This window comes from Pseudomonas oryzihabitans (assembly GCF_006384975.1).
GTDB lineage: Bacteria > Pseudomonadota > Gammaproteobacteria > Pseudomonadales > Pseudomonadaceae > Chryseomonas > Chryseomonas psychrotolerans_B.
Genome location: NZ_CP021645.1, coordinates 1,800,972 through 1,858,642 on the forward strand (window position 1 = coordinate 1,800,972; position 57,671 = coordinate 1,858,642).

Sequence of the window (57,671 nt, forward strand, 5' to 3'; positions counted from 1 at the left end):
CTGGCGCTTGTTGTCCTCCGAGAGGATCTCGGCCACTACGTTGCCGAAGGTAGGTGAACCCCGACGGATGTCGACGGCCACGTCCAGTACCTCGCCGCGCACGACCCGCACCAGCTTGCCCTGGGGCTTGCTGCGCTGGAAATGCAGGCCGCGCAGGACGTTCTGCGCCGAACGCGAGTGGTTGTCCTGGACGAACGGCAGGGTGATCCCTGCCTGCTGGGCATAACGATCCGCCTGGAAGGACTCCAGGAAGAACCCACGCTCGTCACCGAAGACCTTGGGTTCGATCAGCTTGACGTCCGGGATCGCGGTATCGAAGACCTGCATCAGCCCTGCTCCTTGCACAGCCGCGCCAGATACTGGCCATAACCGGTCTTGCTCAGGGCCTCGGCCTGCAGCGCCATCTGCTCGCAGGTGATCCAGCCCTTCTGGAAGGCGATCTCTTCGAGACAGGCCACCTTGAGACCTTGGCGCTTCTCGATGGTCTGCACGAAATGACCGGCTTCCAGCAGCGCATCGTGGGTACCGGTATCGAGCCAGGCGAAACCACGCCCCAGCAAGGAGACGTTCAGCGTACCGCGGCGCAGGTACTCATTGTTGACGTCGGTGATTTCCAGCTCGCCACGGGGCGATGGCTTGATGTTGGCGGCGATGTCCAGCACGTCGTTGTCATAGAAGTACAACCCCGTTACCGCATAGCTGGACTTGGGCTTCTTGGGCTTCTCTTCGATACTCAGGGCCTTGCCCTGGTCATCGAACTCGACGACGCCGAAACGCTCGGGGTCGGCGACGTAGTAACCGAAGACCGTGGCGCCCTGCTCCTGGCTCGCCGCCTTGAGCAGCGTTTCGCTGAAGCGCTGGCCGTAGAAGATGTTGTCGCCCAGCACCAGGCAGACATTGTCGTCGCCGACGAATTCGCGGCCGATGATGAAGGCCTGGGCCAAACCATCCGGGCTCGGTTGCTCGGCATAACTCAGCTGCATGCCGAACTGGCTACCGTCGCCGAGCATGCGCTGGAAACCGGGCAGATCGGCCGGCGTGGAGATGACCAGCACTTCCCGGATACCGGCCAGCATAAGCACGGACAGCGGGTAGTAGATCATGGGCTTGTCGTAGATCGGCAGCGATTGCTTGGAAACGCCCAGGGTAATGGGATGCAAACGGGTACCGGATCCACCGGCCAGCAGAATTCCCTTGTACTTGCTCATGGCAATCGTCCTCTGAAAATTGACTGTCGCTGTCGGTCGGACACGCCGTACGCGCGTCCGAGATCGGATCGTTAAACGGCTTCGCCGAGACGCTCGAGACGGTAGGCACCTGACAGCACCCGCTGCCACCACTCACGATTGTTCAGGTACCAGGTGACGGTCTTGCGCATGCCGGTCTCGAAGGTCTCTTCCGGCGTCCAGCCCAATTCGCGGCCGATCTTGCTGGCATCGATCGCGTATCTCATGTCATGACCGGGACGGTCCTTGACGAAGGTGATGAGGTCGCGATAACGCTCGACACCCGCGGGTTTCTGCGGTGCCAGCTCTTCCAGCAGGTCGCAGATGGTCTCGACGACCTGCAGGTTGCGCTTCTCGTTGTGGCCACCGATGTTATAGGTCTCGCCGACCTCCCCCTGGGTCACCACGGTGTAGAGGGCACGGGCGTGATCTTCGACGAACAGCCAGTCACGTACCTGCGAACCATCGCCGTAGACTGGCAGCGGCTTGCCGTGAATGGCATTGAGGATGACGTGGGGGATCAGCTTCTCGGGGAAGTGATAGGGGCCGTAGTTGTTCGAGCAGTTGGTCACCAGTACCGGCAGACCGTAGGTCCGGCCCCAGGCGCGCACCAGGTGGTCGCTCCCGGCCTTGCTCGCCGAGTAAGGCGAGCTGGGCGCATAGGGAGTGGTCTCGGTGAAGAGATCATCGGTGCCATGCAGGTCACCATAGACCTCGTCGGTGGAAATGTGATGGAAACGGAACGCCGCCTTGGCTTCCGGCGCCAGGCCATTCCAGTAGGCGCGGGTCACTTCCAGCATGACACCGGTACCCACCACGTTGGTCTGGATGAAGGCGGCAGGGCCTTCGATGGAGCGGTCCACATGGGACTCGGCAGCCAGGTGCATGACCACGTCAGGTTGGAAGGCAGCGAATACCTTCTGCAGCGCGGAGAAGTCGCAGATGTCCACCTGATGGAATTCGTAGCGTTCCGACGCCGATACGTCCGCCAGGGAATCCACGTTACCGGCGTACGTCAGCTTGTCGACGTTGGCAACCTTGCATTGGGTTTCGTTGATAAGAAAACGTACTACGGCGGAACCTATGAAACCCGCGCCACCCGTTACCAGTACCTTCATCCTGAATCCTGCCTATATCGATTTGCACATCATCCTGCCCGGACCTGTGGGCAAGACATCGGAGGACGGCGCAGCCATCCCTGGCCTGGGACGTCGGCCAAAGCCATACGCCCAAAGACCTGAGTTAAACAGTCGCAGAAAAGGAAAGTTCAGCGTAATAGCGGGAGGCTGCCGCTTCTGTGCTCGGCTTCAAATCCAGGGCGTGCAAAAGCTGCACGGCATCACTCGATTGATCTTTTACCGTGCAGCCAGTCGACGATGTCGCCTTCGGGGGTATAGCCGGCCACGGTGTCGCGCAGCAACTGGCGAACCCGGACATAATCTCCCGCTTCGATCGACCTGCTCAACTCGACGAGGGCGAGTCGGAAGGCGTCCCAGGCGAGGAAGTCTTCGCTGGCACGCATGATCTTGGGATGAGAGGTGGGACTGACGTCGTCACCGATGAGCAGTTCTTCGTAAAGCTTTTCACCCGGACGCAAGCCGGTGAATTCGATGGCCACATCGCCATGGGGATTGCTCGGCGAACGCACGCTGAGCCCCGACAGCTTGATCATCTGCTCGGCCAGCTCGACGATCCGCACCGGCTCGCCCATGTCCAGTACGAAGACGTCCCCCCCCTCGCCCATCGCCCCGGCCTGGATGACCAGCTGCGCCGCTTCGGTGATGGTCATGAAGAAACGGGTGATCTTGGGATGAGTGACGGTGACCGGCCCACCCTTGCGGATCTGGGTACGAAACAAGGGAATGACCGAGCCGGACGAGCCCAGCACGTTGCCGAATCTCACCATGGTGAAACGGGTTCGATTGACCTGGTGGATGCCGTCGGCCTGCCCGTGCAGCACCGGCGCCGCCTCGCGACTGAGTGCCTGCAGGATCATCTCGGCCAAGCGCTTGGTACTACCCATGATGTTGGTAGGGCGCACCGCCTTGTCAGTGGAAATCAGCACGAAACTGCTCACGCCGGCCTGGATGGCCGCCTGGGCCGCGTTGAGCGTCCCCAGCACGTTATTGCCAAAACCCTCGGCGATATTATGCTCGACCATGGGTACATGCTTATAGGCCGCTGCGTGGTAGAGAGTGGTGACCTTCCAGTGACGCATCACCTGCAGAAGCAGCGGAGCGTTGCGGATGGAGCCCAGGACGGGTACCAGGGTGACCGGCAGGGCTTCGCGATCGATGTAGGCATCGAGCTCGCGATGGATGCTATAGAGGTTGAATTCGGCATGATCCAGCAGGATCAGCGTACGAGGCTTCTGGCCGATGATCTGTCGGCACAGCTCGGAGCCGATGGATCCCCCCGCCCCTGTCACCATCACCACCTGCTGGGTAATGCAGCGAGCGAACAGCTCAGGCCGGGGAGCGACCGGATCGCGCCCCAGCAGGTCGGCGATGTCCACTTCTTGAAGATCATCGACCTGCACCTTGCCACAGGCCAGATCACTGATTCGCGGTACGGTCCTGACATGTAGCGGGTAAGGCTCCAGCAGACTCAGCACCTCACGACGGCGCGACCGAGTCGCAGAGGGGATGGCCAGGAGAATCTCCTCGGCACCGCTTTCGTCGATCATCTGCTGGATGTGCTTGGGGGTATAGACCTTGAGACCGGCGATGATGCGGTTGGCAATGCTCTTGTCGTCATCGATGAAGGCGACCGGACGCATGGCCCGCCCCATGCGCAGGGCCGCGACCAATTGGTTGCCGGCGGACCCTGCGCCATAGATGGCGACACGCGGCAGCTCGTCCGGTTGCTTGATGAAGGGCACCGTGATGGCGCGATACCAATCGCCCAGAAAGTACTGACGCAAGGCCAGGCGTAGCCCACCAATCAGGATCAGGCTGACGATCCAGTAATTGAAGATCATCGAGCGCGGCACGATCTCCGGTAGATCTCGATACCAGTAGATGACCACGGACAACAGCAGCGTCGACAGGGTGACCGCCTTGGCGATGGCTATCAGGGCGTCGTTGCCGAGATAGCGCATCACCGCGCGGTACATTCCGAAGCGAATGAACAAAGGAATGGCGATGGCCGGCGCGGTGAGGAACAACCAGGCGTGCCCACTGAACGGCTCGATCATCTGCATCGAACCAAGTCGCAGATAGAACGCCAGCCACAGCGAGATCCAGATGAGCATCAGATCCACTGCGACCTGGATGACCCTCTTCGTACGTCGGTTCAGCTTGACCAGATGGTCACGCAACATATCAGCGTCCCTAATCCCCGAGTCCACCGGACTGCGCAGCCACGGCTGTCTCATCGGTCCCAGCATTGTATCGAAGGGCCAGACAGAGCAAGGGCCCATAAGCGAGTATCAAGCCTAGTATGGCACTTAAACGCCCGGCCCCCACCAGCAATGCGATAGGTAACAGCCAACAAGTATTGATTAACAACACTGCCAGGGTCACTGGACGATGCGCCCTATGCCGGCGTGATGCCCATTGGTAGGCATGGGTGCGATGGGCTTCGTAGGGCTTCTTGCCGCGGCTCAGCCGCCGCAGCAAGGTCCAGGTCGCGTCCACGACGAAGACCGCCAGAAGGATCAGCCAGGCCCAGAACAGTGACAGCTGAACCATGGCCGCCTGCAAAGACAGGATGCCCAGGATCAACCCCAAAAACCCACTCCCCACGTCACCCATGAAGATTCGCGCTGGCGGGAAATTCCAGAGTAGGAAACCACCGACGGCCGCAGCCAAGAGCAACGGCGCGCCCAACAGAGCTGTATGGCCCACCACTGCGTAGATCAGCGCCATGCCCAGGCAGGCGGTCAAGGCCTCGATCGCCGCGATACCATCGATGCCATCCATGAAATTGTAGAGATTCAGCAGCCAGACCAGATACAAGGCACCCACCAGCAGAACCAGCCATGCGGGTAGTCCGGTCATACCGGCCAGGACGGTGGGCAGCACGCCATAGCCACCCAACCCTAGTAGCGCTACCAGAGCCGCCACGAAATGACCGAGCAGCCGCCAGCCGGCACCGACATGGCGGTGATCGTCAACGAAGCCCAGGATTGCCACCAACAATCCCGCCCCTACCAGTACGCCACAGGCAGACGCTCCGAGCAGCCCCAGCTCTTGCAGTGCGAGGCAACCGAGCAGGAACACCACGACGAAGGCCAGTCCGCCCCCGCGGGGCGTCGGCACCTGATGCGAACTGCGCGCATTGGGCTGGTCGAGCAGACCACCAGACAGAGCATAACGGCGCAGCGCCGCCGTGCCCAGCCAGCTGCCGCACAGCGCAGCGACCAGCAACACGAGCATCATGCCGAGCTCCCCACACGCGCCCGCTGCGCGCCTAGCGCCCGCAATGCAGTGCGGGCCGATACCGGCGGCTGCCATCCCAACAGGCTCTTGGTGGGCTGGATGTCGACCTGCAACGAACCACAGAGTCGCTGAGCCACCTCGGCACGCCCCAGCAGACGTGCACACCCTTCAAGCCAACTGACGGGAATGGGGACCAGTCTGGCTCTCTTGCCCAGCCCCTCCCCCAGCAGCTCGAGTAATTCGGCGGTGGAAACATCTTCGTCGTCACTGACCAGCAAGGTGGCACCGGCCGCCTGAGGCGCCTCGATGCACAAGGTGAGGAGGTCGAGCAGATTTTCCACGGCCAGCAGGCTACGGCGGTTATGCCTGACACCACCGAGCGGTAGAGGTACACCGCGAACCAGGGTATCCAGCAACTTGGCCACATTGGCCTTCACCCCGGGACCATAGATCAGCGGCGGGCGAACGATGACCACTTCCAGCCCGGTCTCGGCCATGAGCGCCAATAGCTGCTGCTCGGCTGCCGCCTTGGAGCGGGCATAGGCATCGGAAGGCCGTGGCTGATCGTCGGCGCGAAATGGGTGTCCTGGAAGGGTCCAGTCGCCATTCACCTTGATACTGCTGACGAAGATGAAGCGACGGACACCTGCAGCCACCGCATCCTGCGCCAGCTTGAGGGTCGCTGCTCGATTCACCTCATCGTAGCGTCTTTCGCTGGCGACGCCTGGGACCTCACCCAGCTGATGCACCCGAGCAGCAAGATGGATGACGGTATCCACGCCTGACAAAGGCTGGGACCAGTCGGTATCGACGGACAGCTCGCGCATGAACGTAGTAGGCCCGCTCCGGAGCGTCGAATCCAAGAGCTGGCGGTAGACTGCAACCACCGGGCAGCCCCTGTCACGCAAATGCCTGACCAGGGCTGTGCCCACGAATCCACCCGCTCCCGTCACCAGAATCTTGCGTTCCATCAATGCCGTGCGCCAATCCAGTCCGCCAAGGGGCGCCCATGGTAAGACATTGCCCTGCAAGGGCCTAGCGATGCAAAAACAGCGAGCATAAAAAAGCCCATCAGCCAGAGGCTGATGGGCCGGAAACGGATGCTGGGTGTTACAGGGTCTTGGCGACCACCGGCACTTCCGCAGCCTGCATGTGGGCTACCGGCTGAGCGATATAGTGGCGGGAAAAACTCTCGATGCGCTGGGCGGGCTGCAGGAAAAGCGCAACCAACCAGCTGCCGGCCAGAGCGGCGACGGCGAGGAAGGGGTGACCGAGTTGCATGCTGGTGAAGCAGGCGGCGATACCGATCCAGATGAAAAGATAGTGGCGCATGACAACTTCCTCACTCGGAGTGGACTACTAGGTCACCCAAGACCTTATGTGAGCGAAGTCTCATACAAAATTCGGAACTCGTCTACAAAAATATGGAAAAGACTTGACTTTTTTTGTAAACGTCAAAATTCCGATATGAATCTAAGCGGAAACGCTTTTTTGACGACTGAAGGAAAAATCTGATTGCCAATAAAATCAGTAACTTGGAAGGCTTCGACAAAGAGCTACCCGGGACCGCGCCGGCTTTATGACTCCAGCTCGTTCACCCTGTCTCTTAACTCTTTACCTGGCTTGAAATGCGGCACGAACTTTCCATCCAGCAGGACCGACTCGCCGGTCTTGGGATTGCGGCCGGTACGTGGGGCGCGATAGTGCAGGGAGAAACTGCCGAACCCCCTGATTTCGATGCGATCACCCGTGGAGAGTGCCTGAGCCATTTGCTCCAGCATGGTCTTGATCGCCAGCTCGACGTCCCTGGACGACAACTGCCCCTGGTAGGAAACGATGCGCTCGATCAACTCCGACTTGGTCATGGATTTTTCCTTCGTTATCAAGCGGCTAGATCACCTCTGAGAACTTTTAGCACGCTGGCCGATTTTTGAAAAGTCAAGCCAGCGGCTTTTGCCCCTGCCAACTTTTTGCGCTTCGTAACGATCAGCCGTGTTTTTCGCAGGCAAAAAAAAAGCGACCCCGGAGGGTCGCCTTTCTTCAAGCTCGAACTTAGTTCTGGCTTTCCATCTGCGCCTTGATCAGGTCGCCGATGGTGGTGGGGCCAGCAGCAGGCTCTTGCTTGCTACGCAGGGAGCTCATGGCTTCCTTCTCGTCGTCGACGTCCTTGGACTTGACGGAGAGGCTGATCACGCGGCTCTTGCGATCGATGCTGATGATCTTGGCTTCGACTTCGTCGCCTTCCTTCAGCACGTTACGGGCGTCTTCGACGCGATCACGGCTGATTTCGGACGCCTTCAGGACGCCTTCGATCTCGTTGCCCAGGCTGATGACAGCGCCCTTGGCATCGACTTCCTTGACGGTACCGCGCACGATGGTGCCTTTCTCGTTCAGGGAGGCGTAGTTGGAGAACGGATCGTCTTCCAGCTGCTTGATACCCAGGGAGATGCGCTCGCGCTCGGGGTCGACCGACAGGATCACGGTGTCCAGCTCGTCACCCTTCTTGAAGCGACGCACGGCTTCTTCGCCGGTTTCGTTCCAGGAGATGTCGGACAGGTGTACCAGGCCGTCGATGCCGCCTTCCAGACCAATGAAGATACCGAAATCGGTGATCGACTTGATGGTGCCGGAGATGCGGTCGCCCTTGTTGAACTGACCCGAGAACTCTTCCCACGGGTTGGCACGGCACTGCTTGATGCCCAGGGAGATACGACGACGCTCTTCGTCGATATCCAGGACCATGACTTCCACTTCGTCGCCGACCTGAACGACCTTGGACGGGTGGATGTTCTTGTTGGTCCAATCCATTTCGGACACGTGCACCAGACCTTCCACACCCTCTTCCAGCTCGGCGAAGCAGCCGTAGTCGGTGAGGTTGGTGACGCGCGCCTGAACGCGGGTGCCTTCCGGGTAACGGGCCTTGATGGCGACCCACGGATCTTCGCCCAGCTGCTTCAGACCCAGGGAGACGCGGTTGCGCTCGCGGTCGAACTTCAGCACCTTGACGTCGATCTCGTCGCCGACGTTGACGATTTCCGACGGATGCTTGATGCGCTTCCAGGCCATATCGGTGATGTGCAGCAGGCCGTCTACGCCGCCCAGGTCGACGAACGCACCGTAGTCGGTGAGGTTCTTAACGATACCCTTGACTTGCTGGCCTTCCTGCAGGGATTCCAGCAGAGCTTCACGCTCGGCGCTGTTCTCGGCTTCCAGGACGCTACGACGGGAAACGACAACGTTGTTGCGCTTCTGGTCCAGCTTGATGACCTTGAACTCGAGTTCCTTGCCTTCCAGGTGAGTGGTATCACGCACCGGACGGACATCGACCAGGGAGCCCGGCAGGAACGCGCGGATACCGCTGACGTCGACGGTGAAACCGCCCTTGACCTTGCCGTTGATGACACCCTTGACCACTTCGTCGGCGCTGAACGCTGCTTCCAGGACCAGCCAGGACTCGGCGCGCTTGGCCTTTTCGCGAGACACTTTGGTTTCGCCGAAACCGTCTTCAACGGCATCCAGGGCCACGTGGACTTCGTCGCCCACGTTGATGGTCAGCTCGCCTTGTTCGTTGTAGAACTGCTCGAGCGGAACCAGGCCTTCGGATTTCAGGCCGGTGTCGACCACAACCCAGTCACCATCGATGGACACCACGGTACCCGTGATGATGGCACCCGGTTGCATGTCGAGGGATTTCAGACTTTCTTCAAAGAGTTCTGCGAAGCTTTCGCTCATGTTTATACCTGTTGTATGGATACCCGATGTATCCGGCTACCGCATGACCAGCCCATGCGGGGTGAGTGGTTACCATCCGGCTACCGGGATGCGACTGGTTCCCGGCAGCTTTCACCGACGACTCGGATGAGTCTCGGCCTTCATCCCGCCAGGTCGCGCTCAGCGGCCAAGGTCAGGATGCGTTCCAATACCTGTTGTATGGAGAGATGCGTGGAATCCAGCACGACGGCATCGTCGGCGGGCTTGAGCGGAGCGACGCTACGCTGACTATCGCGGGCGTCCCGCTCACGGATCTCTTCCAGGAGGGCAGGCAAGCTAACATTTTCGCCCTTCTGCTTCAACTGAAGATAGCGTCTCTGCGCCCTTTCCTCGGCACCGGCGGTCAGAAAGATCTTCAGCTCGGCGTCCGGAAACACCACGGTGCCCATATCGCGACCGTCGGCCACCAGGCCGGGGGCTTCGCGGAAGGCCTGCTGGCGCTGCAACAGGGCGTCGCGTACGACCGGCAGGGTGGCGACCTGCGAGGCGCCGGCCCCGACTTCCTCGGTGCGGATGACATCGGTGACGTCCTCGCCTTCGAGAATGATGCGCTGGCCGTGCTCATGACCGGCGAGGAACTGGACGTCCAGATGGGCGGCCAGCAGCTTGAGCGATTCCTCGTTGGTGTAGTCGACCCCGTGGTTGCGGGCGGCGAAGGCCAGCAGGCGATAGAGCGCACCGGAATCCAGCAGATTCCAGCCGAGCTGACGGGCGACCAGCGCCGCGAGGGTGCCCTTCCCCGAACCGCCGGGGCCATCGAGGGTGATGACGGGTGCGGTACTGCTCATGAGTGCCCCTCCGTAAGGGATTGATTGGCGACGACCTGGGCGCCGGCCTGGGTACGGCTGGCGAGGATGCGCCCGAAATATTCACGTGCACCGCGCGCATGGGTCAGCACCTCCATGAGGAACTGACCATCGCCGGCCTGGATGGCGCCACGCAGCTCGTCGAGATCGGCGCGATAGGTATCCAGGGCCTGCAGTACAGCTTCGCGATTGGCGATGAAGATATCGTGCCACATGGTCGGATCGCTGCCGGCGATGCGGGTGAAGTCGCGGAAACCACCGGCGGCATAGTGGAAGATTTCACGGTTCTCGCTGCGCTTGGCCAGGGAGTCCACCAGATTGAAGGCCAGCAGGTGCGGCAGGTGGCTGGTGGCGGCGAGAACCTGATCATGGTGCTCGACGGTCATGTGCTCGACATCGGCGCCAATGGCCCGCCAGAGGCGATCGACCTTGTCTAGATCGGCAGGAAGGGTCTCTTCCAGCGGGGTAAGAATGACCTTGTGGCGATTGAACAGGGCCGCATTGGCTGCCGTGACCCCACTGCGTTCGGAGCCGGCGATGGGATGCCCGGGTACGAAGCGCAGCGACTGACCGGCGAAGGCACGGCGCGCGGCGCGTACCACGTTGCCCTTGGCACTGCCGACGTCGGTGAGGATGGCGCCGCCCAAGGGGAGTTCTGCCAGCTCCGCCAGTACCCACTCCATGGCCAGGATGGGCACGGCGAGCTGGATGACGTCGGCGCCCGGACAGGCCTCGGCCAGCTCGGCGACGCAACGGTCGACCACTCCCAGCTCCACGGCCAGGCGCCGGGTTTCCGGATCACGGTCGACCCCTACCACCTCACGGCAAAGGCCACTGGCGCGGGCACCCTTGGCAAAGGAGCCGCCGATCAGACCCAGGCCGACGACGACGAGACGCTCGATAAGTGGAGTGGCCATCTCAGCCACGATCCAGCACCTTCGTCAGCGCCGCCAGGAAGCGCGCATTCTCGGCTTCGGTACCGATGGAAACGCGCAGGAAGGTCGGCATGCCATAGCCGGCCACGGGGCGCACGATGACGCCTTCCTGCAGCAGCCCCTGGTTGATCGGCGCGGCATCGCGACCCAGGTCGACGGCGATGAAATTGCCGCGCGAGGGAATCCACTGCAGGTCCAGTTCGCGGAAACCGGCTTCCAACTGGGCCATGCCGGCGTCGTTGAGGGCACGGCTACGGGCCAGGTAGTCGCTGTCGGCCAGCGCAGCGCAGGCGGCGGCCTGGGCCAGGCTGTTGACGTTGAATGGCTGGCGTACGCGGTTGAGGACGTCGGCCACGGTCGGCGAGGAGAAGGCGTAGCCCACCCGCAGGGCGGCCAGGCCGTAGGCCTTGGAGAAGGTCCGCGACACGATCAGGTTCGGGTACTGCGCGAGGAAAGCCAGGCCATCAGGCAGCTCATCGCCTTCGGCGTATTCGATGTAGGCCTCGTCCAGTACCACTAGGACGTGCTCGGGAACGCGGGCGAGGAAGCGCGCCAGGGCCTCGCTGTCGAACCAGGTGCCGGTAGGGTTGTTGGGGTTGGCGACGAAGACCACCCGGGTATCGGCGTCGATGGCGGCGAGCATGGCCTCGAGATCGTGACCGTAGTCCTTGGCCGGAACGCTACGCCCCTCGGCACCGATGGCCAGGGTCACCAACGGATAGACGGCGAAGGCATGCTCGCTGAACACGGCGTTGTAGCCGGGTGCCAGGTAGGCACGGGCGACCAGTTCGAGGATGTCGTTGGAGCCGTTGCCCAGGGTGATGCCGCTGGGGGCCACGCCGAAACGCTGGCTGAGGGCCTGCTTGAGGTCGAAGGCATTGCCGTCGGGATAGCGGGTCAACTCGGCCAGCTCGGCGCGGATGGCCTCGAGCGCCTTGGCACTGGGACCGAGCGGATTCTCGTTGCTGGCGAGCTTGACGATACTGGCGGGCGCGATGCCCAACTCGCGGGCCAGTTCATCGACGGGCTTGCCGGGCACGTAGGGCGAGAGTTTCTGTACGCCGGGAAGGGCTTGTGCCAGGAAATCGCAGCTCATGAAGACCTCTTCAACTTGCAATGACGACAACCGTAGCTGCCGAAAATGGGCGCCATCTTAAAGCCAAGGCGGGTCGCGGACCAATCGAAGTTGCACCGGCGCGACGGAAAGCCCCTAGCTAATGGCGCTGTAGCGACCGGGGCGATGGTTGATCGCCAGGGTCAGATTGAGGATCACGGCACCGAGAATGGAGGTTAGGATCGCCCCCGGTTCGACGACGAACAGCGCCAGCAGGACGATCAGGCAATCGATGCCCATCTGGATCTTGCCTGCCCGCCAGCCGTAGCGATCCTGCAGGTAGAGCACGGCGATGTTGATGCCGCCGAGACTGGCCCGGTGGCGAAACAGGATCAGCAAGCCGACGCCCATCAACACGCCACCGATCACCGCGGCATAGAGGGGCTGCAGGGTCTGGAAGGTCACCAGCCTGGGCGTCAGCTCGGTGAACAGCGAGACCAGGGTCACCGCCGCCAGGGTACGCAGGGTGAAAGCCCAACCCAGGCGCTTCACCGCCAGCCAATAGAACGGCAGATTGATGAGGAAGAAAGCCTGGCCGAAGGACAGCCGGGTGCCGTACTGGGCGAGGAACGCGAGGCCGGCCGTGCCGCCGGTGAGCAACTCGGCGTGACGATAGAGATTGATCGCCAGGGCGATCATCAGCGTCGCGCTGAGGAGCGCCTGGACGTCTTCCAGCAGGGTATGGCGTTGCGGAGAAGCGGAAGTCATACGGCCATCCTGGCATGGGGAAAAGGCGCCGACCCCGCGCGCGGGGTCGGCCGGGAAGGTGTCAGCCGAGTTCGGCCAGCAGCTTTTCCCACTCCTTGGTTTCTTTCTTGGAGGGCGCACCCAGCAGTTCGACCGCCTGGCGCAGGCGGAAGCGGGTGAGGTCCGGACCGAGGATTTCCATGGCGTCGAGCACCGAGACCGAGCTGGCCTGACCGGTGATGGCGGCGAACAGCAGCGGCATGACATCCCGCAGCTTGAGCTGCTGGTGCTCGGCAACGGTCTGGATCACCGCGGTGATGCGCTCCTTGTCCCACTGGCGCAGGGCTTCGAGCTTCCACAGCAGCAACTGCATGACCAACCGCACCTGGTCGGCGGACAGCTTCTTGTGCTGGAACAGCGCCGGATCCAGGTTCAGGGCACCGCTGAAGAAGAAGCCGGCCAGCGGGGCGATCTGGCTGAAGGTCTCGACGCGCTGCTGGACCAGAGGCGCGATCCTGAGCAGGTACTCGGGATTGAGCGCCCACTGCTGCACCTCGGCGGCGAAGCGCTCGGGGCTGAGTTCGCGCAGCCACTGGCCGTTGAGCCAGGAGAGCTTCTCCACGTCGAAGATGGGGCCGCCCAGGGACACGCGCTGCAGGTCGAAATGCTCGATCATCTCGGCCAGGGTGAATTTCTCGCGCTCGTCGGGCATGGACCAGCCCATGCGGCCGAGGTAGTTGAGCATGGCCTCGGGCAGGTAGCCCATGCGCTGGTAGAAGGTCACCGAGGTGGGGTTCTTGCGCTTGGAGAGCTTGCTCTTGTCCGGGTTGCGCAGCAGCGGCATGTAGCACAGCTGCGGCTGCTCCCAGCCGAAGTACTCGTAGAGCTTGATCAGCTTGGGCGCCGAGGGCAGCCACTCTTCGCCGCGCAGGACGTGGGTGATGCCCATCAGGTGGTCGTCGACCACGTTGGCCAGGAAGTAGGTGGGCAAGCCGTCGGCCTTCATCAGCACCTGCATGTCCATGCGATCCCAGGGGATCTCGACATCGCCACGCAGCAGATCGGGCACGACGCAGACGCCCTCCTCCGGCACCTTCATGCGGATGACGTAGGGCTGACCGGCGTCCAGGCGCTGCTGCACCTCCTCTTGGGTCAGACGCAGACCGCGACCGTCATAGCGCGGGGTCTCGCCCCGCGCCTGCTGCTCGGCACGCATCTGGTCGAGTTCTTCCGGCGTGGCGAAGCAGTAGAAGGCATGGCCCTTCTCCACCAGCTCCAGGGCGTATTTCCAGTAGATTTCGCCGCGTTCGCTCTGCCGATAGGGGCCATGGGGACCGCCGACGTCCGGGCCCTCATCCCACTCGATGCCCAACCAGCGCAGGGCGTCGTAGATCTGCTGCTCGGATTCGCGGGTCGAGCGGACCTGGTCGGTATCCTCGATGCGCAGGATGAACTGACCGCCGTGCTGGCGGGCAAAGCAGAGGTTGAACAGGGCGATATAGGCGGTACCGACATGCGGGTCGCCAGTGGGCGACGGCGCGATGCGCGTGCGAACGGTGGTCATCGGCTTTCCTGAAGACACGGGAGGCTGCAAAGGCGGAATGGTAGCAGCGCCGGGGTCGGCGCTGCCAGTTGGCCCACGACCTCAGACTTGGACGAGGCGCTCGCGCAAGGCCTGGATCTCGTCACGCAGCTGGGCGGCGGACTCGAATTGCAGGTCGCGCGCCAGTTGCAGCATCTTCTCTTCGAGTTGGCGGATACGCTTGCCGATCTCGCTGGGAGAGCGCAGCTCGGCGGCGTACTCGCCCTGCTCTTCGGCCACCTTGGCGGCACGACGCTTGCCCTTGGCACCCGGGGCCGCGGCGCCTTCCATGATGTCGCGGATGTCCTTCTTGATGCCCTGGGGCACGATGCCGTGCTCTTCGTTGAAGGCCAACTGCTTGTTGCGGCGACGCTCGGTCTCGTCGATGGCGCGCTGCATGGAGCCGGTGATGCTGTCGGCGTAGAGGATGGCCTTGCCATTGAGGTTACGCGCCGCCCGGCCGATGGTCTGGATCAGCGAGCGTTCGGAGCGCAGGAAGCCTTCCTTGTCGGCGTCGAGCACGGCGACCAGGGAGACTTCGGGCATGTCGAGGCCTTCGCGCAAGAGGTTGATGCCCACCAGGACGTCGAAGGTACCCAGGCGCAGGTCGCGGATGATTTCCACCCGCTCTACGGTATCGATGTCCGAGTGCAGATAGCGCACTCGCACGTCGTGATCGGCGAGGTAGTCGGTGAGGTCCTCGGCCATGCGCTTGGTCAGGGTGGTACAGAGCACCCGCTCCTCCTGGGCCACGCGCAGGCGGATTTCGGAGAGCAGGTCGTCCACCTGGGTGGTGGCCGGACGGATCTCGATGATCGGATCGACCAGGCCGGTGGGGCGCACCACCTGTTCGATGACGCGGCCGGCATGCTCTTCCTCATAGGGCCCCGGGGTGGCCGAGACGAAGATGGTCTGGGGCGCACCGGCTTCCCACTCCTCGAACTTGAGCGGCCGGTTGTCCAGCGCCGAGGGCAGGCGGAAGCCGTATTCCACCAGGGTTTCCTTGCGCGAGCGGTCGCCCTTGAACATGGCGCCGATCTGCGGAACGGTGACGTGGGATTCGTCGATCACCAGCAGGGCGTTACTCGGCAGATAGTCGTAGAGGGTCGGCGGCGGCTCACCCGGACCACGCCCGGACAGATAGCGACTGTAGTTCTCGATACCGTTGCAGTAGCCCAGCTCGAGGATCATCTCCAGGTCGAAGCGGGTGCGCTGTTCCAGGCGCTGGGCTTCGAGCAGCCGATTCTGGCTGCGCAACCATTCGAGCCGGTCGGCAAGTTCCAACTTGATGTTCTCGATGGCACCCAACAGGGTCTCGCGCGGCGTGGCGTAGTGGGTCTTGGGATAGAAGGTGAAGCGCGGCAACTTGCGGATCACCTCGCCGGTGAGGGGATCGAAGGCCGACAGGCTCTCCACCTCGTCGTCGAACAACTCGACACGCACGGCTTCCAGATCGGATTCCGCCGGGAAGATGTCGATGACGTCGCCGCGCACTCGGAAGGTGGCGCGGGCGAATTCCATGTCGTTGCGGCTGTATTGCAGCTCGGCCAGCCGGCGCAGGATGGTGCGCTGGTCGATGCGATCACCGCGGTCCAGGTGCAGGACCATCTTCAGATAGGCTTCGGGACTGCCCAGGCCGTAGATGGACGATACCGAGGCAACGATGATGGCGTCCTTGCGCTCCAGCAGCGCCTTGGTGGCGGACAGGCGCATCTGCTCGATGTGGTCGTTGATGGACGAGTCCTTCTCGATGAAGGTGTCCGACGAGGGCACATAGGCTTCCGGCTGGTAGTAGTCGTAGTAGGAAACGAAGTACTCCACCGAGTTGTTCGGGAAGAAGGCCTTGAATTCGCCGTAGAGCTGGGCGGCCAGGGTCTTGTTCGGCGCCAGCACCATGGTCGGGCGTTGCACCTGGGCGATGACGTTGGCGATGCTGAAGGTCTTGCCCGAGCCGGTCACGCCGAGCAGGGTCTGGTGCGACAGACCCGCCTCCAGGCCTTCCACCATCTGGCGAATGGCTTCGGGCTGGTCGCCCGCCGGGGTGTAGCGGGTGGAGAGTTGGAATGCGGACATGGCTGCCTCAGTAGCACGGTAATGCAGGAACGTCATCGCCGCGACGCGAGGTCGGGCAAGGCGGATGAGGGAATGCTGGAACGCCTTAGATGAGGCCGCAAGCGCCCCTTTGCAATGTTCGGCCAGCGCCAACCGTCAGGAAATCTCGACTGAGGTCGAGTCGCGATGGCGCTTGCAGGGGGCTATACTCCTGATTTCTTAGCGTTCCGCCCTTCCCTTCACCTCTCATTCGAGCCCCTGCCCCATGAGTTTGTTCTCCGCCGTCGAAATGGCACCCCGCGACCCCATCCTTGGCCTGAACGAGGCCTATAACGCCGATGCCCGTCCGCACAAGGTCAACCTGGGCGTGGGGGTGTATTACGACGAGCAGGGCCGCATTCCACTGCTGCGCGCCGTGGCCGAGGCCGAGAAGCAGCGCGTGGCGGCCCAGGCACCGCGTGGCTATCTGCCCATCGAAGGCATCGCCGCCTACGACCAGGCCGTGCAGCACCTGCTGTTCGGTGCCGAGTCGAGCCTGGTGCGGGAAGGCCGCGCCGTTACGGTACAGGCCGTCGGCGGTACCGGCGCGCTGAAGATAGGTGCCGATTTCCTCAAGCGCCTGCTGCCCGAGGCCGTGGTCGCCATCAGCGATCCGAGCTGGGAAAACCACCGCGCCCTGTTCGAGGGTGCCGGCTTTCCCGTGCAGACCTATCGCTACTATGACGCCGCCAGCAATGGCCTGAATCGCGAAGGCTTCCTGGCCGACCTCAAGGCGCTGCCGGAGCGCTCGGTGGTGGTGCTGCACGCCTGCTGCCACAACCCCACCGGGGTGGACCTGCAGCCGGCCGACTGGCAGGCCGTGCTGGACGTGGTCAAGGCGCGCAACCTGGTGCCCTTCCTCGACATCGCCTACCAGGGCTTTGGCGACGGCATCGAGGAAGATGCCCAAGCCGTGCGTCTGTTCGCCGACTCCGGCCTGACCTTCCTGGTCTCCAGTTCCTTTTCCAAGTCGTTCTCGCTGTACGGCGAGCGCGTGGGCGCCCTGACCCTGGTCAGCGAGAGCCGCGAGGAAAGCGCGCGGGTGCTGTCGCAGGTCAAGCGGGTGATCCGCACCAACTATTCCAACCCGCCGACCCATGGCGCCACCATCGTCGCCACGGTGTTGAGCAATCCCGAGCTGCGCGCCCTGTGGGAAACCGAGTTGGGCGAGATGCGCCAGCGAATCCGCACCATGCGCAATGCCCTGGTGGAAGGCCTGGCCGCGGCCGGCGCCACCCGCGACTTCGCCTTCGTCAACGCCCAGCGCGGCATGTTCTCCTACTCCGGCCTCACCGCCGAGCAGGTCGAGCGGCTGAAGACCGACTTCGGCATCTATGCGGTCAGCACCGGTCGCATCTGCGTGGCCGCGCTGAATGAGCGCAATCTGCCGTCGACCATCCAGGCCATCGCTGCGGTATTGAAAGGCTAAGGTGGTGCTTTCGGCGGCACGCTTTTTCGGTGCCGCCAAGGCTTGACTTCCCGTTATCTATCAGTAAGATACGCCCCGTTGTTCCGCGATAGCTCAGTCGGTAGAGCAAATGACTGTTAATCATTGGGTCCCTGGTTCGAGTCCAGGTCGCGGAGCCAAAATCTGAAAAAGCCCGTAGCGGGTAACTGCTACGGGCTTTTTTGCATGGGTCGGCAATGCCTTCCGACTAAAGGATCGACAACCCTCTGTCCTTTCTCAGACGCGTGGCGGCAAGCCTTAGCAGTGAGCGGCGGCTCTTCGGAGCGCAAGCCGCTTAATCCGCGAGCGGTGATCTCCACGCCGCGGGTACCCAGGCGCCGGTGTCCAATCGCGAGATCCTTTGGGACGCCCCGTCCAGCAGATGAGCTTTCGCCACCGCGACCCAAACGGCACCGCAGCCGAGTCACTCTGTCTCGAATCAGGCCGTGACGAGCAGTTCCGCACGACCCCGTAGACCAGACTCCCACCTATACAAGATTTTCACAGCGCCTCTGCTAGAAATCCGCGGCTGAGGTGACCGCCGCCCAGGGCCTGCATCAAAAGCGCCGTCGAAACCGGCAAAGTCACCAATAAGGCTGCAATCCGCCCAAGCGAGGCGGCTTTGCGCTAAGCTTCCGCCGCCGCCCTCTACCCAGCAGGTTAGCGCCTTGAATCCGTCATCCCGCCGCCATTGGATCAGCGATGTCAGCAGCGCCATTAGAGCTCGGGAAAAGCTCGCCTATGGCCTCGCCATGCTGGCATTCGTCCTGGCCCTGCTGGCGCGCTTCGCCCTGGATGACTTCCTCTCCCAGGGTTTTCCCTACCTGACCTTCTTTCCCGCAGTCATCCTCACCACCTTCTTTTGCGGAACCGGTGCCGGCATCCTCTGCGCTATCCTCTCGGGACTGGCGGCCTGGTATTTCTTCATTCCGGCGCAGTCGTCGTTCGTGATCAATGGGCAAGGCATGCTGGCGATGCTCCTCTATGTGTTCATCGTCAGCGTGGACATCGTACTGATCCACTACATGCATATGGCGAGTGCTCGCCTGCGGGCCGAGCAGCAGGTGATCCACGGCCTCTATCAACAGCAGACGACGATGTTCCAGGAGCTGCAGCACCGGGTCGCCAACAATATCCAATTCATCGCCTCCTTACTCATGCTGCAGCAACTCAAACTGCCGGGTGATAGCGAAGCCTCGCGAGCGCTGGAGGAAGCCCGCTCGCGCCTGGAAAGCATCTCGCGCATCCACCGCCGCCTGCACGATCCAGCCGACGCCGATCAACCGGTAGCCCATCACCTGCACCTGCTGACCAGCGATCTGCTGGATGCCACGGGGCTGAGCAACGTGTCCTGCACCATCAGCGCCGAACCGGTGAACTTCGATCTGCCGCGCCTGACCACCCTGTCGATGCTGGTGGCGGAGGTGGTGACCAACTCGCTCAAGCACGCCTTCGATGGCGATCAGCGTGGTCTGATCAGCATCAGCCTGGAACGGGTCGATACCCAGCGTCTGCTGCTGCGGATTGCCGACAACGGTCGTGGCATGCCCCGGCATTTCAATCCGCGCACCAGCCAGCGCCTGGGCTTCAAGATCATCAATAGCCTGGCCGAGCAACTGGGGGGCGAGGCGTTGTTCAGCGGTGACCAGGGCACCGTGATCGAGGTCGAATTCGCGGCCTGACCCGGGCACACCCCACCGGGGATAAAACCCTATATACTGCGCGGCTTTTCCGCCTAGGTGCCCGACCATGACCGCTCTGCCGCCCTGCCCCCAATGCGCTTCCGAATACACCTACGCGGACGGCGCCCAGCTGATCTGCCCGGAGTGTGCCCATGAATGGACGCCGGGTGAGGCTGGTGCCGCCGACGAAACCAAGGTGATCCGCGATGCCGTGGGCAACACCCTGCAGGACGGCGATACGGTCAGCGTGATCAAGGATCTCAAGGTCAAGGGCTCGTCGCTGGTGGTCAAGGTCGGTACCAAGGTGAAGAACATCCGCCTGGTCGATGGCGACCACGACATCGATTGCAAGATCGACGGCATCGGCGCGATGAAGCTCAAGTCGGAGTTCGTCAAGAAGGTCTGATCGTCACGGCGGGGTGTTCGCTGGCGGAGCTATGCCCTACCCTTGGGCCTCTATTGCCTCGCCAAGGATCTTTCATGTCTCGACGGTTTCTCCGCCCGGCCCTCTTTATCGCGCCGCTGCTGCTCGCCGGCCAGGCCTTCGCCCAGTCGGCACCGCCAGCCCAGCAGCAGCCGCCACAGCCTTCGGTTTCGGAAAAGTACGGTGACTGGCAGATGGTCTGCCACATCGCCCGTACCGCGGAGCGCTCCGTGCAGCTGTGCTCCATCACCCAGCAAAAGGACAGCCCCAAGGGCCAGCGCATGCTGGTCACCGAGCTGCGGCCCAATCGCGACGGGGTGGACGGTATTCTCGTCCTGCCCTTCGGCGTGGCCGTGACCAAGCCGATCTCGCTGCAGATCGACAAGCGCAGCCTGGAGAGTCGTCCCTTCCAGACCTGCATCCCGCAGGGCTGCGTGGTGCCGGTGGAATTCGTCGGTGAGGCCTTCAAGCAGCTGCAGCGCGGCAGCCGCCTGACCGTGACCACTCCGGTCGCCAATGGCGAGACCGCCAGCGAAAGCCTGTCGCTCAAGGGCTTCTCCAAGGCCTACGACCGGGCCAAGGAACTGACCAAGCCGCTATAAAGCGATTAGTCCAAAGACACGTTCGGCTGCTGAGCGGTGCCGCTTGCCGCGGCGCGCTCGACGGCCGCCACCAGCGCCAGGGTGCGAGCCGCATCCGCGGCGCTCACCAGCGGTGCTTCATCTCCCCGCGCGACGCGCACGAAGTGCTCCAGTTGTCGACGCAGGGCTTCATCGGTGGCCGGCACCTGGCTCTGCGACACCAAGGGCTGGTGCCAACCGGCGCCCGGTTCGGCATAGCGCCAGAGTCGCAACTGCGGCACGCTCAGGGCGCCTTCGGTACCTGCGAACAGATAGCAGGGCTGATCGGACTAGCGCGGATAGACCGGATTCTCGCCACTGGTGAGCTCCCAGCTCCAAGGCGCCGCCGCCCCGTCGCTGGCGGTCAGGCTACCCAGGGCGCCATTCTCGAATTGCAGATTGATCACGGCGCTGTCGGCATTGGCATAGCCGCGTAGGGCGTTGTCGGTGAAGGCCTGGACCTTCCGCACCTCGCCGCAGAGATGGCGTAGCAGGTCGAGATCGTGGATCAGATTGGTGAGCAGCATTCCAGCCCCGGCTTCGCGCCGCCAGGCACTGGCGAAATAGGCATCGGGCTTCTGCAATTGCCAGAGGGCGGTCACGGTAACCAGCCGGCCGATGGCCCCCTCACGCAGTAGCTCAAGCGCCCGAGCGATCAGCGGATTGTGCCGGCGGTGGTGGCCCACCAGCAGGGGCACCTGACTGGCACGTTGTGCTGCCAAGAGTTGGGCTACCTCCACCGGCGTGGTCCCCACGGGTTTCTCCAGCAGCACCGGGATGCCCCGTTCCAGGCAATCCAGGGCGGTGGCGACATGCAGGGCGTTGGGATTGGCGACGATCACCGCCTCGGGTCGCACCCTGTCGAGCAGTTGGCGATGATCGCGGAAGGACGGTACCGCCCAGTGCGCGGCCAGCTCATCCGTCGCTGGATCGGGATCGGCCAGGGCGCACAGCTGGGCCGTCGGCACCTTTCGTAGATGATGGAGATGCTGACGCCCCATGTTGCCGGCGCCGATGAGGGCGATGCGCAGTGCCGCGACCATGAAGGAACCCCTTGTTATGGTTATCGAGGTCCGTCGACTCTAAGAGCCTGTTCAAAATCTCGCGAGCTAGAGCCAAACAAGGCCTAGGCGGCCCCGCGAAAATAGCTGAGGAAGCGGAGTTTACGAGTGGTAAATGAGCATTCCGACCGGGCTGGCGACCCAGGCCATTTTCAACGCGGTTTGGCCGACGCGCAGCAGATTTTGAACAGGCTCTAAGGCGCACGCTACCGAACGCGCTACTGCACCGGCAGGAAGTTGATGAACAGCAGGCTCTGGGCGTAGTTGACGCCGATGCGCCGGTAGCGCTCGTCCAGCAACTGGGCGAGCAGATCCAGGCGGGCGACGATCTTGCCGAACTCGGTGGCGAAGCTGAGGTTGCTGCCCTCCTCCGAGATCTCGTTGGCGAACAGCAGCGGCTCGCCGGCGGCATTCTTGCGCTGGTTGAGCAGCCAGGTGGCCTTCTCGATGTTGCGCGCAGCATTGTTGACGAAGCGCGCATCCACCACGTCGGTGATATAGAACTCGGTGCGATTGCCATGGGCGGCGATGATCATGCTGCCAATGGCGTAGATGAAGGCGCCGACCCGGTCGCCGTGGTAGTCGTCACCCAGGACGAAGCTCAGGGCCGCCACGTCCTTGCGGCCACCCAGGGCCGACAGGCTGCGACGCTGTTCGATAGCCGTGCGGATCTGGCGCTCGGCGCTAGCGGCGTCCGGCAGGCCGGTCTTTTTCCACTCGGCCGGGTTGCGCAGATAGAGCTTGTTCATCAGCAGATAGAGGCTCTGCAGATTGGCCTGCATGGCGAGGGTGGCCAGGCGGTCGGAGCTGGTCTGCAGGAATTCGCTGGGCTTGGTCTTGCCGAATTGCTGGGCGATGTCCTGGGCGGTCTGGCGGGTGCAGCTCGATATGCTGCTCACGACCAGTAAAAGTCCGACTAAACGCCCAACGCATGCTAGATAATTAAAAAAAAGAGGAGACACCGTTCTCAAAAAGCTGTTTCATGGTTGAAAACATAACTATTACTCTACCTAAAGGAAGCCATATTTAATGGAACTTGATCGCACATCCTTACAAAAAAACAGCACCTTCCATAGCTTTCGCTTCGCCAGACACTTTGCCAACGATACCAAAAATATACCAGATTTAAGGAAGTTTAAAGGATACTTGAATAATCCATTCTCTTCCGGCCTATGGAAACTGGAAGCAAGTTGGGTTGAAAATCCAGATATTTCAGAAGCAATCTGGAAAGACATCAGCACCGAATTTAAAAAAGGCAGCCTGTCGATAAAAAGTGGCAAGAGAACCAAAACGATAAAAATAACCGAAGACTTAAAAGAAACTTGCCAGTTCGCCATCCACAAAACCATGACATTTTATTTGGCAATGTTTTCTAGCTTAGCCGAGCAGGATGGCTTTGCCATCGAAGAGCCGGAATCCATGTCTGATATAAGTGAAACACTTAACCTCGTACTGGATCTAATAGACCTAAATAAAATAAAAAACTCATACAAAGAAGCATATGACCATTTTAAAGAAAACATTTTATTCGAGGGTTTTACCCCAGCCATTTTTGACAAAAATTTATGCAAACATAAATGCGGGTGTTTTATTTCTTCCGCCAGCCCAAGAGATAGTGGAAAAATATCCATAGTTGCATTTGAAAGTGCACCACTGAAAGCGCTATCAAAGTTTCTTGTATTGATCGGAAAAATAACTGATCAGACCATAATACCAACCTTCTCTCCTGAGGAAGAAGTACTTGAACCTTATTTTGATATCTTGGAGCTAAGCTATCCCTTTTCGATAAGGCAGCCTCATCTTTATCCTCTTATAGAAAAATCCATTACCAACTATAGAAATAGTGATTACGTAGATTGTGTATCCGCATTAGGACTTGCAGGCGAGGATGTACTCACTCAGATTTTTGAAACACTATACAGGGAACAGCTTCACAAAGGCCTTACTTTAGGGCAATTACTTGACGAAATACAAAGGAGAGCAAATCTGCTTTTTAAGCATAAAAGTGAACCACAGCCAGACATTAGCACACTTTACGAAATCATAAAAAAAGCGATCTCAGAAAGCGAGGATAAGGGCTTAGCAGCCTTGGAGGCCACCAGACAACTAGTAACAAAACAACAAGCAATGAACAAGCATATTATCGAAAAAATTGATAAATACGGAAAGCCTGAACAAGTAAAAAGCTTATTTCCAGCTCGAGTCCTGACTGCATTAACCGAATTAATCAGATTCCGAAACGCATCCTCACATAAATCAAGAATACCTATCGGCCCTTATGAATCAAAAAGATGCGCATATTGCCTTCTTGTTATTTACATATGGTGGGATGAAACAAAAATCTCAATCGATTGGGATTTGGCTCCTGAAGACATAATGAAAGAAATTATAAAAAGCAGTAATCAGTAAAAGACCGCATCAAAGCAGTCTGTTACGACTATTTGTCACTTATATTAAGCGCGGGCAGCTTTGATCCCTCTTAGCTGAAAAAGGATTAGGCCTTCCCTGGCCCACCTGCTGTGCGGCAGGCCAAGGAATGGGCTTTTCGGCGTTCAGCCGTTGCTGGGGAAGGCGAACTGCGAAGCTTCGTGGCTTTCGCGTTGCGGCCAGCGCTGGGTGATGGTCTTGCGGCGGGTGTAGAAGCGCACGCCGTCCGGGCCATAGGCGTGGAGGTCGCCGAACAGCGAGCGTTTCCAGCCGCCGAAGCTGTGATAGGCCACCGGCACCGGCAGGGGTACGTTGATGCCGACCATGCCCACCTCGATCTGGTCGGCGAACAGCCGTGCCGCTTCGCCGTCGCGGGTGAAGATGCAGGTGCCGTTGCCGTATTCGTGGGCGTTGATCAGGGCGATGCCCTCTTCCAGGCTCTTGACCCGCACCACGCAGAGCACCGGGCCGAATATCTCTTCCTTGTAGATGCGCATCTCCGGAGTGACCTGGTCGAACAGGCAGCCGCCGAGGAAGAAGCCTTCTTCATGATCGGCGACCTTGAGGCTGCGACCGTCCACCACTAGCTTGGCACCGGCAGCTTCGCCGTCAGCGACGTAGCCGGTGACCTTGTCCAAGTGCGCGCCGGTGACCAGCGGGCCCATGTCCAGGCCACATTGGGTGCCGGGACCGACCTTGAGCTTCTCGATCTCCGGCACCAGCCGGGCGATCAGGGCATCGGCGACCTGGTCACCGACGCAGACCGCCACCGAGATGGCCATGCAGCGCTCGCCGCAGGAGCCGTAGGCGGCGCCCATCAGCGCATTGACGGTGTTGCCGAGGTCGGCGTCGGGCATGACCACCGCATGGTTCTTGGCGCCGCCCAGGGCCTGGACGCGCTTGCCCTTGGCGGTGCCGCGGGCATAGATGTATTCGGCGATGGGAGTGGAGCCGACGAAGCTCAGCGCCTTGACCTCGGGGGCGTCGAGCAGGCCATCGACGGCTTCCTTATCGCCATGCACCACGTTGAGCACGCCCTTGGGCAGGCCGGCTTCCTCGAACAGCTGGGCGATGGCCAGGGTGGAGCTGGGATCGCGCTCGCTGGGCTTGAGGATGAAGGTGTTGCCGCAGGCGATGGCCAACGGATACATCCACAGTGGCACCATGGCCGGGAAGTTGAAGGGGGTGATGCCAGCGACCACGCCCAGGGGCTGGAAGTCGGACCAGGTGTCGATGCTGGGGCCGGCGTTGCGGTTGTATTCGCCCTTGAGCAATTCGGGCGCGGCGGTGGCGTATTCGACATTTTCGATACCACGGCGCAGTTCGCCGGCGGCATCTTCCAGGGTCTTGCCGTGCTCTTCGCTGATCAGCTGGACCAGGCGTGCTTCGTTGCTTTCCAGCAGTTGCTTGAAGCGGAACAGCACCTGGGCGCGCTTGGCCGGCGGGGTGTTGCGCCAGGCCGGATAGGCCGCCTGGGCGGCGTCGATGGCCTGCTGCAGGGTGGCGGCATCGGCCAGGGGCACTTCGCGGATCACCGCGCCGGTGGAGGGGTTGTAGACCGGTGCACGGCGGCTGCCACCGTCGACCAGTTGGCCGCCGATGAGATGCTTGAGGCTCATGAAGGGACTCCTTGTACGAGAGGCAGGCGCTCCGCGGTGGGAGCGCCGGAGAGGGGATCAGTCGAGGCGGTTCAGGACATCGCCGACGGCGGCGAAGACGCGGTCCAGGTCCTCGATCTTGGCGTTGAAGGTGGGCCCAAATTGCAGGGTGTCACCGCCAAAGCGGACATAGAAACCGGCCTTCCATAGGGCGATGCCGGCCTCGAAGGGACGGATCACCGCATCGCCATCGCGCGGGGCGAGCTGGAGGGCGCCGGACAGGCCGCAGTTGCGGATGTCCACCACGTGCTTGGCTCCCTTGAGGCCATGTAGCGAGGCTTCGAATTTCGGCGCCAGCTCGGCGGCCTGCTGCACCAGGTTTTCCCGCTCCAGCAGTTCCAGCGCCGCCAGGCCCGCGGCGCAGGCGACCGGATGCGCCGAGTAGGTGTAGCCATGGGGGAATTCCACCATGTGCTCGGGCGTGGCCTGGTTCATGAAGGTGTCGTAGATGGCGCTGCTGGCGATCACCGCGCCCAGGGGCACGGCACCGTTGGTGACCTGCTTGGCCACGTTCATGATATCCGGCGTCACGCCGAAGAATTCGGCACCGGTGTGGCGACCCATGCGGCCGAAGGCGGTGATGACCTCGTCGAAGATCAGCAGGATGTCGTGCTGGGTGCAGATCTCGCGCAGGCGCTGCAGATAGCCCACCGGCGGCACGATCACCCCGGCCGAACCGGACATGGGCTCGACGATGACCGCGGCGATGTTGGAGGCATCGTGCAGCTCGATCAGCTTGAGCAGCTCGTTGGCCAGCTCGACGCCGCCGGTCTCGGCCATGCCTTTGGTAAAGGCCAGGCCCGGTTGCAGGGTGTGCGGCAGGTGGTCGACGTCCATGAAGGAGCCGTACAGCTTCCGGTTGCCGCCGATGCCACCCAGGCTGGTGCCGGCGATGTTGACGCCGTGGTAGCCACGGGCGCGGCCGATCAGCTTGGTCTTGGCCGGCTGGCCCTTGATGCGCCAGTAGGCGCGGGCCAGCTTGACCGAGGTATCAGCGCTCTCGGAGCCCGAACCGGTGAAGAAGACATGATCGAGACCGGCCGGAGTCAGTTCGGCCATCTTCTCGGCCAGTTGGAAGGACAGCGGATGACCGTACTGGAAGCCCGGCGAGTAGTCGAGGGTGCCCAGTTGGCGCGCCACGGCCTCCTGGATCTCCTTGCGCGAGTGCCCGGCGCCGCAGGTCCAGAGGCCGGAGAGGCTGTCATAGATGCGCCGGCCCTGGTCGTCGGTCAACCAACTGCCCTCGGCGGCCACCACGATGCGCGGGTCTTTCTGGAAGGCGCGATTGGCGGTGAAGGGCATCCAGTGGGCGCGCAGGTTGAGCTGGGCGGCGACGGGCGGGGTGACGGTCAGCGGCTGGTTCATGACGGGGGCTCGGGCGTGGACAGTGAATCCGCAGAGTGCGCCAGGTCTTGCGTGAGTTAAATGATTTTTTTCTTGCGCTTACAGGTAAAAAAACTCAACAAAACACTGAAGTCTTCACGCGGGCTGCAGCGGTGGCTTCCTCTCTCCATGCCAATGCACCGCCTGGAAAACACCCATTCCAGAGCGGTCTAGCGATCTGTTGTCACAGCGCGGAAACATGCAGAAAAGAATAAAAATTAATGAAAATCAGTTACTTGCCTGAAACGCCTTAAGCTAGCCGCCCGCCGCTGTAGTCCCGTGGCGCCGAGGCACCTCGCCTCACCTCTCTTCCCGGCACGTAGTCCTGCCGGGCGCGGTAGCCTGTCCGCCGTCTCTGCCGCGTAGCCCATCTCATCCGCTGTTCGTGCCCGTGCCCCTCTCTCGAGGCGTAGCGCGTGGCCAGCCTATTCCTCAAGGAAACCTCCCCATGCTGATTCAGCTCAACTGGATCCGCGGCCTGGCGGCCGTTCTCATCGTGTTCCACCATATGACCGTGGGCAGCTACCAGACCACCGAACACCAGCAGATCGCCCTGAATCTGCTGTCGCTGGAAACCACCTGCATCTTCGTCGCGCTCTCGGGCTTCTTCTTTCGCTACAACCTCGGTAAGTACAGCTACCGGGTCTACCTGGGCAAGAAGCTGCAAAACGTCATCCTGCCCTATCTGCTGATCTCGATCCCCGCCGTGCTGCTCTATGTCTCCGGACTCAAGCAGGAGCACGAGTGGATCGACATGAACGCCTTCCATGACTGGCCGCCCTTCGCCCAGACCGCGCTGCTGCTGGCCACCGGCGCTCACCTGGGCCCGCTGTGGTTCATCCCGGCGCTGACGCTGATCTTCCTACTGGCGCCGGCTCTCGAATGGCTGGTTGCCCGCGGCCTGCTACCTGCCGCGACCCTGGTCGGCCTGCTCTATTTCCTGATCTCCGAGCGCCCGGCCAACGACGCCGATCCGCTGCTGGCGGCGCTGCATTTCCTGCCGATCTACCTGTGCGGCATGCTGGCCTGCGAGCAGCGTGAACACCTGCAACGGCCGCAGGCGCGCTATTGGCTGCTGGCCGCCCTGCTGCTGCTGAGCGGCGCGGCGGTGCTCGACAGCGCCTTCTATGGATTGCAGAAGCTGGCGCTGTGCCTGTTGCTGTTCGCCGTGTTCAGCCAGCAGGTCGAGGCGCCGGCCCGTGCCGAAGGTCGCCTGAAGAAGGGGATGGCCCTGCTCGGTGCCTACAGCTTCGCCATCTACTTCCTCCACGGCTATCTGGCCGGTGCCTATCGCCTCCTAGGCAGACTGCTGGGTGAGCAGAATTTCGCCCAGTACCTGGGTACCCGCCTCTGCCTGACGTTGATCACCCTACTGGTCTGCATCGCCGCGGTCCGGATGGTCAAGCAACTCACCCCGCAGCGCAGCCGGGTGCTGATCGGCGCCTGAGGCGGGTCGCTGGCGCCGGTCTTGGCAGAGCCTTATGCTGTCCCGCATTTGCGGTGGCAGTCATGAAGACGACGCGCAAGGCCCTGCTCGCCCAGGTCGGCGATTTCGAGATCCGTCTGCTGCGGCTGTTCAAGACGGTGGTGGAATGCGGCAGCTTCACCGCTGCCGAAGGCCGGCTGGGCATCACCCGCTCGGCCATCAGCCTGCACATGAACGATCTGGAGAAGCGCCTGGGCATGCGTCTCTGCCAGCGTGGTCGCGCGGGCTTTTCCCTGACCGACGAAGGTCGCGAGGTGCTCAAGGCCAGCCAGTCGCTGTTCGCCGCCCTGGAAGGCTTTCGCAGCGAGGTCAACCAGTTGCACCAGCACCTGCGCGGCGAGCTGAACCTGGGCATCATCAACAACCTGGTCACCCAGCCACGCATGCGCATCACCCACGCCCTGGCCGCCCTCAAGCGCGCCGCACCGGGCGTGCTGGTGAACATCGGCATGACCCTACCCGGCGAGATCGAGACCGGGGTACTCGACGGCCATCTGCACCTGGGCGTGCTGCCGCTGATCAATGCCCTGGCCGGCCTGGAATACCTGCCACTCTACGAGGAGCGCGCTCTGCTCTACTGCAGCCGTGCCCATCCACTGTTCGAAGTGGCCGACGATGCGCTGGATGAGCGTGTCCTGGCGGCGCAGGACGCGGTCGGGCCCAATCACCTGCTCAACCAGGACGGCCACGAGCGCCATGCCGCACTGAACTGCACGGCGCGCGCCTCGGATCGCGAAGGGGTGGCCTTTCTCATTCTCACCGGCTGCTATATCGGCTACCTGCCTGACCACGTCGCCCAGCCCTGGGTAGTCCAGGGCCAGCTGCGCGCCCTCGATCCCGAGCGTTTCCACTTCGACACCACCCTGGCCGCCGTCACCCGCAAGGGTCGGCGACCGAATCTGGTGCTGGAGCGCTTTCTCGAAGCCCTGGCCGAGACCGTCTAGTTGGGGCTGCGGGTCGGGCGGATGACGATCTCGTTGACGTCCACCTCGTCCGGTTGCTCAATGGCATAGCGCACCGCCCGGCCAATGGCGTCGGGTTGCAGGGCGATGGCGCGGTAGTCGTCCATCATCGCCCGCGCGGCAGGATCGCTGATGGTCGAGGCCAGCTCGCTTTCCACCACGCCCGGATGGATGCAGGTGACGCGCAGGTCGTCCCGCTCCTGGCGCAGCCCTTCGGAGATCGCCCGCACCGCATGCTTGGTGGCGCAATAGACCGCCGCTGTGGGCACCACCGACAGGGCGCCGATGGAGCCGAGATTGATGACGTGGCCGGCGCCGCGAGCGGTGAATTCCGGCAATACCGCGGCGATGCCGTTGAGCACGCCCTTGATATTGACGTCGACCATGCGCATCCACTCCTCGGTCTTGAGCGAGGCCAGGGGCGACAGCGGCATGATGCCGGCGTTGTTGACGATGACGTCCACCCGCCCCCAACGCTCGCGGGCGGCCGCGACGAAGGCGGACACGTCGGTGGCGTCGGTGACGTCCAGCCGGCGGCACGCCGCTTCGCCACCTGCGGCGTTGATTTCGGCGGCCAGGGCTTCCAGCCGTTCGCTGCGGCGGGCGCCGAGCAGCAGCCTGCAGCCGGCGGCGCCCAGTTCGCGGGCGATACCCGCGCCTATGCCACTGGAGGCGCCGGTGATGAGTACGACCTTGTTGATAGCCATGGAGGAATCCTCTGTGATGGTTCGGAGCCCCTGGACGGTACAGCCGCCTGCTACCTGCCCCCCGGTACAAGGAGGTGACGGTCAAGGGTTGCCACCACCTTAGCCATCGCCCATTGTCGTGATAACTCCACCATTCCTGACCGACGTGGTTAGCTAGACTTACCAATGCCTACCGATCTGAATCTACTCAAGGTCTTCGTCGTGGTGGCCACGGCCGAGAACTTCCGCGTGGCGGCCGATCGCCTGGGGGTCAGCCGCTCCGCGGTCAGCCAGGCCATCCGCCGGCTGGAAGACGAACTGGGCAGTTCCCTGGTGCAGCGCACCACCCGCAGCGTGCGCCTGACCGAAGCGGGTGAGCGCCTGCATCGGCAGGTGGCTGGCCCCCTGTCCGGCCTGCTCGGCGCCCTGGACGAGGCCAGCTACGCCGGACCACCCCGGGGATTGCTGCGGGTCGCCGTCACCTCCATCGCCGAGCGCTTTCTCGATGGGCCCCTGCTGGCCGGCTTCGTCGAGGCCTATCCGGAGGTGACGCTGGACATCACCGTCACCGACGAGGAATTCGATATCGTCGCGCGCGGCTTCGATGCCGGCGTGCGGCTGGGCGAGGTGATCGAGCAGGACATGATCGCCATCGCGGTGACAGGTGCGCAGCGCGAGGTGGCGGTGGCGACCCCGGCCTACTTCGCCCGGCATGGGCGCCCGACCCATCCACGGGAACTGGCCAACCACCGTTGCATCGGCTGGCGCCCAGCGCCGGAGGTGGCGCCTTGGCGCTGGGAGTTCAGCGAAGCGGGCCGCGCCTTCGATGTGGCGGTATCGCCGCGGATCACCACCAACGACATGCTGCTGATGATCCGCACGGCGCTCGCCGGCGGCGGCATCACCTTCGGCATGGAGGACACCTTCCGGCCCCATCTAGTGTAGTGGTCAAGTTTTGGTGGACACCGGGATAGGGGATTTCAGGTAGTGGCCTTCTCGTAGTCGGCAGGTGATCGATAGCCGAGGGTGGAGTGCAGCCGGTGGGTGTTGTAGAAGGCGACGATGTAATGAGTGATGTCGGCAGCGGCCTCGGCCGGATTGGCGTAACGGCGTTGCCAGACCCGTTCCATCTTCAGGTTCAGGAAGAACCGTTCCATGACGGCGTTATCCCAGCAGTTTCCCTTGCGGCTCATGCTGGCGACCAGGCCATGGCGAGTCAGCAGGTCGCGGTGGGCTTGGCTGGCATACTGGCTGCCGCGGTCGGTGTGCACGATCAGCCCAGGTGTGGGCTGGCGTAGCGCGATGGCCATTTGCAGTGCCGTGCAGACTAGCTCGGCGGGCATGTGCGGAGCCATCGCCCAGCCCACGATCTTGCGTGAATACAAATCCAGCACGGCCGCCAGGTACAGCCAGCCGCGCTCGGTGCGGATGTAGGTGATATCAGCTACCCACGCCTGGTCGGGGGCGTGCGGGTTAAAGCGTCGAGCCAGGTGGTTGTCGGCTATCGGCAGCTCATGTCGGCTATCGGTGGTATGGACGAACTGACGCTTCCAGTGCGCCTTCAGGCCCTGCTGCTTCATCAGGCGTCGCACTCGGTGGCGCCCCACACGCAAGCCCTGGGCCTTCAGGCGCGCACTCAGCCGGCGACTACCGTAGTTGCCACCACTCGCCTGGAAGGCAGCCTGCAACGGTGCAGTAAGGGGGCAGGCCCGTGAGACTCGCCCGCGATGACGTGCAGCATACACGCCCGAGCGACTCACACCCACAAGCCGACACAGTCGGGACGTTTCGACCTTCTCCTGCCACTGATCGATCATCTGCTGGATCACTTCAGTTCCCGGGCGAAGAAGGCCGAGGCTTTTTTTAGGATCGAGACATCCTCGCGTAGCCGCTGGTTTTCCCGCTCCAACTCCCGAATGCGTTGTTGCTCTGCAGTCAACGGCTTGCCCTGGCCAGGCTGCCCCGCCTGCTCGGCGTCGTACTGGGCCAGCCAACGGCGTACTGCACTATCGACCAGGTCCAAGTCACGGCAGACCTGCGTCACGCTCAGGCCTTGGTCTCTGATCATCTGCACCACCTGCAGTTTGAAGGCGGTGTCGAAGCGTCTACGGATACGTGATGTCATGGCGTTCAGATCCTCGTGGGGGATGATCATCCCCTATCGAGGTGTCCACGAGAATTAGGCCACTACAAGCGTGGGGTCTGGGATTGCCCTCTCCCCGGCCCTCTCCCGGAGGGAGAGGGGGCGCACCGCTCAGCTCAGACGTAGGGTGGAAAACGGCGCAGCCTTTTCCACCTGGTGCGAAGGCAGACCGTTGGGCTTCGGCGATGGAGCTGCCTCAACCCAACCTACAGGATGCGTAGGTTGGGTTGAGCGCAGCGAAGCCCAACAGGCAGGGCCCTCAGCTCCCCAGAATCCACCGATCGATGGCCACGGCCACGCCGTCCTCCTGGTTGCTGGCGGTCACCTGGTCCGCGGCTTCCCGTACGGCTACGCCGGCCTGCCCCATGGCGATGGCCAGGCCCGCCTGGCGGAACATGGGGACGTCGTTGCTGCCATCGCCGATGGCCGCCGTGCGCGCCACGGGCACGCCCGCGGCCTGGGCCAGTTCGATCAGGGCGTCGCCCTTGTTGGCCTTGGGATGGGTGATGTCCAGGTAATAGAGCTGGGAGCGCAGCACCGTGGCTCCCTCCCCCAGTCGCTCGCCCAGCTTACCTTCCAGGGCTTCGAGACCCGCGTGATCGCTACCAGCGGCAACGATCTTGTCGACGCGGTCCAGGTAGGGTTCGAAGGAGTCCACCACCGTCGGCCCATAGCCCAGCGCCCGCGTCTCACGGGGGACGTAGGGTCCCTCGGGATCGCGCGTCAGCCAGAGGTCATCGGCGAACAGCCAGACCTCGAAGGCCTCGCGCTCCAGGCGCTGCAGCACCTGGCGGGTGACGTCCTCGGCCAGCCGATGGGCGTGGATCAGGCTGCCATCCGCCTGCACCAGATTGCCGCCATTGAAGCCGGCCACTGGCTGCTGGATGCCCAACCGCTGCACCAGCGGCAGCAACGCTCGCGGCGGGCGACTGCTGACCAGGGTGATGGCCTTGCCGGCGGCCTGCAGCCGCGCGACGGCGGCGATCACCGTCTCGCTCAGGCTCTTGTCGTCGCGCACCAGGGTGCCGTCGATATCCGACACCAACAGGTCGATGGGCGTCATGCCAGTTTGTGCCATGAATAGCCGTCCTTCTTCAGAAGTTCATCGGCGCCGGCGGGGCCGGCACTACCCGCGGCATAGCTTTCCACCTCGCCCCCCTGCTTCCAGGCATCGAGGAAGGGTTGCACCGCACGCCAGCCATTCTCGATGTTGTCGGCGCGCTGGAACAGGGTCTGGTCGCCGATCAGGGAGTCGTAGATCAGCGTCTCGTAACCAGTGGAAGGCTGCATCTCGAAGAAATCCGAGTAGGCGAAGCCCATGCGGATGTTTTCCAGCTCCACGAGCGGCCCAGGGCGCTTGGCGTGGAAGTCGAACCACATGCCTTCGTCCGGCTGGATCTGGATGATCAGGTAGTTGGGCCGCATGCGGTCGATCTTGGTGTCGCGGAACTGAGCATAGGGCGCGTGCTTGAAGCAGATGGCGATCTCGGTGTCGCGCACCGCCAAACGCTTGCCGGTACGCAGGTAGAAGGGCACCCCCGCCCAGCGCCAGTTATCGACGAACAACTTGAGCGCCACATAGGTCTCGGTCTGGCTCTCGGGATCGACGTTGTCTTCCTCGCGATAGCCCTTCACCGCCTTGCCGTTCATAGTGCCGGCGGCATACTGCCCCCGCACCGAGTTGGCCAGGGCCTCTTCGACGGTCTGGGGACGGATGGCGCTGACCACCTTGGCCTTTTCATCGCGCACCGAGGTGGCATTGAAGGACGCTGGCGGCTCCATGGCGACCATGGCCAGCAGTTGGAACAGGTGGTTGGGCACCATGTCCCTCAGGGTGCCGGTCTTCTCGTAGAAGTCGCCACGCGCTTCCACCCCCACCGTCTCGGCGGCGGTGATCTGCACGTGGTCGATGTAGTGGTTGTTCCAGAACGACTCGAACAGGGCGTTGGAAAACCGGCTGACCAGGATGTTCTGCACCGTCTCCTTGCCCAGGTAGTGGTCGATTCGATAGATCTGCTTCTCGTCCATGCTCGCCAGCAGCCGCTGGTTGAGCGCCTGGGCACTGGCCAGGTCGGCGCCGAAGGGTTTTTCCACCACCAGCCGGCGATAGGCGTCTTCGCGTTCCTCCAAGAGCCCGGCCTTGCCGAGGCGCTCGGCCACTTCACCAAAGAAACGCGCCGCGGTGGCCAGGTAGAAGACGGCGTTGCCGGTCTCGGCCTGGGCGATACGCTCACCCACCGCCTGGTAGGTGGCGTCTTCGAGGAAGTCACCCTGTAGATAGCGGATGCGGCTGCGCAGCCGACCCCAGAGGTCGGCGTCCAGCGCCTCGTCACGGGACTTGCCCTTGGCTTCGGCCTGATCGCGGATGAAGGCCTCCAGCCGGTCGGCGAAGCCTTCATCGGTGTTGGGATTGTGGTCGACCCCGACGATGAGGGTGCGCTCGTCCAACAGGCCATCACGCAGCAAGTTGTACAGCGAAGGCATCAGCAGTCGCTTCACCAGATCGCCGCTGGCACCGAACAGGAACAGCGTGGCCGGCGGCGCGGTGGGAGCTTTCGTGCAGGAACGGCGCTCCTGGGGAGCGGTGTTGGGGGTGACGGCAGGAGACTCGGTCATGACAGGGCCTTAGCCACGAGGGCGGCGGGTGCCGTCCCCCGGGCGCGGCCCGTGGCCGCTCCACAGGGGGAACGGCCGAGATTTTACTGCGGGATTTCGACGTGGCCGCCGAAGCCGAATCTCATGGCCGACAGGAGCTTGTCGGCATAGGTGGCTTGCTGGCGGGAGCGGAAACGGGCATAGAGGGCCGCGGACAGTACGTTGACCGGCACCGCCTCCTCGATGGCCGCCTCGATGGTCCAGCGACCTTCGCCGCTGTCGGCCACCGAGCCGGAGAATTTCTCCAGCGCGACGTCGCCGGCCAGGGCCTGGGCGGTCAGGTCCAGCAGCCAGGAGGACACCACGCTGCCACGGCGCCAGACCTCGGCGATGTCGGCCAGGTCCAGGTCGAAGCGCTCGTCTTCCGGCAGCTTGTCGCTGTTCTTCATCTTGAGGATGTCGAAGCCCTCGGCGTAGGCCTGCATCAGGCCGTACTCGATGCCGTTGTGCACCATCTTGACGAAGTGACCGGAACCGGCCGGGCCGGTGAAGATGTAGCCGCGCTCGGCGCGCTCGTCCGGGGCATTGCGGCCCTTGGTGCGCTCGATGCTACCGTAGCCGGGGGCCAGGGCCTCGAAGATCGGCTCCAGGCGCTCGACCGCCGCGGACTTGCCGCCGATCATCATGCAGTAGCCGCGCTCCAGGCCCCAGACGCCGCCGGAGGTGCCGACGTCGACGTAGTCGATGCCTTTCTCGGCCAGGCTCTTGGCACGCCGGATGTCGTCCTTGTAGTAGCTGTTGCCGCCATCGATGATGACGTCGCCGGGAGCCAGGCGGTCGGCCAGCTCGGCGATGGTCTGCTCGGTCGGCTCGCCGGCGGGCAGCATGACCCAGATGGCGCGCGGCTGCGCCAGGGCCGCGATGACGCCATCGAGACCATCGGTAGCGATGGCGCCTTCCTTGCCGAGCCCGGCCACGGTTTCGGCACTGCGGTCGTAGACCGCGACTTCATGTCCATGCTTCATCAAACGCCGTGCGATGTTGCCGCCCATGCGGCCCAGTCCGATGATTCCCAATTGCATGATGATGACTCCTTGAGGTCAGGCGACCGCCGCCTCGACCAGTTCGACGATTTGTTGCAGGCCAGCGTCTATGTCGCCGCCCTTGATGTGCACACGCAGGTAACGCCGTCCACGTTCGGCCAGTACCTCGAGGTCGCCCTTGGCCTGGGCGGCCTCGACGACGCCGAAGCTCAGGCTGCGCCCGGGAATCTCCAGGTCGTTCTGGGCATCGGCGGTAATCTGGATGAACACCCCCGAATTGGGGCCGCCTTTATAGGCCTGCCCGGTGGAGTGCAGAAAACGGGGGCCGAAGCCGCCGACGGTCGCTACGCGCTTGCTGTCGCGAATGCTATCACGCATGGCGCTTAAGGCTTCCTGATGCAATGCATTGCGCTCCAGATAAGCCAGCACCGCCAGGTAATCACCGGGCTGCAAACGCGCCAGGTGCGCCTTGATGGCGGCCCGCGCGCTGTCCTGCCCCTGCAGGTCAGCATCGCCGAACAGCGCCAGATCACCTTCTTCCAATAGGGGTTGGTCGCCGCTCAGTTGGCCTTCGCGCTCGTAGCCATCGGTGAGGGCGCGGGTCTTGACCTTGCTGGCCTCCACGTCGGGTTGATCGAAGGGATTGATGCCGATGACCGCACCGGCCACCTCGGTAGCCACTTCCCAGCGGAAGAATTCCTGACCGATCAGCTCGGCACGGGCAAGACGGATGTCGACCACCGGATGCCCCGCCGCGGCCAGCGCCTGTAGACGGGCCTCGCGCTCGGCGTCTTCTTCGCCGGCCAACACCAAGCTGACGAACACCCGATCCGCGCCGTAGACGTCCGGTTCACCGAGCGGCTCCAGGTCCACCGGAATGATGCCCTTGCCTTGCTTGCCGGTACTTTCAGCCAGCAATTGCTCCAACCAGGCCCCCAGGCTGGACACCCCAGGCGAAGCGATCAGAGTCACCTTGTCGCGCCCGGCACGGACCGCCTCGCCCAGTACCACGCCCAGACGGATGCCAGGGTTGATGGCCGGTGGTGCACTGGGGCTGCAGGCCAGCACCATGGGCTGGGTGACCTGGAAGAAGTCGGCCACGGAGTGGCCGAGCAATGCCAGGGGCACCATGCCGAACACCGAGAGCACCGAGTAGCGGCCGCCGATATGGGGATCGCCCTGGAAGATGGCGCGATAACCCTGGGCGGTGGCGCTGGCTTCGAGCTTGGAACCCGGATCGGTGATGGCGACGAAACGCCGCTGTACCTCGGCCTCACCCAGCGCCCGCGCCACGGCCTGGTGGAAATAGGCACGCAGGATTTCCGGCTCCAGGGTCGAACCGGACTTGCTGGACACCAGGAACAGGGTCTTGCGCAGGTCCAGTTGGTCTTCCAGCGCGCTGATCTGCGCCGGATCGGTGGAATCCAGTACCTTGAGGGTGAGACCGCCGCTGGCGGTGCCCAGGGTATTGGCCAGCACCTCCGGCCCCAGACTGGAACCGCCCATGCCCAGCAGCACCACGGTATCCAGGCCTTCACTCCGCACGGCCTCGGCCAGCGCCGAGAGCGCCGCGGGATCGGCCTGGCGGCCCTGGGCAGCGGCGAGCCAGCCCACCCACTGGTCTTCGTCGCGCCCGGTCCACAGCGAGGCATCGCCCTGCCAGAGGCGCCGGGACCAGCCTTCGCGCCGGGCTTCGTCGAGGCGGGCCTCGACGGCTTCGTTCAGGGCCTTGGGTAGACGATAGCTAGCCGCATTGAGGCGCTCGCCGAGAAAATCGAGGCGCTTCTGCCCTACCGCGCCCAGCAGGGCATCGGCGGCGTCCTCGAACTGGCGGGCGCCGTCCTTGACCAGTTGCTTGGCCACGCCATCCAGATCGAGTCCGCCTTGGGCGGTCGCATCCAGCACTCGCTGCGCGGCTTCGATATCGGTGATCAGCATGGGCGCCACAGTGCCATGGTCGCGGAAGGCGTCCATGGTCTTGGGCGGCATGGTGTTGACGGTATCCGGCCCGATCAGTTGATCCACATAGAGGGTATCGGGATAGGCCGCGTCCTTGGAGCCGGTGGAGGCCCACAGCAGGCGCTGCGGCCGCGCGCCCTTGGCTTCCAGCACCTTCCAGCGCGGCGACTCGATCAGCCGCAGGTAGTCCTGGTAGGCCAACTTGGCATTGGCGATGGCGATCTTGCCGCGCAGCGCCGCCAACTCGCCGTCACTGCCCTTGCGCTCGTCGATGCGCTTGTCCAGCACGCCATCCACCCGGCTGATGAAGAAACTGGCCACGCTGGCCAGGCGGGAGATGTCCTGGCCCTGGTGCAGCCGCGCTTCCAGACCGGAGATATAGGCCTCAGCCACCGCCATGTAGGCGTTGCGATCGAACAGCAGGGTCACGTTGACGTTGATCCCCTCTTCGATCAGCTTGCGGACCGCCACCGCCCCTTCGGGCGTGCCGGGTACCTTGACCATCAGGTTGGGCCGATCCACCGCCTGCCAGAGGCGACGGGCCTCCTCCAGAGTGGCGCGGGTATCCAGCGCCAGATAGGGCGAGACCTCCAGGCTCACATAGCCATCGCGCCCCTCCAGCCGGTCATAGACCGGGCGCAGGATGTCGGCGGCCTGCTGGATGTCTTCGATGGCCAGGTGTTCGTAGACGTCCACCGGCTCGGCATCGGCCTTTTCCAGAAAGGCCTTGAGGCTGGCATCGTAGTCGCTGCCGTGCCCCATGGCCTTCTCGAAGATCGACGGATTGGAGGTAACGCCGGTCAGGCCGTCACGCTCGATCAGCTTCTGCAGCTCGCCTTTGGCGAGAAACTCGCGGCTGACGAAATCGAGCCATACCGCCTGCCCCTGCTCCGTCAACTGTTTGAGTGGATTGCTCATTTGGCACTCCCGGAGCGTTGTGCCTGTTCCTTGGCCAGTTTGACCACGTTCTCCACGGTGTAGCCGTATTTGGCCTGCAGCTTGCCGATGGGAGCCGAGGCGCCGAAGGTGCTCATGGTCACCGAGGCGCCCTTGCGCCCGATGTAGCGTTCCCAGCCCAGCGGACCCGCCTGCTCGATGGCGACGCGCCCCAGGACCTCATCAGGCAGCACGGACTGCTTGTAGGCCTCGTCCTGCTCTTCGAACAGCTCCCAGCAAGGCATGGAGACGACCCGCGCCTTCACCCCTTCGCCCTTGAGCTGTTCATAGGCCTGCATCGCCAGGCCCAGCTCGCTGCCGGTGGCCATGAGGATGACCTGGGGCTTGCCGCCCTCGGCATCGGCGACCACATAGGCGCCCTGGGCGACGCCCTCGGCACTGGCGTACTTCGAGCGATCCAGGGTCGGCAACGGCTGGCGCGACAGCACCATGCAGGAGGGTCTATTGGTCTGCTGCAGGGCGATCTTCCAGGCCTGCACGGCCTCGTTGGCATCGCCCGGACGCAGGGTCAGCAGACCCGGGGTAGCGCGCAGCTGGGCCAGGTGTTCGATGGGCTGGTGGGTGGGGCCGTCTTCGCCGACGCCGATGGAGTCGTGGGTGAAGACGAAGACCACCGGCAACTCCATGATCGACGCCAGGCGGATCGGCGGCTTCATGTAGTCGCTGAATACCAGGAAGGTGGCGGTGAAGCTGCGCAGGTAGCAGAGCGCCATGCCGTTGGCGATGGAGCCCATGGCGTGCTCGCGGATACCGAAGTGCATGTTGCGACCGGATGGCTCGCGGGCGGAGAAGCTGCCGGCGCCGTCGAACTTGAGATTGGTCTTGGTGGACGGTGCCAGATCCGCGGCGCCCCCGATCAGCCAAGGGATGTGCTGGGCGAAGGCGTTGAGCGCCTTGCCGCCGGATTCACGGGAAGCCACGCCCTTCGCATCAGGCTCGAAGCTGGGCAGTTGGGCATCCCAGCCGTCCGGCATCTCGCCGGCGCGCATGCGCTGAAGTTCGTCGGCGCGGGTGGGGTCGTCCTGGCGCAGGCGGTCGAAGGCGCGATTCCAGTCTTCGTAGAGGCCGCTGGCACGCTCCAGCAGGGCATCGCGCAGATGGTGGCGCGCTTCCTCGGGCACCAGGAAGTCGGCATCCTCGGGCCAGCCGTAGGCTTTCTTCGCCAGCTTGATCTCGTCCGCGCCCAGGGGCTCGCCATGGGCGGCAGCGGTGTTCTGCTTGTTAGGCGCGCCATAGCCGATGAGGCTGTCGACCACGATCAGGGTCGGCTTGCCAGCGTTGCCCTTGAAGCGATGCAGGGCTGCGGCCAGGGCTTCGGCGTCATTGGCATCCTTGACGTGCAGGGTATGCCAGCCATAGCCGCGGAAGCGCTCGGCCACGTCTTCGCTGAAGGCCAGCTCGGTGTGGCCCTCGATGCTGATGGTGTTGTTGTCGTAGATCCAGCAGAGATTGTCCAGGCCCAGGTGACCGGCCACGGAGGCTGCCTCGCCGGAGACGCCCTCCATCATGTCGCCGTCGCCGCAGAGCACATAGACGTCATAGTCGAAGAGGGTCGCGCCCGGCTGGTTGAAGCGCGCAGCCAGCCACTTCTGCGCCAGCGCCATGCCGACGCTGTTGCCGCAGCCCTGGCCCAGCGGCCCGGTAGTGGTCTCCACCCCGGTGGTCATGCGGTACTCGGGATGGCCCGGGGTCTTGGAGTCCAGCTGACGGAATTGCTTGATGTCGTCGAGGCTGACTGCCTCCTTGCCGGTGGCGGTGCCGTGCTCGTCGATTTCCTTCACCCCCGCCAGATGCAGCAGCGAATAGAGCAGCATGGAGGCGTGGCCGACCGAGAGCACGAAACGGTCGCGGTTGGGCCAGTCCGGATGCTCGGGGTGGTAGCGCAGGAAGCGACTCCACAGCGTATGACCGACCGGAGCCAGGGCCATCGGCGTACCGGGGTGCCCGGAGTTGGCCTTCTGTACCGCGTCCATGGACAGGGTACGGATGGTATTGATGGTCAGTTGGTCGGCATTGGAGCTGGAAGGTGCGGTGGAACCCATGGCAAGCGTCCTCGTGCTGGCAGGCGCGCCACCCGCGACGAAAACGGTCCGACCGTCCTTGCAACCGTTGACACCGGGAGCAGCACCGAAAAGGTAAGCGTCGCGCACTCGACGAGCCCTGCTCGTCCCGGTAGAGGGGGCGGAATATCCTGCCGCGACCTCTTGCCGCACGCGCGAGTCCTTCTCTAGAACAATGCCATGCCAGGTTGGTTCCGCACTTTTTGTTAGTCGGCTAACAAAATCCTAGCTGTTCAGCCAGCCAACAGGAGGCGCTCTAGATCGAGCCCTGCATCACGCATCTGCGCCAGCTTGTACCTGAGGGTGCGGGCACTGATACCAAGGCGCTCGGCGGTTTCCTTACGCCGGCCCTGCTCCGCCCTGAGGGTCTCCAGAATGAGCTGGAATTCTCGCTCGCGCAGATCCTCGTCCAGGCCACGCCCCTCTTCCACGGCGGGCAACGGCTCCGCCAGGGAGACGGCAGGAGCCAGGGCACCCAGGCCCGGCAGACCGGCGAGGCAGAAATCCTCCGGCTGGATGCTGGCACCCTGCTGCAGGATCAGCGCGCGTTGCACGGCGTTGTCCAGTTCGCGCACGTTGCCAGGCCAGGGATGGCTGCGCAGCAGGCGCTCGGCGGCGGCGTCCAGTCTGGGGGCGGGGCGTCCCTGGCGGGTGGCATGGGCCGCCAGCAGGCGCTCGGCCAGCGGCAGGATGTCGTCCGGTCGTTCGCGGAGCGGCGGCCAGCCCAGGGGAAACACCGACAACCGATAGTAGAGGTCCTCGCGGAAGCGACCGGCAGCGACCTCGCCTGCCAGGTCGCGGTTGGTGGTGGCCAGCACCCGGATATCCAGCGCCAGCGGCTTGCGTGCACCCACCCGCTCCACTTCGCGCTCCTGCAGCACCCGCAGCAACTTGGCCTGCAAACCCAGGGGCATCTCGGAAATCTCGTCCAGCAACAGGGTACCGCCCTGGGCCAGTTCGAACTTGCCCGGCTGGGCCGCCACGGCGCCAGTGAAGGCACCCTTCTCGTGGCCGAACAGGATGGCTTCGAGCAGATTGTCGGGAATGGCGGCGCAATTGACCGCCACGAAGGGGCCACTTGCCCGGGCCGACTGGTCGTGGATGAAGCGCGCCAGCACCTCCTTGCCGGTACCGGATTCGCCGGAGACGAGTACCGTGGAATCGCTCGCCGCTACTCGCCGCGCCAGGGCCAGCAACTGGCGACTGACTGGCGCCACAGCCACCGGTTGATCGGCTGGCACCTGCCCGGGAGTCGGACACAGCCGCGCCACCAGATCCAGCAGCACCCGCGGCTCGAACGGCTTGACCAAATAGTCGGCCGCTCCGCCGCGCATGGCCTCGACCGCCCGCTCGATGCTGCCGAAGGCGGTCATCAAGAGCACCGGCAAGGCGGGATCGCGCAAGCGGATGCTGGCCAGCAACTGATGGCCATCGATGCCCGGCATATTGACGTCGCTCACCACCAGGGCGAAGGACTCCTCCGCCAGCGCCAGCAATGCGGCCTCGCCACTGTCCACGGCGCGGTAACTGTAGCCGCCCAGTTCGAGGGTATCGGCCAGGGCTTCGCGCAGGGCGCGATCGTCTTCCACCAGGAGAATGGGCTGGGTCATGCCGGGGTCTCCGAAGTCGTCAGCAGCGGGAGGATAAAGGTCACCAGCGTGCCGCGGCCCAGCCGCGAGCGCACGGCCAGTCGGCCACCGTGGGCCTTGGCCATCGCCAGGGCCACGGGCAGTCCGAGACCGGTGCCGGTGGTCTTGGTACTAAGGAAGGGCTCACCCAGGCGCTGCTGTACCGCCGGAGGGATACCAGGGCCCGTGTCGCTGATCGCCAGTCGCAGCTCGGCAGCGCGACGATAGAGATGCACCTTGAGCCGTCCCGGTCGACCGCTACCTGCCATCGCCTGCAAGGCGTTATGGATGAGGTTCAGCGCCGCACCCACCAGCATGTCGCGATTACAGGCAAGCAGACCGCTGCCGGCATCGTTCTGCCAACGGACCTGGCAGCTACCGAGATGAGGCGCTGCCGCTTCTCGCAAGGCCGCGAACAGCGCACTGGGCGCCAGCCGATCCGCCAGCGGCAGTTCGCCGCGAGCGAACACCAGCATGTCGCGCACCTGATTTTCCAATTCGTGCAGCCGCTCCTTCAGGCGACTGGCGAAACGCTGCTGCTGCGCCACCGCCAGCCCGCCCTCCTCCAGATGACTGGCATAGAGCAAGGCCGCGGTCAGCGGCGTACGGATCTGGTGGGCGAGCGAGGCCATGGTCCGGCCGAGCGCCGACAGTCGCTCATGCCGTGCCAGCTCGCCTTGCAGGTGACGGGTTTCGGTAAGGTCGTTGAGCAGCACCAGTTGGCCCGGTTCACCGTCGAGCGAGCGGGTGGCGATGGAGACACGCCGACCGTCGCGCAGCGACACCTCGTGGCCGTCGTCATGCCGCGGGGCGAAGGCCCGGGCGATCACCGCGCGCCACAGCTCTCCCAGCAGTGGTTCGCCGAGCAGGGCTACCGCCACCGGATTGACGTCTCGTACGCGACCAGCACCATCGACCACCACGATACCGGCGGGCAGCACATCGAGCAGATTCTGCAGCCGACTGGCCAGGCGTTCCTTCTCCGCCAGCTCCTGCAGACGTTGAGCGGACACCCATTCCAGCTCGCCCTGCAGGGAGTTCATCCGCGCTTCGAGCAGCTGGAAGGATTCGCTCAATTGACGCGACATCTGTCCCAAGGCCTCGCGGGCCTGTGCCGAAGCGGAAGCCTCCGCGACAGTCTCGGCAGGAACGGATGAAGAAAGGGCTTGCACAGGCATCGGCTCGGGCTCGCGACGGACAATTGACATTATCCGGGCTTGAGCAAGACCCATGCCGGCCTCGCGCAACAGCGCTGTAGCGTGGAAAACGGCGCAGCCTTTCCACTTGCAGAGCCCCAAAAACAAAGGTGGATGAGGCTACGCCGTCATCCACCCTACCTCGATACCTTCAGCAGCGCTGAAGGTGCGCTAGACCTCTTCGTCGAACTCGTCTTCGCGCCGACCCATGCCGTACTTGCGCATCTTCTCGACCAGGGTGGTCCGGCGGATGCGTAGACGCTCGGCGGCCCGCGCCACCACCCCGCCGGCATCGTCCAGCGCCTGCTGGATGAAGCTCTTTTCCAGGTTGGCCAGGTAATCCTTGAGATCCAGGCCTTCGCTGGGCAGCAGCGCCGAAGAGGACACCTCGAGGGTGCCGATCCCGGCCATGGCCTCGCGCTCCTGCAGCTCCTCGCGCAGCGATTCCACCATGGGGTCGGCTTCGTCCTCGACGTAGCGGAACTTGAGCGGCAGCTCGGCCACGCCGATCACACCATAGGGATGCATGATCGCCATGCGCTCCACCAGGTTGGCCAGCTCGCGAACGTTGCCCGGCCATTCGTGACGGCACAGCGACATGATGGCCGCCGAGTTGAAGCGAATGGAACCACGCTTCTCGTGCTCCATCCGCGCGATCAATTCGTTGATCAGCAGCGGAATGTCTTCCGCCCGCTCACGCAGGGGCGCCATGTCGATGGGAAAGACGTTGAGACGGTAGTAGAGGTCTTCACGGAAGGTACCCGCGGCGATCATCTGCTCCAGATTCTTGTGGGTCGCCGCGATGATGCGCACGTCCACGCTCTGGGTCTTGTTGCTGCCCACCCGCTCGTAGGTCCGTTCCTGCAGCACCCGCAAGAGCTTGACCTGCATGGGCAGCGGCATGTCGCCGATCTCGTCGAGAAACAGGGTGCCGGTGTTGGCCAGCTCGAAGCGACCCGCGCGGCTGGTGATGGCGCCGGTGAAGGCGCCCTTCTCATGCCCGAACAGCTCGCTCTCCAGCAACTCTGCCGGAATGGCGCCACAGTTGACCGGCACGAAGGGCGCTTCACGGCGTTTGGAATGGAAGTGCAGGTTGCGCGCCACCACCTCCTTGCCGGTACCGGACTCGCCGAGGATGAGCACCGTAGCCTCGGTATCGGCCACCTGCTGCATCATCTTGCGCACGCCCTGGATGGCGCGACTGGTGCCCACCAGGCTGCGGAACAATTCTGGCTCACGCTGTCGACCACGATCCCGGGCTTGGTCGTACATCTCGCGATAGACCTGGGCCCGGTGCAAGGAGTCGAGCAGCTTGTTATAGGCCAGCGGGTATTCGAGGGATACCAGCACTCGGCGGCGCACGTCGTCCGGCCAATCCGGTTGCGCCGTCTCACCCAACAGCAGCAGCGGCACCATCTCATCCCAGGCCACGACCTGCTTGAGCAATTCGACGCTGTTGCCCCGGCTATCGACGCGCCCTACCAGCACGCAGCTGACCTGTCGGCTGCTGTCGAGGGTTTCCAGTGCGGATTGCCAGTCGGAACTGGTACAGGCGAGATGAGCTTCGCCGAGAAAATCGAGAATGATGGAAACGGCCTGGCGCCGTTCAGCTTCATCATCGATCAGAAGGATCTTGGTTTCACGCCACATGTCCCTGCCCCATTCGGCTTGTCGTTCGCTACGCGCAGGTGTCACCTGCATCCAAGTGCCAACTGGTCGGCATCTTGCGCAAGTTAAGACAAATTGTGCGTTGGGGTCAATTTTATGGCGGTGGATTATCGAAACTTTGCAGCAGTGCCAGCGGAACGATAATCAACTGAAGAGCTGATAGACCTTAGCGGCCTGACTCGACTTGTTGACCTTGGCCAATTCCTGGCCGGCCGCATCCCGCTCTGCCTTGCAGGTATCGAGCATGGCGGCATACAGCGTCAGCAGCCGCTCGAGGCTGGCCCGCAGGGCCAGGGCCTCGTCACCGGTCGCATACAGGGCCTCGTCGACGAACAGCCGGCAATCCAGATCCAGTTCGGCGATCCGTGTCCAATCCCGCGCCTTGAGCGCAGCCGCCATCTGCTCGTAGACGAGCTCAACGCGTTCCACCGGGGTCTTTTGCATGGCGACGCTCATCGGTCGACTCCAGAATCAGGGGGCAATGGCATCCCAGCCGGATTTGATCTCGCGGATCAGGCCGGATACTTCTTCGAGAATAGCAGGATCGTTCTCACGATTGGCTTCGCTGAGGCGACGAATCATGTAGTCGTACAGTCTATCCAGGTTGACGGCGATTTCACCGCCCTGCTCGAAATCCAGTACGTCCTTGAGCCCCGCGACGATGGAAACCGCCTTGCCGATCAGCTCACCCTTCTCGGGCAGCCAACCGCGCTCCAAAGCACCCTGGGCCTTGGCCAGACGATCCAGCGCACCCTGCATGAGCATCTGAATCAGCTGATGCGGGCTGGCTTCGAATACCTGCGCCTGCAGACCGACCTGCTGGTATTGGCGCATGGCTGTCATTGCGTTCATGTCACGACCTCTGTGCGTTTCCGATACCTTCTTTATCGGTCGCCGCATGCAGAACTTGACGATTTTCTCGACTTAATTAGCCGAGCCCAGGCTGTCAGCTCTTGTTGGCGAACGGCATGGCCGCCAGCTGTTGCGAAAGCGAAGATGCAGTGGTCGACAGCGACGAGTACAGCTGGTCCATGGCGTTGTATTGCTTGTAGAGCCGATCCGAGAGCGCCGTCATCCGGGTATTGAGCGCCGTGGTCTGCTGATCCACCTTCTTGAGGGTATCGCTCAGGGAGTTGGAACGCTGCTCGAGGATACCGTTGGTCATGGTATAGGGATCGAGCTTACCCTTGAGGCGCGCCGCCAGGCCTTTGTCACCGGTGAAGAAGCCAGCCAGGTCGCTGAAGTTGGAACTCACCATTTTTCCGAGTTTGGTGTCATCGATGGACAGGGTGCCATCCTTCTGGGTGGTAATGCCCAGGTCGGCCAGCGCCTTGACGGAGCCCGTTCCCTGCAGCGTACCCAGCTCGTTGCGAATAGTGGCCGTAAGCCCTCGCGCCGTGGCGTCGCCAACCAGTGCCGCCGCGATGGGAGCGCTGTTTTCCCCCACCGTCGTCACCGAGGTCTGAGTCTTGATCACACCCATCAGCTTGTTGTAGGAGTCGACGAACTTCTGGATGTTACTTTTGACGCCTGATTCGTCCTGGCTGACCCCTACGGTCAAAGGGCTACCCGCCGTGGTGGTGGCTTTCAGAGTGAAACTCAGGCCACCTACCGCATCGCTTACGGTATTGGAGGTACTGGTGATCTTCAGCCCGTCGATGGTCATCTGGGCGCTTTTAGCCTTCGTGAGCGTATGGGCGGCGGCAGGATCGCTCGAGTCACTATCACCTGCCTTATAGGCCAGCTTGGTCAGACTCTGACTACCCGAGCCGTCATCACCACTCACTGACACCGAGATATCGTTGCCGTCCCCGGTTTTGGTACTGCTAAGCACCAGGCGGGAGCCCGAGCTGTCGTTGACGATGTTGGCACTCAGGCCCTGACTCTGACCCGCCTTGTTGATGGCGTCGCGGATGCCGCTCAAGGTGTTGTTGCTGGCATCGACCTTGATATCCGACAGCTTGGTGTCGCCGATCTTGATGCTCAGCGTGCCCTTACCGAAGGTGGAAGGTGAGGTAGTGCCGGAGCTGGAGGTAGAGTTGGCCGGCAAGGCAGCCAGGGCCACCTTGCTGCTGCTAGCCAGCTGACTGACTTCGACCTGATAACTCCCGATGCTGGCGCTGGAGCTGGCCGTTGCAGTGAGATAGTCGCTTTTCGACAGCGTGACGGCACGCGCCTGAAAGCTGGTAGGGCTGTTCAGCGTGGTCAGCGCGGTCTGGAATTCGCTGATGGCGCTTTTCAAGGAACCAATGGCAGTGAGCTGGGCAGTCGCCTTGCTCTGGGTCTTGCTGAGCTGATCCGCCTTGGGCGCCTTTTCCGCCGCCACCATCTTGGTGACGATGGAGTCGATATCCAGTCCCGAACCGCCAATCCCACTTATGCCTGGCATTTCATTTCTCCTCCGCCAACGTTACGTCGCCGTTCCGACTCCCGCTCATCCGATACAAGTTCCACGCCAACTAAGCTTTGGCCTTGAACATGAGGCTACGGACATCGTCCAGCTGCTTGGCCAGCTTGAGGACTTCCTCGCTGGGAATCTGCCGGATCAGTTTGCCGGATTCGCCGTCCAGCACCTTAACCACCATCTCGCCAGTGGAGTCGTCGACGCTGAAATCCAGGTTGCGGTGCTCTTCCTGGAACTTGGTCTTGAGCTTGGACAGGGCGTCGTCGACGTCGCCACCCTCCTCTGCCTTGACCTTGGTATCCGTAGCCGTAGCGGCTTGGTGGTCCTTGGGCGGCCGGAGCGAGGCTGCAACCGAAGTCTCCGACGTGGTGGAATCCGAACCGGATGCTACAGCCTGAGCCCCCGAATGACCGCCATAGAGGGTTACTGCCGAAAAACCCGCTGTTTTGACGATGTCCATAATAGTGTCCTCGCAACGCGTGAAAGGGAGAAGGGGCGTCCCCCTTCTCCCTGCCTAGACCGATGTTCCGTCTTACTGGAGCAGACTGAGCACCGATTGCGGCAATTGTTTGGCCTGGGCCAGGATCGCGGTACCTGCCTGTTGCAGCACCTGGTTCTTCGACAGATTCGCGGTTTCCGCGGCGTAGTCGGTGTCTTTGATCCGGCTACGGGCGGAGGTGGCGTTTTCCGAGATATTGGTCAGGTTGCTGATGGTGTTGTCGAAGCGGTTCTGCACCGCACCGAGGTCCGCGCGCTGGCTGTCGATGTTGGCCAGGGCCTGGTCGATCACCGACAGGGCTTTCTGGGCACCGTCAGCGGTGGAGATGTCGACGTCGGAGACCTTGCTCAGCGTGGACTTGGTGGCACCGAAGATCGCCGTGGTATCGCCGGTCATGGCGAAGGTCGTCGGCGAATCCAACTTGACATAGCCCATGCCCTGGCCACCATTAGCCCTGACATCGACCGCGGCGCTGTAGGTACCGTCGGACCTCTGCGAGGCGACGTTAATGTTGCCTGAAGCGGTGCTGCCGGTGTCTTTGCCGAATGTGATGTTCTCACCGGTTGCCGAGGTGATGGTCAGCTTCCTGGCTTGGCTATCGTAGTTGGCGGTGACACCCAACTTGGCGGCGTTGGCGTTGATCTGGTCGGCCATGTCCTTGGTGCTGGTCACCCCCACCAGGTTCAGCGAATTGCTACCGACCTGCATGGTCATGTTGGCCGAACCGCTGGAGATGGTGTCGGTCACGGTCAGGACGGTACGTGCCGAAGCAGAGAGACCAGGGATCTGGCCGTTCATATTCCCTGCGATGGTCTTGGCGGAGTCACCGGAAGCATAGGTCACCGCCGTACTTTTGCCGCCCCCTACCAGGGTGATGCTGCCACTGGAAGTCAAGGCGCTGCCGCTACCGGCAACCACGCTACCGGCAGTGGTACCAGCAGAGCTACCAGAACTGCTGCCAACCTGGTTGGAACCCAGAGCGGTGGCAGAGGTGTCCTTCAGGGTAACGTCGATGGTTTCGTAGGCGTTGGCGCCGATCTGGAAGCTGGTGGTGCCGAAGGAGCCGTCCAGCAGCTTGCGGCCACCGAAGGTGGTGGTCTGGGCGATACGGGTCAGTTCGTTCTGCTGCGCGGTCACTTCCTTCTGCAGGGCGGCACGGTCGGCATCGCTGTTCGAGCCGTTGGCGGACTGCACGGCCAGGTCGCGGATACGCTGCAGGATGTTGGTGGACTGCTGCATGGCGCCCTCAGCGGTCTGCGACAGGGAGATGCCGTCGTTGGCGTTGCGGGTCGCCTGGTTCAGACCGTTGATCTGGTTGGTCAGACGGTTGGAGATCTGCAGACCGGCGGCATCGTCCTTGGCGCTGTTGATGCGGCTACCGGTGGACAGGCGCTGCATGGAGGTGGCCAGGGAGCTGGACGCGTTCTGCAGGTTACGCTGGGTGTTCAAAGACGGGATGTTGGTATTGACGGTAAGGGCCATGGTGGCGTCCTCCAGTAGAGCCTCGTTTGCCTCAACCCTCACGCTAGAGCGGCTGGTTCAGGCGTCCCTGTGTTTCGCATTCAAGGAATTTATCGGCGCCAGTCCTCGAAACTTTAGCTTTGCATGATAGCTTTTTGATGGCTCTCAACCCCTGAAAAGCGCTCTACGCCGGTAGTTTGGCAGATCTGTCAGCGACGCCAGCTTTCAGGCGAAACCTTTACGGGACCACGTAGGAATCAGGGCGCAATCTGAACCGCCCAAGCCAAAAAGGGAGAAGGGGTAATCCCCTTCTCCCTTTGCCCAGCGGTCAGCCTTACTGGAGCAGACTGAGCACCGATTGCGGCAATTGTTTGGCCTGGGCCAGGATCGCGGTACCTGCCTGTTGCAGCACCTGGTTCTTCGACAGGTTCGCGGTTTCCGCGGCGTAGTCGGTGTCTTTGATCCGGCTACGGGCGGAGGTGGCGTTTTCCGAGATGTTGGTCAGGTTGCTGATGGTGTTGTCGAAACGGTTCTGTACCGCACCAAGGTCCGCTCGCTGGCTGTCGATGTTGGCCAGCGCCTGGTCGATCACCGACAGGGCTTTCTGGGCACCGTCAGCGGTGGAGATGTCGACGTCGGAGACCTGGCTCAGCGTGGACTTGGTGGCACCGAAGATCGCCGTGGTATCGCCGGTCATGGCGAAGGTCGTCGGCGAATCCAACTTGACATAGCCCATGCCCTGGCCACCATTAGCCCTGACATCGACCGCGGCGCTGTAGGTACCGTCGGACCTCTGCGAGGCGACGTTAATGTTGCCTGAAGCGGTGCTGCCGGTGTCTTTGCCGAATGTGATGTTCTCACCGGTTGCCGAGGTGATGGTCAGCTTCCTGGCTTGGCTATCGTAGTTGGCGGTGACACCCAACTTGGCGGCGTTGGCGTTGATCTGGTCGGCCATGTCCTTGGTGCTGGTCACCCCCACCAGGTTCAGCGAATTGCTACCGACCTGCATGGTCATGTTGGCCGAACCGCTGGAGATGGTGTCGGTCACGGTCAGGACGGTACGTGCCGAAGCAGAGAGACCAGGGATCTGGCCGTTCATATTCCCTGCGATGGTCTTGGCGGAGTCACCGGAAGCATAGGTCACCGCCGTACTTTTGCCGCCCCCTACCAGGGTGATGCTGCCACTGGAAGTCAAGGCGCTGCCGCTACCGGCAACCACGCTACCGGCAGTGGTACCAGCAGAGCTACCAGAACTGCTGCCAACCTGGTTGGAACCCAGAGCGGTGGCAGAGGTGTCCTTCAGGGTAACGTCGATGGTTTCGTAGGCGTTGGCGCCGATCTGGAAGCTGGTGGTGCCGAAGGAGCCGTCCAGCAGCTTGCGGCCACCGAAGGTGGTGGTCTGGGCGATACGGGTCAGTTCGTTCTGCTGCGCGGTCACTTCCTTCTGCAGGGCGGCACGGTCGGCATCGCTGTTCGAGCCGTTGGCGGACTGCACGGCCAGGTCGCGGATACGCTGCAGGATGTTGGTGGACTGCTGCATGGCGCCCTCAGCGGTCTGCGACAGGGAGATGCCGTCGTTGGCGTTGCGGGTCGCCTGGTTCAGACCGTTGATCTGGTTGGTCAGACGGTTGGAGATCTGCAGACCGGCGGCATCGTCCTTGGCGCTGTTGATGCGGCTACCGGTGGACAGGCGCTGCATGGAGGTGGCCAGGGAGCTGGACGCGTTCTGCAGGTTACGCTGGGTGTTCAAAGACGGGATGTTGGTATTGACGGTAAGGGCCATGGTGGCGTCCTCCAGTAGAACCTTGTGTGCCTGAGTATGCGAGTGGGACCTGCTTGCTCAGGCGCCCCGGTAATTCGCATTCAAGAGGTTTATCGGTGCTTATCGTCAAACCTTTAGAGTTTTTAGCGACTTTTCTTCGCTGGAAGCTTGACAGCAAGCAACATACCGATTCGTGCAGAAGGGTTATCGACCGAAGTAGCGATTTATTTAGCCCACACGAAACAATTTGCGGGGGTATAGACGCCATCGCCTGCGGCGCGCAGCCTTGAGCGGATGGTGAAATGAAAAGCGCCCGAAAGACGGGCGCTTTGAAGGTGGCAGGTAGGCTCGGACGGCATCGCGATCAGCCGGGTAACCATGCGGCCCGCCACGCCAGCAGGTTTTCCCCCTCCAGCATCCACTCTCGATGGATATCTGCACGTAGCTCAGCTCCCTTGGCACGTGCTAGATCACGGTCTACCAGATGATCGCGAATAGCATCTCGCCAATCCTTGAATCTATTGCGTACCAGAGTGACCGGCAGACCGCATCGGTAGGGCTCGATGTCCGTTGCTATGACAGGAAAACCGCAGGCACCCATTTCGAGTAAGCGCAGATTGCTTTTACATTCGTTGAACCGGTTCATTTCTAGCGGAGCCAGTGCAAGATCGAGATCAAGACTGGCCAGCTTGGCTGGAAACGCATCGATGGCAACGCCTTCATGGTACTCCTGTACTTGCACTCCAGGCGGCGGCATCCCCATGAAGACCCACTCCACCTCATTCGCCAGGGCCTTTATGACGTCTGCGATGATCTGGAGATCACCTGCGTGGCTAGATCCTCCAGCCCAACCCACCCTTGGCTTGCCTGTACGACGCCCTCCCTGCACGCCCTTCCACCAATGGACCGGCAGACGGTTGGGCATGACTACGATGTCGTCATTCAATCCCTGCAAGGCCTCCGCCAGGGCAGGCGTGGAAACCACGACGCGATCAACGATAGATAAGGCCATACGGACCGAGCGCGTTATCTGAGCTCTTGGCAGTTCGTCGTAATGAACGCTCTTAAGCGGGATATTATGTAACAGATCGTCGAGCTCATAGACGAGAAACGACGAAGTAAGCTGTTTCAAACGCCGCATCTCGCTTAGTTGTTCATCGCTTAGTTGGCGCTGAACGACAATGCTGTCAGCCTGTATTCGCGCCTGGTTGGCAGCGTTGAGATAACGCATCTGAAGATTTCCATCAATCAACAGTGCTTCTTCCATGGCCCGGAACGGCTGGATCATCCGGTACTGTCCACAACCCCACTGGTCACCAGGCAGTACTTGCACGACAGGTAGGGGACGCCAGGGTAGCGGACGCCAAAGATTATCCGGCTCGATCTCCCTCACAAAGTCTGTAGCTTCCAATGCGAGGTTGGGATTGTATGCAGGATCCGGTCGCTTGAGTTGCTCGACCCAGCGACGGTAGAGTTGATTTTGGCTGGTCTCATCCAGCGATTTCCTAGGCTGCGTGGATTCCCAGCCCAGACGAGCAAATGGCGTCCATACCACGAGATAGCCAGCCGTCCCCAAACGTGCACAGAGATCAGCCGCAGCGCTCGAGCTAGGTAGTTGCGCGGAAAAACCGGCCAATGACCGGAAAACGTCACGTCGTATCGCTAGGCAAAGCCCATCCACGGCACTGAAATTCTGCACCACCTGCAAACGATGAAGGTAGCCACCTTGATCGTCACGCTCGCCTTCGAACAGATTCCCCACAGGCCCACGAAGACCGAATACCAACCCTGAGCGCACTATATGGCTCGCACGATCCACCAGTTTGGCTCCAGCGGCACCGACCTCTGGACGACTCACATGACCAACAAGCTCCTTCAACCACCCTGCATCCAGGCAAAGGCAACCAGCGTCCAGCATCACCAGACAGTCGCCTTCTGCACGCTCCGCCAGGGCGTTTCGATCATCAGCATCGACCACTCGCAGCGTTGTCACCGCAAGCGCCACAATACCGTCCAGCCAATGTCTCATCGCGGTACCTACGGCGCGCGGACGACCAATCAGGACCTCATAGCCGGAATATTTGGTATTCGTCAGAATGGATTCCAAACAACTGGCAATTTCTTCTACCCCCGATTCGGCCAGGATCAGGATCGATACCAAGGGCGCCGGCGTCGGAAGCTCATAATGGATACGGCTAACGAAAGCGGGGGCAGCGGGCTCGACTCTGGCATTCAGCCCAAGTCGTGCCAGATGAGCTGCCACGACCGCTTGCGGTGCTTCTCTGGGAAGGTTGCTCAGCCAATCGGAGAAAGGTTGGACGGCGTGATAAAGAACATAGGGAAGTTGAACGACACTGCCAAGCCCATGCTGCTCAATCTGCTGCAATAGCAGATCCTGCAAGAAGGCTTCTCCCATCCCAGGAAGACTTGGTGCGCTGTTGAGCAGAGCGGAACGTCCTAGCGCCAGGAAGCGGCCGGTATAGGGAAAGCTGCGCAGTAAATCAAGATTAAGGGCCGGCCGAAATACCGGGTTCTCCGAGCCCGATGCCGTCCGCTGGTCTTCATCGCAATAGAGCGCCTGGATGCCGGTGGACAGTACCAAGCACTCAGCCATCCTAAGTATTGCATCCGATTCGAGTAGATCGCCTGCCATCAAGCGTAGCGTCCAATCGATATCGCTATTAGCGGCCGCAGCCTGCCAGGTCGCAAGTGAATCACTGATGTCAGCTATCTGAACAATATCGTCTACTGGATATAGTTGGCCTTTTAGGCTAAGTAAGGTCTCTTGCAGCCCCTCCCCTGCACCGACGACCACCGCCTGAAAACGCAACCGCCGATCTTCGAGCAATGCTTGGCGATAGATGTTCTGCCGTGCAGGTGATAGGGTGCGCTGCTGCAGCCAACTTTGGTAGTTGTCAGCTTGGTCAGATGACTTCTCCCCCCCTTTAGGAGGCGCAGCTACAGTTATCGCAGTGTCAACTGCAGTCGCCATGATCGCGGTGGAGCCGGCATAGCGCCTCGTCAGATCATCTTGACTACGACCGACACGCGCGCGAATCAGGAATTGAAGACTACAGAGTTCAGCAATATCTTCGGGCTGCAAATTACTAAGGCTCAGGTTGCCGATCTGCAATGTGGCGTCCTGCTGATCCTTATTATCGTGATAGGCCTGTGCCAGGCGCCCATCGAGTAGGTAGTTAAGGGTGTCGACATGATATCCGGTTTCGAATAGGAAACGACGGAACTCGGCTAGAGTGAAGAAACGGATATGAGTCACATCCAGCAGGCCCGCGCCCTCGTATTTCCAGTAGCCCTGGGCCAGCTCTGACATCAGGTAAAAGTTGCGGACATTGGGAATAGAGATGACTAGTTGCGCATCTGGGGAAAGTAATGGCTGCAATGCCTTCATCACCGCCCAGGGGTTGTATAGGTGTTCGAGCACGTCTCCCAGGATGACGCCATCCAACGTACCGGCTTCGATACCTTCAGCTTGAAGATCGAAATCTTCAAATTTACCGATCAATACCCGGTCAAGGCGTTCTGCAGCGATCTTAGCCGCTGATTCGTTGACCTCTATTCCCCATACCTGCGATTTAGGAAAACGTTGTTTGAACAGACCGCTGGTAGCTCCAGCCGCACAGCCGATATCGAGCAGTAGTTTTGGCGGACTTGCGAACGCACCGAGCAATTCTTCTCGGGCAGCCTGGTGATAGGCAGCTTCGACATCGCTGACACTGACATCAAGATGTGTTTGCCACACGTAGTCTTTACGGACGCTTTCGGGAGGCAAAAGCTCCCCCATCAGACGAACGACCCGCTCGGTAGCCAAACCGTCTACACCAGCATTGTAGTAAGGTGCTCGCGCATCCATCTCAGCGACCATGGCGCGACGCCGGTCAGCATTAGTCAGCAGTTCCCCCAAAGCTGAGGCCAGCTCTGATGATTCAACTTCCAAAATGCCAGAAGCCGCGTCGAAGGTAGGCCCGAGTAACGTGCCCGGCATATTCAACAGGTTGATAGCAGGTGTACCGGCCAGCATGGCTTCAACACTGTAATTGGAATCGACGGCGACCAGAACGTCGGCCGCCAACAGCCACTCGCGGCCGTTATCGCTGGTATGCAAATAGTTCTCAGTGTTCGCGCCCAACTCCGCGAGCAGCTCGGCACAGCGGTGAGAACCAAAATGCGCATTAGCCGGGCGATCCTTGATAACGGAGGTAAATTGCCAGCCCGCGCGACGTAATTGTTCACACGCATCGAGGAATACCAAGAGCGTATCGCCATAGAGATGCTCGTTACCTAAGGCAGTGAGATTAGCTGACCACGTGGTACCAAAGACTACAATGGGCTGCGCCACCGAGCGCCCGTGTTGTGCACAGATCGCCTGACGAATATCGGCTCTTTGAATTCGCCACTGGGGATAGCCATCCCAAGCAGGGTTACCAGTGACACGTAGTCGGTCAGGTGAAATCCCAAGATCCAGATAACCTTCGCAACCTCTTTCTCCGTAAACCGCCAGGATGTCAGCCTGTAGGTGAGCATGAACCGTATAAGGATCGGAGAGCGCTAGCACGTGCGCGAGATGAAGACTGGCAATTTTCTGATCTTTAGCCCAGTTGACAAGGGTCTTACCGGCAAGCTGCATATCTTCGTTCACAACGACGAGCAGAATGCTGTACTGCTCCATGGCACGCTCTAGTGCTGCCAACAACAGCGTCACGCCAGGTAAGTCACCTTGAAGCGTCTCTAGAATGGACGAAGCAAAGCTACTCTCTACTTCCTGCCCATCCTCTGCCTTAAGCTGGTCGCGCAGACTTAGCCAGTCACGTTCGGCCGAGTCCTGCGCAGCTTGCCGCTCACTCGCATCGAGCAATGCCATCAGGTCAACGACCTCTGCCCCTTCAGCGCCTAATGAAGTCATTAGCTCATCGCTGATCAGATTTGGCAGACTGAGAATCGTCATAGCCCCCTGTTGCCTGACGAATCGCTGCAACACCTCGTGCTGTGCACCCCATAACAAGCTGATGATGGCTTGGCGGCTCATGTGCGTACTCCAGTGAAGCAACCGTAATGGTTTTGTAGAAGCCGCTCCATAAGCTTGTATTGAGCACCTGAGGCGATTGCAATCAAATTACCCGATGGCACCTGCATCCCTTCGGCCCGCTGCCGAACGATAGTCAATGCCTCTCGATCCAGTGACTCAGCCGCGTGCCACTCGGCGAAACGTTCCTGGACCCAGCCTGGCAGCAACGCTTTCCAAGGTAACCCCGGCCATTGCGCTGTACAGGCAGCAACTAGTCGGTATAGGTAGTGCTGGCAACGAAGACTGGGAAGCAGCGCGTCCCAAGCAGCATGGTAGGCGTCGCGATCAAGGGGTAGTTGTGTCATCAGCTCAACGCCGTCCTGGGTCCGTAGCGCGGACTCGATTCCATGCAAGCGGTGCGCTAGCTCTGAGTTGGCCTGGGCATCTGGGCTTTTTTCCATGACTACGAATAGTCGTCCAGCCACTGAGGGAGCCAGGTATTCGATCAGCGCCGAAGGAATCTTGAGCACGAACAGCTCGCCACCCTGCATCCGCTCGAAGCTGCGCATCACGAAATCCACGCCCTCGTCGAGGGTGATCCAGAAGCGCGTCATGCGCGCATCGGTGATGGGCAGGTCAGTCGCGCCGCCAGCGATCAGCTTGCGGAACAGCGGCAACACCGAACCGCGCGATCCCACCACGTTGCCATAGCGCACCACGGCAAAGGAGGTATCACGACTACCGGCGATATTATTGGCCGCGACGAACAGCTTGTCCGAGAGCAGCTTGGTGGCGCCATAGAGATTGATCGGGCTGGCCGCCTTGTCGGTGGACAGGGCGATG

42 protein-coding genes, 1 tRNA gene and 3 pseudogenes (2 of these 46 cut by a window edge) are annotated in these 57,671 nt (G+C 62.1%); 9 read left to right on the forward strand and 37 right to left on the reverse strand.

Annotated features, from left to right (window positions below):
* The 15 genes and pseudogenes from rfbC to uvrB form a co-directional block, all read right to left on the reverse strand.
* Positions 1-327 carry the 5' portion of a dTDP-4-dehydrorhamnose 3,5-epimerase gene (rfbC, locus tag CCZ28_RS07910; RefSeq protein WP_074528261.1) on the reverse strand. The gene continues 210 nt to the left of window position 1, outside the view, so 327 of the gene's 537 nt are visible here — the first part of the coding sequence; it begins with the start codon at positions 325-327; its stop codon lies beyond the left edge, outside the window.
* Positions 327-1,208 carry a glucose-1-phosphate thymidylyltransferase RfbA gene (gene rfbA, locus CCZ28_RS07915; RefSeq protein WP_140217341.1) on the reverse strand — a complete coding sequence of 294 codons (882 nt, stop codon included), beginning with the start codon at positions 1,206-1,208 and terminating at the stop codon, positions 327-329. Before rfbA ends, rfbC begins: the two co-directional genes overlap by 1 nt.
* 71 nt (positions 1,209-1,279) lie before the next feature.
* Positions 1,280-2,344, reverse strand: coding sequence for a dTDP-glucose 4,6-dehydratase (gene rfbB / locus CCZ28_RS07920; protein WP_140217342.1), 1,065 nt, complete (start codon positions 2,342-2,344; stop codon positions 1,280-1,282).
* A gap of 221 nt (positions 2,345-2,565) precedes the next feature.
* Positions 2,566-4,548 (reverse strand): polysaccharide biosynthesis protein, encoded by a 1,983-nt coding sequence (locus CCZ28_RS07925; protein ID WP_140217343.1) that lies wholly within the window; start codon positions 4,546-4,548, stop codon positions 2,566-2,568.
* A 10-nt stretch (positions 4,549-4,558) separates the two neighbouring features.
* The gene (locus CCZ28_RS07930; RefSeq protein ID WP_167509291.1) at positions 4,559-5,605 is read right to left on the reverse strand and encodes an MraY family glycosyltransferase; all 1,047 of its coding nucleotides are present in this window, start codon (positions 5,603-5,605) and stop codon (positions 4,559-4,561) included.
* Positions 5,605-6,579 carry an NAD-dependent epimerase/dehydratase family protein gene (locus CCZ28_RS07935; protein WP_140217345.1) on the reverse strand — a complete coding sequence of 325 codons (975 nt, stop codon included), beginning with the start codon at positions 6,577-6,579 and terminating at the stop codon, positions 5,605-5,607. Before CCZ28_RS07935 ends, CCZ28_RS07930 begins: the two co-directional genes overlap by 1 nt.
* Before the next feature lie 139 nt (positions 6,580-6,718).
* Positions 6,719-6,940, reverse strand: a complete 222-nt coding sequence (locus CCZ28_RS07940; protein WP_140217346.1) for a hypothetical protein — start codon at positions 6,938-6,940, stop codon at positions 6,719-6,721.
* A 245-nt stretch (positions 6,941-7,185) separates the two neighbouring features.
* A complete protein-coding gene (gene ihfB, locus CCZ28_RS07945) occupies positions 7,186-7,473 on the reverse strand; it encodes an integration host factor subunit beta (RefSeq protein ID WP_140217347.1) in 288 nt (95 codons plus the stop codon).
* A gap of 187 nt (positions 7,474-7,660) precedes the next feature.
* A complete protein-coding gene (gene rpsA / locus CCZ28_RS07950) occupies positions 7,661-9,340 on the reverse strand; it encodes a 30S ribosomal protein S1 (RefSeq protein ID WP_058761299.1) in 1,680 nt (559 codons plus the stop codon).
* Positions 9,341-9,480: 140 nt separating this feature from the next.
* Positions 9,481-10,167, reverse strand: coding sequence for a (d)CMP kinase (cmk, locus tag CCZ28_RS07955; protein WP_058761300.1), 687 nt, complete (start codon positions 10,165-10,167; stop codon positions 9,481-9,483).
* Between the two features lie 47 nt (positions 10,168-10,214).
* Positions 10,215-11,102, reverse strand: a pseudogene (locus CCZ28_RS07960) (prephenate dehydrogenase/arogenate dehydrogenase family protein); the annotation flags it as partial.
* Between the two features lies 1 nt (position 11,103).
* Positions 11,104-12,216, reverse strand: coding sequence for a histidinol-phosphate transaminase (gene hisC / locus CCZ28_RS07965; protein WP_140217349.1), 1,113 nt, complete (start codon positions 12,214-12,216; stop codon positions 11,104-11,106).
* Positions 12,217-12,330: 114 nt separating this feature from the next.
* The gene (locus tag CCZ28_RS07970; RefSeq protein WP_058761303.1) at positions 12,331-12,942 is read right to left on the reverse strand and encodes a YitT family protein; all 612 of its coding nucleotides are present in this window, start codon (positions 12,940-12,942) and stop codon (positions 12,331-12,333) included.
* 61 nt (positions 12,943-13,003) lie between these two features.
* Positions 13,004-14,485, reverse strand: coding sequence for a glutamate--tRNA ligase (gene gltX / locus CCZ28_RS07975; protein WP_140217350.1), 1,482 nt, complete (start codon positions 14,483-14,485; stop codon positions 13,004-13,006).
* A gap of 81 nt (positions 14,486-14,566) precedes the next feature.
* The gene (gene uvrB / locus CCZ28_RS07980; protein WP_058773022.1) at positions 14,567-16,576 is read right to left on the reverse strand and encodes an excinuclease ABC subunit UvrB; all 2,010 of its coding nucleotides are present in this window, start codon (positions 16,574-16,576) and stop codon (positions 14,567-14,569) included.
* Positions 16,577-16,820: 244 nt separating this feature from the next.
* Here uvrB and CCZ28_RS07985 point away from each other — a divergent pair, with 244 nt between their 5' ends.
* From CCZ28_RS07985 to CCZ28_RS08005, 5 genes are all read left to right on the forward strand, one after another.
* Positions 16,821-18,023, forward strand: a complete 1,203-nt coding sequence (locus CCZ28_RS07985; protein ID WP_140217351.1) for an amino acid aminotransferase — start codon at positions 16,821-16,823, stop codon at positions 18,021-18,023.
* Between the two features lie 82 nt (positions 18,024-18,105).
* Positions 18,106-18,181: transfer RNA gene (locus CCZ28_RS07990), tRNA-Asn, on the forward strand.
* Positions 18,182-18,709: 528 nt separating this feature from the next.
* Entirely contained in the window at positions 18,710-19,723 is a 1,014-nt protein-coding gene (locus CCZ28_RS07995; RefSeq protein WP_140217352.1) for a sensor histidine kinase, read from the forward strand.
* A gap of 67 nt (positions 19,724-19,790) precedes the next feature.
* On the forward strand, positions 19,791-20,129 hold the full coding sequence (locus tag CCZ28_RS08000) for a zinc ribbon domain-containing protein YjdM (RefSeq protein WP_140217353.1): 339 nt from the start codon (positions 19,791-19,793) through the stop codon (positions 20,127-20,129).
* A 74-nt stretch (positions 20,130-20,203) separates the two neighbouring features.
* Positions 20,204-20,749 (forward strand): invasion associated locus B family protein, encoded by a 546-nt coding sequence (locus tag CCZ28_RS08005; protein WP_140217354.1) that lies wholly within the window; start codon positions 20,204-20,206, stop codon positions 20,747-20,749.
* Between the two features lie 5 nt (positions 20,750-20,754).
* Here CCZ28_RS08005 and CCZ28_RS08010 read toward each other — a convergent pair.
* Positions 20,755-21,810 (reverse strand): annotated as a pseudogene (locus tag CCZ28_RS08010) (Gfo/Idh/MocA family protein).
* Between the two features lie 236 nt (positions 21,811-22,046).
* Positions 22,047-22,790 (reverse strand): hypothetical protein, encoded by a 744-nt coding sequence (locus CCZ28_RS08015; protein WP_140217355.1) that lies wholly within the window; start codon positions 22,788-22,790, stop codon positions 22,047-22,049.
* A gap of 67 nt (positions 22,791-22,857) precedes the next feature.
* On the opposite strand from CCZ28_RS08015, the gene CCZ28_RS08020 reads away from it, so the two are divergent.
* Complete coding sequence (locus tag CCZ28_RS08020; RefSeq protein WP_140217356.1) at positions 22,858-24,237, forward strand: hypothetical protein; 1,380 nt, start codon at positions 22,858-22,860, stop codon at positions 24,235-24,237.
* A gap of 143 nt (positions 24,238-24,380) precedes the next feature.
* On the opposite strand, the gene CCZ28_RS08025 is transcribed toward CCZ28_RS08020, so the two are convergent.
* Both CCZ28_RS08025 and CCZ28_RS08030 read right to left on the reverse strand, forming a co-directional pair.
* Positions 24,381-25,874, reverse strand: coding sequence for a CoA-acylating methylmalonate-semialdehyde dehydrogenase (locus tag CCZ28_RS08025; RefSeq protein ID WP_140217357.1), 1,494 nt, complete (start codon positions 25,872-25,874; stop codon positions 24,381-24,383).
* 57 nt (positions 25,875-25,931) lie between these two features.
* The gene (locus CCZ28_RS08030; protein WP_140217358.1) at positions 25,932-27,278 is read right to left on the reverse strand and encodes an aspartate aminotransferase family protein; all 1,347 of its coding nucleotides are present in this window, start codon (positions 27,276-27,278) and stop codon (positions 25,932-25,934) included.
* 466 nt (positions 27,279-27,744) lie between these two features.
* On the opposite strand from CCZ28_RS08030, the gene CCZ28_RS08035 reads away from it, so the two are divergent.
* Both CCZ28_RS08035 and CCZ28_RS08040 read left to right on the forward strand, forming a co-directional pair.
* Positions 27,745-28,743 (forward strand): acyltransferase family protein, encoded by a 999-nt coding sequence (locus tag CCZ28_RS08035; RefSeq protein WP_140217359.1) that lies wholly within the window; start codon positions 27,745-27,747, stop codon positions 28,741-28,743.
* Positions 28,744-28,805: 62 nt separating this feature from the next.
* Entirely contained in the window at positions 28,806-29,726 is a 921-nt protein-coding gene (locus CCZ28_RS08040; RefSeq protein ID WP_140217360.1) for a LysR family transcriptional regulator, read from the forward strand.
* On the opposite strand, the gene CCZ28_RS08045 is transcribed toward CCZ28_RS08040, so the two are convergent.
* On the reverse strand, positions 29,723-30,451 hold the full coding sequence (locus CCZ28_RS08045) for an SDR family oxidoreductase (RefSeq protein ID WP_140217361.1): 729 nt from the start codon (positions 30,449-30,451) through the stop codon (positions 29,723-29,725). The genes CCZ28_RS08040 and CCZ28_RS08045 overlap by 4 nt on opposite strands.
* Before the next feature lie 165 nt (positions 30,452-30,616).
* Here CCZ28_RS08045 and CCZ28_RS08050 point away from each other — a divergent pair, with 165 nt between their 5' ends.
* The gene (locus tag CCZ28_RS08050; RefSeq protein WP_240795251.1) at positions 30,617-31,375 is read left to right on the forward strand and encodes a LysR family transcriptional regulator; all 759 of its coding nucleotides are present in this window, start codon (positions 30,617-30,619) and stop codon (positions 31,373-31,375) included.
* A gap of 35 nt (positions 31,376-31,410) precedes the next feature.
* Here CCZ28_RS08050 and CCZ28_RS08055 read toward each other — a convergent pair.
* From CCZ28_RS08055 to pseB, 17 genes and pseudogenes are all read right to left on the reverse strand, one after another.
* Positions 31,411-32,555 (reverse strand): IS3 family transposase gene (locus CCZ28_RS08055; protein ID WP_140221253.1). Its coding sequence is split into 2 segments (ribosomal slippage): positions 31,411-32,285 and positions 32,285-32,555, totalling 1,146 coding nucleotides; the frame shifts between segments, so codons are not numbered across the junction.
* 277 nt (positions 32,556-32,832) lie between these two features.
* Positions 32,833-33,651: an HAD family hydrolase gene (locus CCZ28_RS08060; RefSeq protein WP_140217362.1), complete on the reverse strand. Its 819-nt coding sequence runs from the start codon at positions 33,649-33,651 to the stop codon at positions 32,833-32,835.
* Positions 33,633-35,189, reverse strand: a complete 1,557-nt coding sequence (gene zwf, locus CCZ28_RS08065) for a glucose-6-phosphate dehydrogenase (RefSeq protein ID WP_140217363.1) — start codon at positions 35,187-35,189, stop codon at positions 33,633-33,635. The genes CCZ28_RS08060 and zwf overlap by 19 nt, the downstream gene beginning before the upstream one ends.
* An 83-nt stretch (positions 35,190-35,272) precedes the next feature.
* On the reverse strand, positions 35,273-36,250 hold the full coding sequence (gnd, locus tag CCZ28_RS08070) for a phosphogluconate dehydrogenase (NAD(+)-dependent, decarboxylating) (protein WP_140217364.1): 978 nt from the start codon (positions 36,248-36,250) through the stop codon (positions 35,273-35,275).
* Between the two features lie 18 nt (positions 36,251-36,268).
* Entirely contained in the window at positions 36,269-39,088 is a 2,820-nt protein-coding gene (locus tag CCZ28_RS08075; RefSeq protein WP_140217365.1) for a bifunctional transaldolase/phosoglucose isomerase, read from the reverse strand.
* Positions 39,085-41,169: a transketolase gene (gene tkt, locus CCZ28_RS08080; RefSeq protein ID WP_140217366.1), complete on the reverse strand. Its 2,085-nt coding sequence runs from the start codon at positions 41,167-41,169 to the stop codon at positions 39,085-39,087. The genes CCZ28_RS08075 and tkt overlap by 4 nt, the downstream gene beginning before the upstream one ends.
* 251 nt (positions 41,170-41,420) lie before the next feature.
* Complete coding sequence (locus CCZ28_RS08085; protein ID WP_140217367.1) at positions 41,421-42,797, reverse strand: sigma-54-dependent transcriptional regulator; 1,377 nt, start codon at positions 42,795-42,797, stop codon at positions 41,421-41,423.
* Positions 42,794-43,993: a sensor histidine kinase gene (locus tag CCZ28_RS08090; protein WP_140217368.1), complete on the reverse strand. Its 1,200-nt coding sequence runs from the start codon at positions 43,991-43,993 to the stop codon at positions 42,794-42,796. The genes CCZ28_RS08085 and CCZ28_RS08090 overlap by 4 nt, the downstream gene beginning before the upstream one ends.
* 189 nt (positions 43,994-44,182) lie before the next feature.
* Entirely contained in the window at positions 44,183-45,661 is a 1,479-nt protein-coding gene (locus CCZ28_RS08095) for a sigma-54 dependent transcriptional regulator (protein WP_140217369.1), read from the reverse strand.
* A 162-nt stretch (positions 45,662-45,823) separates the two neighbouring features.
* Entirely contained in the window at positions 45,824-46,135 is a 312-nt protein-coding gene (locus CCZ28_RS08100) for a flagellar protein FliT (protein WP_140217370.1), read from the reverse strand.
* A gap of 15 nt (positions 46,136-46,150) precedes the next feature.
* Positions 46,151-46,531 carry a flagellar export chaperone FliS gene (gene fliS / locus CCZ28_RS08105; RefSeq protein WP_058761326.1) on the reverse strand — a complete coding sequence of 127 codons (381 nt, stop codon included), beginning with the start codon at positions 46,529-46,531 and terminating at the stop codon, positions 46,151-46,153.
* 94 nt (positions 46,532-46,625) lie between these two features.
* Positions 46,626-48,068, reverse strand: coding sequence for a flagellar filament capping protein FliD (fliD, locus tag CCZ28_RS08110; protein WP_140217371.1), 1,443 nt, complete (start codon positions 48,066-48,068; stop codon positions 46,626-46,628).
* 70 nt (positions 48,069-48,138) lie between these two features.
* Positions 48,139-48,543: a flagellar protein FlaG gene (locus CCZ28_RS08115; protein WP_240795252.1), complete on the reverse strand. Its 405-nt coding sequence runs from the start codon at positions 48,541-48,543 to the stop codon at positions 48,139-48,141.
* Positions 48,544-48,615: 72 nt separating this feature from the next.
* The gene (locus tag CCZ28_RS08120) at positions 48,616-50,064 is read right to left on the reverse strand and encodes a flagellin (protein WP_140217372.1); all 1,449 of its coding nucleotides are present in this window, start codon (positions 50,062-50,064) and stop codon (positions 48,616-48,618) included.
* A gap of 313 nt (positions 50,065-50,377) precedes the next feature.
* Positions 50,378-51,826 carry a flagellin gene (locus CCZ28_RS08125; RefSeq protein ID WP_140217373.1) on the reverse strand — a complete coding sequence of 483 codons (1,449 nt, stop codon included), beginning with the start codon at positions 51,824-51,826 and terminating at the stop codon, positions 50,378-50,380.
* 343 nt (positions 51,827-52,169) lie between these two features.
* The gene (locus CCZ28_RS08130; RefSeq protein ID WP_140217374.1) at positions 52,170-56,849 is read right to left on the reverse strand and encodes a methyltransferase domain-containing protein; all 4,680 of its coding nucleotides are present in this window, start codon (positions 56,847-56,849) and stop codon (positions 52,170-52,172) included.
* Positions 56,850-57,235: 386 nt separating this feature from the next.
* Positions 57,236-57,671, reverse strand: a pseudogene (gene pseB / locus CCZ28_RS08135) (UDP-N-acetylglucosamine 4,6-dehydratase (inverting)) (its annotated part continues 359 nt past the right edge of the window); the annotation flags it as partial.

Excerpts from the sequence above, each read along its gene's own strand:
- tkt (WP_140217366.1), bottom strand. The coding sequence starts at position 41,169 with ATGGGTTCCACCGCACCTTCCAGCTCCAATGCCGACCAACTGACCATC.
- gltX (WP_140217350.1), bottom strand. The coding sequence starts at position 14,485 with ATGACCACCGTTCGCACGCGCATCGCGCCGTCGCCCACTGGCGACCCG.
- CCZ28_RS07970 (WP_058761303.1), bottom strand. The coding sequence starts at position 12,942 with ATGACTTCCGCTTCTCCGCAACGCCATACCCTGCTGGAAGACGTCCAG.
- rfbB (WP_140217342.1), bottom strand. The coding sequence starts at position 2,344 with ATGAAGGTACTGGTAACGGGTGGCGCGGGTTTCATAGGTTCCGCCGTA.
- CCZ28_RS08130 (WP_140217374.1), bottom strand. The coding sequence starts at position 56,849 with ATGAGCCGCCAAGCCATCATCAGCTTGTTATGGGGTGCACAGCACGAG.
- CCZ28_RS08115 (WP_240795252.1), bottom strand. The coding sequence starts at position 48,543 with ATGGACATCGTCAAAACAGCGGGTTTTTCGGCAGTAACCCTCTATGGC.
- CCZ28_RS08050 (WP_240795251.1), top strand. The coding sequence starts at position 30,617 with ATGCCTACCGATCTGAATCTACTCAAGGTCTTCGTCGTGGTGGCCACG.
- CCZ28_RS08030 (WP_140217358.1), bottom strand. The coding sequence starts at position 27,278 with ATGAACCAGCCGCTGACCGTCACCCCGCCCGTCGCCGCCCAGCTCAAC.
- rpsA (WP_058761299.1), bottom strand. The coding sequence starts at position 9,340 with ATGAGCGAAAGCTTCGCAGAACTCTTTGAAGAAAGTCTGAAATCCCTC.
- CCZ28_RS07985 (WP_140217351.1), top strand. The coding sequence starts at position 16,821 with ATGAGTTTGTTCTCCGCCGTCGAAATGGCACCCCGCGACCCCATCCTT.
- CCZ28_RS08125 (WP_140217373.1), bottom strand. The coding sequence starts at position 51,826 with ATGGCCCTTACCGTCAATACCAACATCCCGTCTTTGAACACCCAGCGT.
- CCZ28_RS07925 (WP_140217343.1), bottom strand. The coding sequence starts at position 4,548 with ATGTTGCGTGACCATCTGGTCAAGCTGAACCGACGTACGAAGAGGGTC.
- CCZ28_RS08005 (WP_140217354.1), top strand. The coding sequence starts at position 20,204 with ATGTCTCGACGGTTTCTCCGCCCGGCCCTCTTTATCGCGCCGCTGCTG.
- CCZ28_RS08095 (WP_140217369.1), bottom strand. The coding sequence starts at position 45,661 with ATGTGGCGTGAAACCAAGATCCTTCTGATCGATGATGAAGCTGAACGG.
- rfbA (WP_140217341.1), bottom strand. The coding sequence starts at position 1,208 with ATGAGCAAGTACAAGGGAATTCTGCTGGCCGGTGGATCCGGTACCCGT.
- CCZ28_RS08035 (WP_140217359.1), top strand. The coding sequence starts at position 27,745 with ATGCTGATTCAGCTCAACTGGATCCGCGGCCTGGCGGCCGTTCTCATC.
- CCZ28_RS08075 (WP_140217365.1), bottom strand. The coding sequence starts at position 39,088 with ATGAGCAATCCACTCAAACAGTTGACGGAGCAGGGGCAGGCGGTATGG.
- zwf (WP_140217363.1), bottom strand. The coding sequence starts at position 35,189 with ATGACCGAGTCTCCTGCCGTCACCCCCAACACCGCTCCCCAGGAGCGC.
- CCZ28_RS08120 (WP_140217372.1), bottom strand. The coding sequence starts at position 50,064 with ATGGCCCTTACCGTCAATACCAACATCCCGTCTTTGAACACCCAGCGT.
- fliS (WP_058761326.1), bottom strand. The coding sequence starts at position 46,531 with ATGAACGCAATGACAGCCATGCGCCAATACCAGCAGGTCGGTCTGCAG.
- cmk (WP_058761300.1), bottom strand. The coding sequence starts at position 10,167 with ATGAGCAGTACCGCACCCGTCATCACCCTCGATGGCCCCGGCGGTTCG.
- CCZ28_RS08045 (WP_140217361.1), bottom strand. The coding sequence starts at position 30,451 with ATGGCTATCAACAAGGTCGTACTCATCACCGGCGCCTCCAGTGGCATA.
- CCZ28_RS08020 (WP_140217356.1), top strand. The coding sequence starts at position 22,858 with ATGGAACTTGATCGCACATCCTTACAAAAAAACAGCACCTTCCATAGC.
- CCZ28_RS08000 (WP_140217353.1), top strand. The coding sequence starts at position 19,791 with ATGACCGCTCTGCCGCCCTGCCCCCAATGCGCTTCCGAATACACCTAC.
- CCZ28_RS08090 (WP_140217368.1), bottom strand. The coding sequence starts at position 43,993 with ATGCCTGTGCAAGCCCTTTCTTCATCCGTTCCTGCCGAGACTGTCGCG.
- CCZ28_RS07930 (WP_167509291.1), bottom strand. The coding sequence starts at position 5,605 with ATGCTCGTGTTGCTGGTCGCTGCGCTGTGCGGCAGCTGGCTGGGCACG.
- CCZ28_RS08060 (WP_140217362.1), bottom strand. The coding sequence starts at position 33,651 with ATGGCACAAACTGGCATGACGCCCATCGACCTGTTGGTGTCGGATATC.
- CCZ28_RS08025 (WP_140217357.1), bottom strand. The coding sequence starts at position 25,874 with ATGAGCCTCAAGCATCTCATCGGCGGCCAACTGGTCGACGGTGGCAGC.
- uvrB (WP_058773022.1), bottom strand. The coding sequence starts at position 16,576 with ATGTCCGCATTCCAACTCTCCACCCGCTACACCCCGGCGGGCGACCAG.
- hisC (WP_140217349.1), bottom strand. The coding sequence starts at position 12,216 with ATGAGCTGCGATTTCCTGGCACAAGCCCTTCCCGGCGTACAGAAACTC.
- CCZ28_RS08085 (WP_140217367.1), bottom strand. The coding sequence starts at position 42,797 with ATGACCCAGCCCATTCTCCTGGTGGAAGACGATCGCGCCCTGCGCGAA.
- CCZ28_RS08040 (WP_140217360.1), top strand. The coding sequence starts at position 28,806 with ATGAAGACGACGCGCAAGGCCCTGCTCGCCCAGGTCGGCGATTTCGAG.
- CCZ28_RS08100 (WP_140217370.1), bottom strand. The coding sequence starts at position 46,135 with ATGAGCGTCGCCATGCAAAAGACCCCGGTGGAACGCGTTGAGCTCGTC.
- CCZ28_RS07940 (WP_140217346.1), bottom strand. The coding sequence starts at position 6,940 with ATGCGCCACTATCTTTTCATCTGGATCGGTATCGCCGCCTGCTTCACC.
- fliD (WP_140217371.1), bottom strand. The coding sequence starts at position 48,068 with ATGCCAGGCATAAGTGGGATTGGCGGTTCGGGACTGGATATCGACTCC.
- ihfB (WP_140217347.1), bottom strand. The coding sequence starts at position 7,473 with ATGACCAAGTCGGAGTTGATCGAGCGCATCGTTTCCTACCAGGGGCAG.
- CCZ28_RS07935 (WP_140217345.1), bottom strand. The coding sequence starts at position 6,579 with ATGGAACGCAAGATTCTGGTGACGGGAGCGGGTGGATTCGTGGGCACA.
- gnd (WP_140217364.1), bottom strand. The coding sequence starts at position 36,250 with ATGCAATTGGGAATCATCGGACTGGGCCGCATGGGCGGCAACATCGCA.